The 56,692-nt window shown below is 73.2% G+C and carries 44 protein-coding genes, 9 tRNA genes, 1 pseudogene and 1 riboswitch; of the genes and pseudogenes, 24 read left to right on the top strand and 30 right to left on the bottom strand.

The genetic code is table 11. The features are described from left to right. Positions 1-455 precede the first annotated feature (455 nt). Positions 456-1,022, bottom strand: coding sequence for a MarR family transcriptional regulator (locus ABZ457_RS22330; protein WP_359159823.1), 567 nt, complete (start codon positions 1,020-1,022; stop codon positions 456-458). 164 nt (positions 1,023-1,186) lie between these two features. Here ABZ457_RS22330 and ABZ457_RS22325 point away from each other — a divergent pair, with 164 nt between their 5' ends. Then, positions 1,187-2,461 carry an MFS transporter gene (locus tag ABZ457_RS22325; protein ID WP_359159821.1) on the top strand — a complete coding sequence of 425 codons (1,275 nt, stop codon included), beginning with the start codon at positions 1,187-1,189 and terminating at the stop codon, positions 2,459-2,461. A 57-nt stretch (positions 2,462-2,518) separates the two neighbouring features. Here ABZ457_RS22325 and ABZ457_RS22320 read toward each other — a convergent pair whose 3' ends face one another. Together ABZ457_RS22320 and ABZ457_RS22315 are read right to left on the bottom strand one after the other, a co-directional pair. Then, positions 2,519-4,204, bottom strand: a complete 1,686-nt coding sequence (locus tag ABZ457_RS22320) for a SpoIIE family protein phosphatase (RefSeq protein WP_359159818.1) — start codon at positions 4,202-4,204, stop codon at positions 2,519-2,521. 187 nt (positions 4,205-4,391) lie between these two features. Continuing rightward, the gene (locus ABZ457_RS22315) at positions 4,392-5,897 is read right to left on the bottom strand and encodes an NAD(P)/FAD-dependent oxidoreductase (protein ID WP_359159816.1); all 1,506 of its coding nucleotides are present in this window, start codon (positions 5,895-5,897) and stop codon (positions 4,392-4,394) included. A gap of 336 nt (positions 5,898-6,233) precedes the next feature. On the opposite strand from ABZ457_RS22315, the gene ABZ457_RS22310 reads away from it, so the two are divergent. Next, entirely contained in the window at positions 6,234-7,028 is a 795-nt protein-coding gene (locus ABZ457_RS22310; RefSeq protein WP_359159815.1) for a helix-turn-helix domain-containing protein, read from the top strand. A 321-nt stretch (positions 7,029-7,349) separates the two neighbouring features. Next, positions 7,350-9,317 carry a sigma-70 family RNA polymerase sigma factor gene (locus ABZ457_RS22305; protein ID WP_359159813.1) on the top strand — a complete coding sequence of 656 codons (1,968 nt, stop codon included), beginning with the start codon at positions 7,350-7,352 and terminating at the stop codon, positions 9,315-9,317. 201 nt (positions 9,318-9,518) lie between these two features. On the opposite strand, the gene ABZ457_RS22300 is transcribed toward ABZ457_RS22305, so the two are convergent. Then, positions 9,519-11,681 (bottom strand): asparagine synthase-related protein, encoded by a 2,163-nt coding sequence (locus tag ABZ457_RS22300; RefSeq protein ID WP_359159827.1) that lies wholly within the window; start codon positions 11,679-11,681, stop codon positions 9,519-9,521. Between the two features lie 674 nt (positions 11,682-12,355). Here ABZ457_RS22300 and ABZ457_RS22295 point away from each other — a divergent pair. The 4 genes from ABZ457_RS22295 to ABZ457_RS22280 all read left to right on the top strand — a co-directional run bounded on the left by ABZ457_RS22295 (position 12,356) and on the right by ABZ457_RS22280 (position 17,663). Then, positions 12,356-13,834: an MFS transporter gene (locus ABZ457_RS22295; RefSeq protein ID WP_359159811.1), complete on the top strand. Its 1,479-nt coding sequence runs from the start codon at positions 12,356-12,358 to the stop codon at positions 13,832-13,834. Between the two features lie 170 nt (positions 13,835-14,004). Further along, positions 14,005-15,246, top strand: a complete 1,242-nt coding sequence (gene lhgO / locus ABZ457_RS22290; RefSeq protein WP_359159809.1) for an L-2-hydroxyglutarate oxidase — start codon at positions 14,005-14,007, stop codon at positions 15,244-15,246. Positions 15,247-15,426: 180 nt separating this feature from the next. Continuing rightward, positions 15,427-16,212 carry a tRNA (guanosine(46)-N7)-methyltransferase TrmB gene (gene trmB / locus ABZ457_RS22285; RefSeq protein ID WP_359159806.1) on the top strand — a complete coding sequence of 262 codons (786 nt, stop codon included), beginning with the start codon at positions 15,427-15,429 and terminating at the stop codon, positions 16,210-16,212. Between the two features lie 71 nt (positions 16,213-16,283). Next, positions 16,284-17,663: a PrsW family intramembrane metalloprotease gene (locus ABZ457_RS22280; protein WP_359159804.1), complete on the top strand. Its 1,380-nt coding sequence runs from the start codon at positions 16,284-16,286 to the stop codon at positions 17,661-17,663. A gap of 190 nt (positions 17,664-17,853) precedes the next feature. On the opposite strand, the gene ABZ457_RS22275 is transcribed toward ABZ457_RS22280, so the two are convergent. From ABZ457_RS22275 to ABZ457_RS22230, 10 genes and pseudogenes are all read right to left on the bottom strand, one after another. Further along, on the bottom strand, positions 17,854-18,909 hold the full coding sequence (locus ABZ457_RS22275; RefSeq protein ID WP_359159802.1) for a M23 family metallopeptidase: 1,056 nt from the start codon (positions 18,907-18,909) through the stop codon (positions 17,854-17,856). 11 nt (positions 18,910-18,920) lie between these two features. Then, positions 18,921-19,076, bottom strand: a riboswitch (cyclic di-AMP (ydaO/yuaA leader). Between the two features lie 214 nt (positions 19,077-19,290). Beyond that, the gene (locus ABZ457_RS22270) at positions 19,291-20,517 is read right to left on the bottom strand and encodes a PP2C family protein-serine/threonine phosphatase (protein ID WP_359159800.1); all 1,227 of its coding nucleotides are present in this window, start codon (positions 20,515-20,517) and stop codon (positions 19,291-19,293) included. A 265-nt stretch (positions 20,518-20,782) separates the two neighbouring features. After that, positions 20,783-20,856, bottom strand: a tRNA-Met gene (locus ABZ457_RS22265). A gap of 85 nt (positions 20,857-20,941) precedes the next feature. Further along, positions 20,942-21,085 (bottom strand): annotated as a pseudogene (locus ABZ457_RS22260) (MarR family transcriptional regulator); the annotation flags it as partial. A gap of 1,102 nt (positions 21,086-22,187) precedes the next feature. Then, positions 22,188-22,263 (bottom strand) — tRNA-Lys (locus ABZ457_RS22255). 1,068 nt (positions 22,264-23,331) lie between these two features. Beyond that, a complete protein-coding gene (locus ABZ457_RS22250) occupies positions 23,332-25,464 on the bottom strand; it encodes a DEAD/DEAH box helicase (RefSeq protein WP_359159798.1) in 2,133 nt (710 codons plus the stop codon). Between the two features lie 206 nt (positions 25,465-25,670). Beyond that, positions 25,671-26,291 carry a hypothetical protein gene (locus ABZ457_RS22245; protein WP_359159796.1) on the bottom strand — a complete coding sequence of 207 codons (621 nt, stop codon included), beginning with the start codon at positions 26,289-26,291 and terminating at the stop codon, positions 25,671-25,673. 172 nt (positions 26,292-26,463) lie between these two features. Beyond that, positions 26,464-26,826: a CrcB family protein gene (locus ABZ457_RS22240; protein ID WP_359159794.1), complete on the bottom strand. Its 363-nt coding sequence runs from the start codon at positions 26,824-26,826 to the stop codon at positions 26,464-26,466. Beyond that, complete coding sequence (gene crcB, locus ABZ457_RS22235; RefSeq protein WP_359159792.1) at positions 26,823-27,296, bottom strand: fluoride efflux transporter CrcB; 474 nt, start codon at positions 27,294-27,296, stop codon at positions 26,823-26,825. Before crcB ends, ABZ457_RS22240 begins: the two co-directional genes overlap by 4 nt. Then, positions 27,293-27,643, bottom strand: a complete 351-nt coding sequence (locus ABZ457_RS22230) for a metallopeptidase family protein (protein WP_359159825.1) — start codon at positions 27,641-27,643, stop codon at positions 27,293-27,295. Before ABZ457_RS22230 ends, crcB begins: the two co-directional genes overlap by 4 nt. Before the next feature lie 112 nt (positions 27,644-27,755). Between ABZ457_RS22230 and ABZ457_RS22225 the strand changes: the two genes are divergently transcribed. The 4 genes from ABZ457_RS22225 to ABZ457_RS22210 all read left to right on the top strand — a co-directional run bounded on the left by ABZ457_RS22225 (position 27,756) and on the right by ABZ457_RS22210 (position 29,817). Beyond that, positions 27,756-29,441: a metallophosphoesterase gene (locus tag ABZ457_RS22225; protein ID WP_359159790.1), complete on the top strand. Its 1,686-nt coding sequence runs from the start codon at positions 27,756-27,758 to the stop codon at positions 29,439-29,441. Positions 29,442-29,534: 93 nt separating this feature from the next. After that, positions 29,535-29,607: transfer RNA gene (locus tag ABZ457_RS22220), tRNA-Glu, on the top strand. A gap of 39 nt (positions 29,608-29,646) precedes the next feature. Then, positions 29,647-29,721 (top strand) — tRNA-Asp (locus ABZ457_RS22215). Between the two features lie 22 nt (positions 29,722-29,743). After that, positions 29,744-29,817, top strand: a tRNA-Phe gene (locus ABZ457_RS22210). A gap of 124 nt (positions 29,818-29,941) precedes the next feature. Here the strand turns inward: ABZ457_RS22210 and ABZ457_RS22205 are convergent. Genes ABZ457_RS22205 through ABZ457_RS22195 form a run of 3 tightly spaced genes read right to left on the bottom strand, consistent with a single transcriptional unit; the run spans position 29,942 to position 32,165 of the window. Then, the gene (locus ABZ457_RS22205; protein WP_359159788.1) at positions 29,942-30,796 is read right to left on the bottom strand and encodes a cytochrome c biogenesis CcdA family protein; all 855 of its coding nucleotides are present in this window, start codon (positions 30,794-30,796) and stop codon (positions 29,942-29,944) included. Positions 30,797-30,798: 2 nt separating this feature from the next. Then, positions 30,799-31,617 carry a thioredoxin domain-containing protein gene (locus tag ABZ457_RS22200; RefSeq protein ID WP_359159786.1) on the bottom strand — a complete coding sequence of 273 codons (819 nt, stop codon included), beginning with the start codon at positions 31,615-31,617 and terminating at the stop codon, positions 30,799-30,801. A gap of 53 nt (positions 31,618-31,670) precedes the next feature. After that, a complete protein-coding gene (locus ABZ457_RS22195; RefSeq protein ID WP_359159784.1) occupies positions 31,671-32,165 on the bottom strand; it encodes a hypothetical protein in 495 nt (164 codons plus the stop codon). A 156-nt stretch (positions 32,166-32,321) separates the two neighbouring features. Here ABZ457_RS22195 and hrpA point away from each other — a divergent pair, with 156 nt between their 5' ends. From hrpA to ABZ457_RS22180, 3 genes are all read left to right on the top strand, one after another. Further along, positions 32,322-36,284, top strand: a complete 3,963-nt coding sequence (gene hrpA / locus ABZ457_RS22190; RefSeq protein ID WP_359159782.1) for an ATP-dependent RNA helicase HrpA — start codon at positions 32,322-32,324, stop codon at positions 36,282-36,284. Positions 36,285-36,375: 91 nt separating this feature from the next. Beyond that, a tRNA-Asp gene (locus ABZ457_RS22185) sits at positions 36,376-36,450 on the top strand. A 153-nt stretch (positions 36,451-36,603) separates the two neighbouring features. Further along, positions 36,604-36,861: a DUF6274 family protein gene (locus ABZ457_RS22180; RefSeq protein ID WP_359159780.1), complete on the top strand. Its 258-nt coding sequence runs from the start codon at positions 36,604-36,606 to the stop codon at positions 36,859-36,861. A 421-nt stretch (positions 36,862-37,282) separates the two neighbouring features. On the opposite strand, the gene bldC is transcribed toward ABZ457_RS22180, so the two are convergent. Beyond that, the gene (gene bldC / locus ABZ457_RS22175) at positions 37,283-37,489 is read right to left on the bottom strand and encodes a developmental transcriptional regulator BldC (protein ID WP_003949541.1); all 207 of its coding nucleotides are present in this window, start codon (positions 37,487-37,489) and stop codon (positions 37,283-37,285) included. Between the two features lie 475 nt (positions 37,490-37,964). Next, complete coding sequence (locus ABZ457_RS22170) at positions 37,965-38,795, bottom strand: hypothetical protein (protein ID WP_359159778.1); 831 nt, start codon at positions 38,793-38,795, stop codon at positions 37,965-37,967. 197 nt (positions 38,796-38,992) lie between these two features. Between ABZ457_RS22170 and ABZ457_RS22165 the strand changes: the two genes are divergently transcribed. Both ABZ457_RS22165 and ABZ457_RS22160 read left to right on the top strand, forming a co-directional pair. Continuing rightward, the gene (locus ABZ457_RS22165) at positions 38,993-40,084 is read left to right on the top strand and encodes a Glu/Leu/Phe/Val dehydrogenase dimerization domain-containing protein (RefSeq protein WP_359159776.1); all 1,092 of its coding nucleotides are present in this window, start codon (positions 38,993-38,995) and stop codon (positions 40,082-40,084) included. Between the two features lie 280 nt (positions 40,085-40,364). Beyond that, positions 40,365-40,628, top strand: coding sequence for a DUF3073 domain-containing protein (locus ABZ457_RS22160; RefSeq protein ID WP_026277370.1), 264 nt, complete (start codon positions 40,365-40,367; stop codon positions 40,626-40,628). Between the two features lie 171 nt (positions 40,629-40,799). On the opposite strand, the gene purM is transcribed toward ABZ457_RS22160, so the two are convergent. The 9 genes from purM to purS all read right to left on the bottom strand — a co-directional run bounded on the left by purM (position 40,800) and on the right by purS (position 50,349). Continuing rightward, complete coding sequence (gene purM, locus ABZ457_RS22155) at positions 40,800-41,873, bottom strand: phosphoribosylformylglycinamidine cyclo-ligase (protein ID WP_359159773.1); 1,074 nt, start codon at positions 41,871-41,873, stop codon at positions 40,800-40,802. Between the two features lie 35 nt (positions 41,874-41,908). Further along, positions 41,909-43,435, bottom strand: a complete 1,527-nt coding sequence (gene purF, locus ABZ457_RS22150) for an amidophosphoribosyltransferase (protein ID WP_018846244.1) — start codon at positions 43,433-43,435, stop codon at positions 41,909-41,911. A gap of 465 nt (positions 43,436-43,900) precedes the next feature. After that, on the bottom strand, positions 43,901-44,707 hold the full coding sequence (locus tag ABZ457_RS22145) for an META domain-containing protein (protein ID WP_359159771.1): 807 nt from the start codon (positions 44,705-44,707) through the stop codon (positions 43,901-43,903). A 72-nt stretch (positions 44,708-44,779) separates the two neighbouring features. After that, a complete protein-coding gene (locus ABZ457_RS22140; RefSeq protein WP_359159769.1) occupies positions 44,780-45,571 on the bottom strand; it encodes a sterol carrier family protein in 792 nt (263 codons plus the stop codon). Positions 45,572-45,580: 9 nt separating this feature from the next. Then, complete coding sequence (locus ABZ457_RS22135) at positions 45,581-46,462, bottom strand: M23 family metallopeptidase (RefSeq protein WP_359159767.1); 882 nt, start codon at positions 46,460-46,462, stop codon at positions 45,581-45,583. A gap of 59 nt (positions 46,463-46,521) precedes the next feature. Beyond that, on the bottom strand, positions 46,522-47,040 hold the full coding sequence (locus ABZ457_RS22130; RefSeq protein WP_359159765.1) for a helix-turn-helix domain-containing protein: 519 nt from the start codon (positions 47,038-47,040) through the stop codon (positions 46,522-46,524). 137 nt (positions 47,041-47,177) lie between these two features. Then, positions 47,178-49,427 carry a phosphoribosylformylglycinamidine synthase subunit PurL gene (gene purL / locus ABZ457_RS22125; protein ID WP_359159763.1) on the bottom strand — a complete coding sequence of 750 codons (2,250 nt, stop codon included), beginning with the start codon at positions 49,425-49,427 and terminating at the stop codon, positions 47,178-47,180. Beyond that, positions 49,427-50,107 (bottom strand): phosphoribosylformylglycinamidine synthase subunit PurQ, encoded by a 681-nt coding sequence (gene purQ / locus ABZ457_RS22120; protein WP_359159761.1) that lies wholly within the window; start codon positions 50,105-50,107, stop codon positions 49,427-49,429. Before purQ ends, purL begins: the two co-directional genes overlap by 1 nt. After that, positions 50,104-50,349: a phosphoribosylformylglycinamidine synthase subunit PurS gene (purS, locus tag ABZ457_RS22115; protein WP_026277368.1), complete on the bottom strand. Its 246-nt coding sequence runs from the start codon at positions 50,347-50,349 to the stop codon at positions 50,104-50,106. The genes purQ and purS overlap by 4 nt, the downstream gene beginning before the upstream one ends. 279 nt (positions 50,350-50,628) lie before the next feature. Here purS and ABZ457_RS22110 point away from each other — a divergent pair, with 279 nt between their 5' ends. From ABZ457_RS22110 to ABZ457_RS22075, 8 genes are all read left to right on the top strand, one after another. Then, a complete protein-coding gene (locus tag ABZ457_RS22110; protein WP_359159758.1) occupies positions 50,629-50,967 on the top strand; it encodes an Lsr2 family protein in 339 nt (112 codons plus the stop codon). 140 nt (positions 50,968-51,107) lie between these two features. After that, a tRNA-Gly gene (locus tag ABZ457_RS22105) sits at positions 51,108-51,179 on the top strand. Between the two features lie 79 nt (positions 51,180-51,258). Continuing rightward, a tRNA-Gly gene (locus ABZ457_RS22100) sits at positions 51,259-51,331 on the top strand. 136 nt (positions 51,332-51,467) lie between these two features. Beyond that, positions 51,468-52,472, top strand: a complete 1,005-nt coding sequence (locus ABZ457_RS22095; protein ID WP_359159756.1) for an ABC transporter ATP-binding protein — start codon at positions 51,468-51,470, stop codon at positions 52,470-52,472. Beyond that, positions 52,469-53,242, top strand: a complete 774-nt coding sequence (locus ABZ457_RS22090) for an ABC transporter permease (RefSeq protein ID WP_359159754.1) — start codon at positions 52,469-52,471, stop codon at positions 53,240-53,242. Before ABZ457_RS22095 ends, ABZ457_RS22090 begins: the two co-directional genes overlap by 4 nt. Positions 53,243-53,325: 83 nt before the next feature. Continuing rightward, the gene (locus tag ABZ457_RS22085) at positions 53,326-54,756 is read left to right on the top strand and encodes a sensor histidine kinase (RefSeq protein WP_359159752.1); all 1,431 of its coding nucleotides are present in this window, start codon (positions 53,326-53,328) and stop codon (positions 54,754-54,756) included. After that, the gene (locus ABZ457_RS22080; protein ID WP_359159750.1) at positions 54,753-55,361 is read left to right on the top strand and encodes a response regulator transcription factor; all 609 of its coding nucleotides are present in this window, start codon (positions 54,753-54,755) and stop codon (positions 55,359-55,361) included. Before ABZ457_RS22085 ends, ABZ457_RS22080 begins: the two co-directional genes overlap by 4 nt. A 22-nt stretch (positions 55,362-55,383) precedes the next feature. Next, positions 55,384-55,459, top strand: a tRNA-Gly gene (locus ABZ457_RS22075). A 104-nt stretch (positions 55,460-55,563) separates the two neighbouring features. On the opposite strand, the gene ABZ457_RS22070 is transcribed toward ABZ457_RS22075, so the two are convergent. After that, a complete protein-coding gene (locus tag ABZ457_RS22070) occupies positions 55,564-56,463 on the bottom strand; it encodes a phosphoribosylaminoimidazolesuccinocarboxamide synthase (protein ID WP_359159748.1) in 900 nt (299 codons plus the stop codon). Between the two features lie 22 nt (positions 56,464-56,485). Next, positions 56,486-56,692: hypothetical protein (locus ABZ457_RS22065; protein WP_359159746.1), on the bottom strand; the 207-nt coding region annotated here is incomplete at its 5' end.

Here is a 56,692-nt window from a genome sequence, read left to right as displayed (position 1 = left end):
GGCTTTCCTCCGGGCGCTTCCCTTCGGTCTTGCGTTTCCGACTCTATCAGACCGTTTCCCGATCCGATTTCCTCGGTTTCACTCTCCGCTTTCCGACCCTTTCGGCCTTCCGGCGGTTCCGACTCTATCAGACTCTTTCGGGCCTGATTCCCAGTCAGCGGGAGTTGTCTTCCCGGCCGTTGAGCCGTTCCGACGCCCAAACTCTAGCGGATTTCCCGGGCGGCTCATAATCGAGCCATTCGAAATACATTTCGGCATGCCAAAATGCGTCCCGGCTGGGAGATCGTGCTGAGGTTGGCTGCCGCATACGCGGCGAGGATGGCTGCCGAGGAACCGTTCCGGCTCCGTGACAACTCGAAGAACCCTACGGATCGGGAAGCGCCGTGTCAACCCTCCCCCGCCGCGGACCGGCGGGGACTCGCGACCAGGGGTTCACGCCGACTCCGTAGCGGCCGTCAGTCCAGGTCGGTGAGCCGGCCGCCCGCGTCGGGCTGGTCGTGCTCCACCCGTCGCAGCAACCGGGTCAGCAGGTCGCCCAAGAGGGCGCGCTCGTCACCGGCGAGGTCCTGGAGCAGGTCCTCCTCGAAGGTGGAGGCCATCCGCATCGCCTCCAGCCACTTCGTACGGCCGTCGTCCGTCAGCTCGACGATCACGCGGACCCGGTTGTTCTCGTCGCGGTCCCGGGTCACCAGTCCCTCGGCGGCCATCCGGTCGATCCTGTGGGTCATCGCGGCCGGGGTGAGGCCGAGGCGCTTCGCGAGCTCGCCCGGGCCGAGGCGGTACGGGGCGCCGGCGAGGACGAGGGTCTTGAGGACCTCCCACTCCGCGTTGCTGATGCCGAGGTCGGCGAGCTGGCGCCCGTAGGCGACGTTCATGCGCCGGTTCAGCCGGCCGAGGGCGGAGACCACCTTCTCGACCTGGGGGTCGAGGTCACCGTATTCGCGCTGGTAGGCGGCGATCTGCTCGTCGAGGGTCGGCTCCTGCGGTCCGGACAGCGGAGCACCGGGGGTCTCGGTTGGCATGCGGCGAAGTATGGCATGCGCTCATTGGCGTTGAAGTCCTTCGGTGTGTAGAGTTAAGGATCGAATTTTAGTATTGAAGTCTTCAGGGCTGAGTCCTCCGGACCGGGAGGACTCAGCCCGCGATGTCGAAGCGGGTGAGTGTGACCAGGGCGAGGGGCGCAGCGATGCGCCGGATTCAGGCGGGGAACGCGCTGAGCGCGTTCGGGCTCGGCTTCACGGTCCCGTACCTCTACGTCTATGTGGCGCAGGTGCGGGATCTCGGTGTGACCACGGCGGGTGTGGTGCTCGCGGTGTTCGCCATGGCCGCGCTCGTGGTGCTGCCGTTCACCGGACGGGTCGTCGACCGGCGCGGGCCGCTGCCCGTGCTGGTCGCCGCCGCGTTGCTGGCGTCGGTCGGCGCCGCGGGACTGGGTCTGTCGGACACCGTTCCGGCGGCCGTGCTCTCCGCGACGCTGCTCGGCGCCGGTACGGCGGTGATGCAGCCGGCGCTGGCGACCATGATCGTCTGGTGTTCGGACAGCACCACCCGGACCCGGGCCTTCGCCATGCAGTTCTTCCTGCAGAACCTCGGTCTCGGTATCGGCGGGCTGATCGGCGGCCACATCGTCGACGCGAGCCGGCCCTCCAGCTTCCTGCTGCTGTTCGGTATCGAGGCCGTGATGTTCCTGGTCCTCGCCGGGATCGGACTGACCGTCCGGCTGCCCGGCGGCGCCGTCCTCCCCGGGGCGCGTCCGTCCGGGGCCGGCGGCCGCGGCGGGATGCGCGCCCTGCTCGGCCACCGCGCCATGGTGCAACTGCTCATCCTGGGGTTCGTCCTCTTCTTCGCGTGCTACGGCCAGTTCGAGTCGGGGCTCGCCGCCTACGGCACCGAGGCCGCGGGGATCGAGCCCGCGACCCTCGGCACCGCCCTCGCGGCGAACACCGCCGTGATCGTGGCCGCCCAGTTCCTGGTGCTGCGCTTCGTCGAGCGGCGCAGTCGCAGCAAGGTGATCGCGGCCGTCGGGATCATCTGGGCCGTCGCCTGGCTGGCGGCGGGCTGGGCCGGGCTCGGTCAGGGCAGCCAGGCCATGGCCACGGCCGCGTTCATCTCGACGTACGCGCTGTTCGGGCTCGGTGAGGCGATGCTGTCGCCGACCGTCGCGCCGCTGGTCGCGGACCTCGCCCCGGAGGGGATGGTCGGGCAGTACAACTCGGCGTTCGCGCTGGTCAAGCAGCTCGCGCTGGCGATCGGGCCCGCTGTCGGCGGTCCGATGGGCGCCACGCTGCACGGCCCGTACATCGTGACGTTCGTGCTGTTCTCGCTGGCCATCACCGCCCTGGCGCTGCGGATGGGCAAGCGGCTCACGCCCGCGCAGGACCGGCCGTGGCTCGCGGCGAAGTCCCGGGTGGTCGCCGTGCACATGCCCGACGAGAGCGACAGCGTCGCCGCGGCGCGCTAGCAGCGATCGCGGGGTGTCCGGCCCCGATCCGCCGGGCGCCCACCGGGCCGCGACCGGTCAGCGGGGCAGGGCGAACTCGCACCAGACGGCCTTGCCGCCGCCCGGTGTGCGGCGGGACCCCCAGGACGAGGCGATCGTCGCGATGATCGAGATCCCGCGGCCCGCCTCGTCCTCCGTCTCCGCCCTGCGGCGGCGGGGCAGGTGCTCGTCGCCGTCCGTCACCTCGACGATGAGCCGCCGGTCGGTGCGGCGCAGCCGCAGCCGCATCGGCGGGGTGCCGTGCTGGAGGGAGTTCGCGACCAGCTCGCTGACGGCGAGGACCCCGAGGTCGTGCAGCTCGGTCGGGAAGCGCCAGGAGGCCAGCACCCCCGACGCGAAGGCGCGGGCGCGCGGCGCCGCCTCGGTGCCGCCGAGCAGGTCGAGGGCCGCGTTGTGGAACAGCTCCGCGTCCCCGCCGACGCGCGCCGGGTGCTGGAGGACGAGCACGGCCACGTCGTCGTCGTGCTCCGCGGTGACGCCCAGGGAGCGCAGCAGCCGGTCGCAGACCACCTGCGGGGTGCCCGTCGCACCGGACAGGGCGCGCTCCAGGGCCGCCATGCCCTCGTCGATGTCCTCGCGCCGGCGCTCCACCAGGCCGTCCGTGTAGAGGACGGCGGTGGAGCCGGGCGGCAGGGCGATGCTGCCCGAGGTGTGCAGCCAGCCGCCCATGCCGAGCGGCGGGCCGGTCGGCTCCTCGGCGCGGCGGACCGTGCCGTCCTCGTCGCGCACCAGGATCGGCGGATGGCCGGCCGAGGCGTAGACCAGGCGGCCCTCGTTGGGGTCGTGGACCGCGTAGACGCAGGTGGCGATCTGGCTGGCGTCGATCTCCGCCGCCAGGCCGTCGAGGAGTTGCAGCACCTCGTGCGGGGGCAGGTCGAGCCGGGCGTAGGCGCGCACCGCGGTGCGGAGCTGGCCCATCACGGCGGCCGCCCGCACGCCCCGGCCCATCACGTCGCCGATGACGACCGCGGTGCGGCCCGCGCCGAGGGTGATGACGTCGTACCAGTCGCCGCCGACCGCCGCGTCCGTGCCGCCGGGCTGGTAGGTGGCGGCGAAGCGGAGGTCGTCGGGCTGCTCCAACTCCTGCGGCAGCAGGGAACGCTGCAGCGTCACCGCCGTCTCGCGGTGCCGGCGCTCGCTGGCGCGCAGCCGCTCGGCGGCCTCGGCGTGGTCGGTGACGTCGGCGGCGAAGACGAGCACACCGGCCGTCTCCTCGCCGCCGCGCAGCCCGGCGGGCAGGCAGGTGACGGTGTACGAGCCCTCGCCGCGCTTGCCCCGGGCCTCGCTCCCGGCCTGGATCCTGCGGGACTTGACCGTGCGCGGCTTCCCGCTGCGCAGGACCTGCTCCATGAGCGGCAGCAGCCCCAGTTCGGTGAGCTCCGGGCAGCTGTCCGCCGCGGGGGCCCCGGGCGGGCGGGAGCCGAAGGCCGCCGCGTACGCGTCGTTGACGTACACGATGCGGTGGTCGGGGCCGTGCACGAGGGCGACCAGGGCGGGGAGGCTGCCGAGGATCTCCGGCAGGACGAAGTCCTCCAGGGTCAGGAGGGCGTCCGCGGCCTGCTCGGACGGCCGGCCGGCGCCGCCGCGGGCGGCAGGCACGGAGCCCTCGCCCCGCTGCGCCACGGAGTGACCCTGATCCGCCCCTCGGGCTGCGGCGCGGCGCTGCGTACCGGGGAGCATTGCGCTCCAACGCGTGAAGTTCACTGACTTTCAAGCCTCAATGGGGGTGGTTGCCAAGGGTCACTCTGTGCAGGTGTGAGCCCACCTATGGTCACACGTCCAGTGTCCCCGACCGGACTGACAGTCGTCTTTGCGCCGCGTGCCAGGTCGCCTTCGCGTCGCGCGGCGGGGCCGGGGAACCCGCGCGGCGGGCGCGGGCGGGGCCGCCGGGTCAGCGGTCCGGGGAGCCGTCGGCGGACTCGTCCTTGCCGTCGCGCGGCGGGCTCCCGCCGGGCGGGTCGGCCTGTCGGGGTCCCGTCGCGTCGCCGCTGCGTGCTCCGGCGGCGTCCGGGGCGGCGCCGGACCGGCCGGAGCCCGCGGCGAGTTCGAACTCGGCGCGCGGGTGCTCCAGCGAGCCGAGCGAGACGATCTCGCGTTTGAAGAGCCCGGACAGCGTCCACTCGGCGAGGACGCGCGCCTTCCGGTTGAACGTGGGCACGCGGCTCAGATGGTAGGCCCGGTGCATGAACCAGGCCGGATAGCCCTTGATCTTGCGTCCGTAGACATGGGCCACGCCCTTGTGCAGGCCGAGTGAGGCGACGGAGCCGGCGTAGTCGTGGGCGTACTCGGTGAGCGGCCGGCCGCGCAGCGAGGCGACGATGTTCTCCGCGAGGACCTTCGTCTGGCGCACCGCGTGCTGGGCGTTGGGCGCGCAGTACGTGCCCGGCTCGCGGGCGGTGAGGTCGGGGACGGCCGCCGCGTCGCCCGCGGCCCAGGCGTGGTCGGTGCCGTCGACGGTGAGCCGGGCGGTGCAGAGGATGCGGCCGCGCTCGTCGAGCGGCAGGTCGGTGGCGGCCAGGACGGGCGCGGGTTTGACGCCCGCCGTCCAGACCAGGGTCCGGGTGGGGAAGCGCGAGCCGTCGCTGAGGACGGCGACGCGGTCCTCGCAGCTCTCCAGCCGGGTGTCCAGGCGGACGTCGATGTTCCGGGCGCGCAGCTCGCGGATCGCGTAGCGGCCCATCTCCTCGCCGACCTCGGGGAGGATGCGGCCGGCGGCCTCGACGAGGATCCATTTCAGGTCCTCGGGCCGGATGTTGTGGTAGTACCGCGAGGTGTAGCGGGCCATGTCCTCCAGTTCGGCGAGGGCCTCCACGCCCGCGTAGCCGCCGCCGACGAAGACGAAGGTCAGGGCGGCGTCGCGGACGGCCGGGTCGCGGGTGGAGGAGGCGATGTCCATCTGCTCGATGACGTGGTTGCGCAGGCCGATGGCCTCCTCGACCGTCTTGAATCCGATACCGAAGCCCGCGAGGCCGGGCACGGGGAGGGTGCGGGAGACCGAGCCGGGGGCGATGACGAGTTCGTCGTAGCCGAGTTCGACGGCGCCGGTGCCCTCCTCCTCGGTGGCGAGGGTGACGACGGTCGCCACGCGCTTGGCGTGGTCGACGGCCCGGGCCTCGCCGATGACGATGCGGCATCTGCCGAGGACCCGGCGGAGGGGCACCACCACATGGCGGGGGGAGATGGAGCCCGCGGCGGCTTCCGGGAGGAACGGCTGATACGTCATGTACGGGTCGGGAGCGACCACGACGATCTCCGCCTCGCCCCGGTCGAGCTCGGGCTTCAGCTTCCGCTGGAGGCGCAGCGCGGTGTACATCCCGACGTAGCCGCCGCCGACGACGAGAATCCGCGTGCGGGGCGTGGTGCCGGGGGTCGTGTCCCGGGGATTCGCAGCCTTCACCGTCCCATGACGCAACGGGCTCCGGCGTTTGTCCACAGGCCCGGCGAATTGTGTGACCGGAAGGCGTCGGCGGCCGGGCCGGGGGGAGATCCGGGGCATTTCGGAAGGTCCGCAGGTCAGCGGCGAGGAGGGTGCCGGAGGGCGGGGGCGGAATAGGGAGCGATCCGGTCCTTGCTCCGATCGGGGGGCGCTCCGTGCGAAGTACCCCCTTCTGAATTGACTCCGGCTCAACTATGTTCGTAGCCGGTCGGAGTGCCGGGGACTCGGCATGTCCGGTCGGACCAGACCAGGGCGGGGATGTCTCCGGGGGGAGACGACATGACCGGGGGAACTCTCATGCATATTCAGGATTCGCATTGGCAGACCGCCGTCGCGCCGGCTCCGGCCGCCGAGGGCAACGGGAACGGAGGGCCGGGGCCGGCCGCGTTGAGCCGCCCCGCGCCCCTGCGCGTCGACGCCCAGCGCAACCTCGAGCACGTCCTGCGCGCGGCGCGCGAGGTGTTCGGCGAGCTGGGGTACGGCGCCCCGATGGAGGACGTGGCCCGGCGCGCCCGGGTCGGCGTGGGCACGGTCTACCGCCGTTTCCCCAGCAAGGACGTGCTGGTGCGCCGGATAGCCGCGGAGGAGACCGCCCGGCTGACGGAGCAGGCCCGCACCGCGCTCGGGCAGGAGGAGGAGCCGTGGTCGGCCCTCTCCCGGTTCCTGCGGACCTCGGTGGCCTCCGGGGCGGGGCGTCTGCTGCCGCCCCAGGTGCTGCACGTGGGTGTGGACGGCGAGGAGGCGGCGGACGAGACGGCCGAGGCCGGGGCCGTGACGGAGGACGGCCGGGAGGAGCCCCGGGTGCCGCACCAGCGCGCGGGCGCGCCGGGCGGCCTGCGTGTGGTGGCTCCCCGGCCGGTGCCCGCCGAGGAGCAGGACGACGACACCGGAGTGGTGGAACTGCTGGACGTCGTGGGGCAGCTGGTCGCCCGGGCTCGGGCGGCGGGCGAGTTGCGCGGTGATGTGACGGTGGCCGATGTGCTGCTCGTGATAGCCACGGCCGCGCCGTCCCTGCCGGACCCGGCGCAGCAGGAGGCCGCGTCCTCCCGGCTGCTGGACATCCTGCTGGAGGGCCTGCGCCCGCGGGCGTGATCCGGTGCGGCGGCGGTCCGGGCACGTGGTTCGGGTGCTTCGGGCCTGGTTCCGGCGATCCGGGGCGCGCGGCTCCGGTGGGGCGCGGGCCTGGTTCCGGCAGGGCGGGCCGGTCGCGAACGGCGTCCGCGTTGCCGGGGGTTCGCCTTCCGCGGGTGGTTTCCCGGGGATTGGCCCGACATGTCCCGGACACACCTCCGGACGTTTCCACGGGCGTTTCCCCGGACGGGTGGTTGCGGTACTTGGGGGTACGGCGTAGGGCCGCCGTGTGGCACGCTTGCCCGGTAATCCGGGTCTGAAGTGCTTACGGGGGCTTCCGCGATGAGCGGTGACAGTCGGGACGAGTCACACGGCACGGCGGGCGGTCCGGACGCGGTACAGGCGCAGGCGCCGCAGGAGCAGGTGCCCAGCCAGGGCGGGCGTGGCGTTTCGGCCGCGCCCTCCGCCGACGAGGCGCCGGCCACACCACGGCCCGAAGCCCCCGGCGACGAGGGGTACGCGGTCCCGCAGCAGCGCGCCGGCGGCAGCGAGGGCTCCGTGCTGCCGCCGCCCCGGGAACTGCCCGCCTCCGACGGGGACTTGGTCCGGCGGATGCGGGAGGGCGACGACGGCGCCTACGAGGAGCTGTTCCTGCGCCACTCCGAGGCCGTCCGCAGATACGCGCGGACCTGCTGCCGCGACAAGGACACCGCCGACGACCTGACCGCCGAGGTGTTCGCGAGGACCCTCCAGGCGGTACGCGGCGGAGCGGGCCCCGCGCACGCGGTGCGGGCGTATCTGCTGACCACGGTCCGCCATGTCGCCGCGGCGTGGACGAAGACCGCGAAGCGGGAGCAACTGGTCGAGGACTTCGCGGTGTTCGCCGCGGAGGCCGTCCGCGGCGGGGACACCGCGGGGGGCGACACCCTCGACGTGGGCGCCGACGTCCGCGCGATGCACGACGCCGAGCAGTCCCTCGCCATGCAGGCGTTCCGTTCGCTGCCGGAGCGCTGGCAGGCCGTCCTGTGGCACACGACCGTGGAGGAGGAGTCCCCGAGTGACGTCGCCCCGCTCTTCGGGCTGACGGCGAACGCGACGGCGGTCCTCGCGAGCAGGGCGCGGGAGGGCCTCAAGCAGGCGTATCTCCAGGCGCATGTGAGCACCTCGCTCACGGCGGGCGGGGACTGCGCCCGGTACGCGGACCGGCTCGGCGCGTACGCGCGCGGCGGGCTGCGCATGCGGGCGGAGCGCGGGCTGCGCAAGCACCTGGACGAGTGCACCCGCTGCCGGCTCGCCGCGGGTGAACTGGCCCATGTGAACGCGGGCATTCCGGCGCTGCTGCCGATCGCGGTCATCGGCTGGTTCGCCGCCGGGTACTCGCTCAAGGCGGCCGGTGTCGTGGCGGGAGGCGCCGCCGGAGCGGCCGGTGCCGGGGCGGCTGCCGCCGCCACCGGCGGCAGCGCGGGCGGTGCGGCCGGGGGCGCCGCCTCGGAGGGCCTCGGCGCGCCGGCCAAGGCCGGTATCGCGGCGACCGTCGCCGTGGCGGCGGCCGCCGGGCTGGTGTGGGCGCTCGCGGGCGACCCGGCGCCGGAGCCCCGGCCGGAGGCGAAGCCGCCGGCGGCGATGCCCGTCGCGCCCGACGCTCCGCCCGAGCCCGACCCGGAGCCCGAGGCACCGGAGCCGCCCGCGCCCGCACCGGCGGAGCGGCCGAGCCCGAGCCCCGAGCCCCGTCCGACCCCCACACCCACCCCGACGCCCAGCGCCGAACCGGCACCGACGCCCACGCCGACCCCGTCCCCCGCCCCGCCGAAGCCCACGCCCACCCCGACGCCCCGGCCGCCGTCCCCCTCGCCGTCCCCGCCGCCCGCACCGGCGCCGCAGGTCTACCAGGTCAGCCGGCTGGAGTACGGGCTGCTCGGCGACCACACCGGCCCGGAGGTCCGCCTCGGCGAGAGCAGCTGGCTGTGGCAGCGCTCCGGTCTGTCGATCGGCGGGGAGCGGTACGGCCACGGCGCGACGGTGAACGGCCGGTCCTCGGTCGTCATCGACCTCAACCGGCAGTGCTCCTCCTACGAGGCGCTCGTCGGGGTGGACGACCTGACCCTCGGCAACCGCGCGGTGCGGTTCTCCGTCTACGCGGACGGCGTCCGCCTCTGGCGCTCGGCGCCCCTGTCCCGGGGCGACGCCGCGGTCCCGGTGCGCGTTCCCCTGGAGGGGCGTTCCACCCTCCGCCTCGTCGTCGAGCCCGAGGGCCTGGGCGGCCTCGGGGTGCTGGCGGACTGGGCGCGCTCGCAGATCAGCTGCCGTTGAGGGTCCGGGCCGGCCACCCCTGAGGACCCGGGTGCCGTAAGGCGCGGGCCCCGGCAAGCCCAAGGCCCGCGCGCCCAACGCGCCCCCGGACCCGGACCCGGCGAACCCACCGGACCCGGCAAGCCCACCGCGCCCGCGCCACCGCCCGAGCCCCGCGCGCCCACCGCCCCCGGACCGCGCGCGCCCGCGCCCGGGCACCGTTCAGGAGCGCAGCGTCGGCCGTTTCGGGACGCCGCCCGCCACCGCGCGGCGGCGGGGCGCGGCCGTGCCCGTCCAGCAGGTGCCGCGGCGGGAGAGGAGCCTGCGGAGCCACAGTTCCGTGGAGACCAGGTCCGCCAGCCCGTCCAGTGCCACCGGTTCGCCCTCCGAGGCCGCCCGCAGCGCCCGGCGGACGACCCGGGCCTCGACCAGGCCCGCGTCCGCCAGCAGGGGCGCGTCGAAGAGGGCGATCAGATGGGGGAGGGCCACCCGCAGCCCGGTCCGGGCCGTCGTCACCGCCGTGTGCGAGGCGTGGGCGCTGGTCCCCCAGCCCGGCGGCAGGTCGTGGATGCCCGCCCCCGCCAGCACGGTGCGCAGCACCTCCGCCCGCGCCCCCGGTTGCACCCGCAGGGACTCCGGCAGGGCTCGGCTCGCGCGCACCACCTGGTTGTCCAGGAACGGGGCGTGCAGCCGCTGGCTGCGGACCTCGGCGGCCTGCTCCAGGATCCGGTGGTCCGCCGCGTACCGGGCGAGAGCCGCGCGGGCCCGGGCCTCACCGGGCCGCAGAACGGTGACCGGCCGGGTCGCCGCCTCCGCCAGGCGAACCGATACTTCAGCCAGTGCCTCACCCGTCAGCCAGCGCGCCGCGGGCCCCGGCCGGGCCCAGTTCAGGGCTGCCAGCGACGCCCCGACCGCGCCGTTGAGCCCCACGGTCCCGATGCGGTTGGCGGTCAGCACCCGCTCGGCCGCCGTCTCCAGACCGGCCCGGTAGGGCGTGCGGGCCAGCCGCCGCGCCGCCCGGTAGACGGTCAGCGGCACGAAGAGCGACCCCGGCGAGGAGCCGTCCGCCCGTGCCAGCGCGGTCACCGGCCGCAGCAGCGGCCGTCTGCGCCGGTCCAGCAGCAGATCGGCCAGGCGCGCCGGATGCGCGTCCAGCACCTGCCGGGCCCCGGCCCCCGTGAGGTGGTCGGCGCTACCCGCCGCGAGCCGGCTGCGGTGGCGTTCCGCCGTGACCAGCGAGGGCGCGGGCTCGTCGGTCAGCGGACCGGTGTCCAGGCCCGCGTACGGCAGGGCCTCCTCCCCGGCCGCGACCACGACATGGTGCAGACGGGGGTTGGCGGCGATGGCGCGGGCCCGTTCCAGTTCCGGTTCGCGGGTCTCGTGGCCGCCGGTGGCCAGGTCGTTGAAGGTGACGGCGACCAGCCGCTCGCCCGCGCCCGTGCCGTGGCCGAGGACCGTCCCGGGCACGCCCGGCAGACCGGCGGCGAGCAGGGCCAGGGTGCTGGAGGCGCTGCCGCCGGAGAGGTCGGCCCCGATCCCGGGCGCGGGCGCGCCCCGGGCGGCCCGCCGTTCCGCCGGCCCCATACCGGGGACCGGACCGGGGTCGGGCGGCATCGTCTCCGGCGCGTGGCGGGGCGCGGTGAGCCGGGCGCGCACCGCCTCCACCAGGGCGTCGCGCACCCCGTCCACCGCCTGCGCCGGGTCGGTCTGCGGCCCGGCGACGGCCAGCGAGGAGAGCTGTTCGTAACCGGTGATCTCCCGGGACCCCTCCCGCAGGATCAGGGCGTGCCCCGGCGGGATGCGCTTGACCCCGGCGTACGGGGTGGAGTCGCGCAGGGCCTCCGGTGTCTCGGGGCAGGCCAGCAGCGCCGCCAGGTGCCCGATGTCGAGCTGCGCCTCGATGAGGTCGGCGAGCGGCAGGGCGGCCGTGGCGTACGCGGTGCCGCCGGCCCAGGGGGTGTGGAACACCGGCCGGGCGCCCGCGAGATCGCCGACGACGGTGATGCGCCGGCCGATCTGGACGACGACCGTGTAGCTGCCCGGCCACGCCGTCAGATGCCTCAGCGCGCCCCCGCGCGCCGCGAACAGGCCCACCCGCAGCTCCTCGTCGCTGGCCGCGCAGCAGCCGAGGACGGCGAGCCGGGTGACGGCGGGCGGGTTCGCGCCACCGCCCGGGACGGGCCGGACGGCGGGTTCGGCGGAGACGATGCGCACCTCGTCGGGGCGCCAGTCGCCGACCGCCCACAGCGGATCGGGGTCGCCCCACAGGAGTTGGGCTCCGACGGGCTGGAGGGTGAGGCCCTCGTCGTCACCGGGGAGGTCCGGAACGGCGCCTGCCGTCCCGAAGTGCGCGGCGATACTGCTCCACCCCACCAGCCACCGCATCCCCGCCTCCACCGTGTTCCCGAAGCCGTTCGGGGACATGCTGCCACGAAGGAGGCGCGCGGGCTCGGGCCGCGGCGGTGCGCGCGGCAAGTGAACACATGCCGGACAGCGGCGACTTCACGCCGCCCGGGTGGCCGGAAGGAGCGCTCCGGGGTCGGGGCGGTGGCTCCCGGAAGCGATTCGCGACCGTCGATTATCAGCCATTCTCGGATGCCGGGATTGAGATCAACTGCCGTGCCGGGAGGCTCAGTTCACCTCCCGGCCCGGTCCGCCGTCCGCGGGGAAATGAGACGGCGGTATCCCCCAGCCCACTGGTTCCCGTACACAGTGGGCCGACCCACGCAGCACCCATGGAAGCGCTCCCGCCGGCCCGCGGCGAGAGCGCACGCACGGGCGCACGGCCACACGGCGGGAGCACGGACCCGGCCTTCCGCCCGGCGCGGCCGCACCACAATCCCGCCATACGGAACACCGCCTCTTAACGGTCAGGATGTGGCGAACTACGCTGTGTTCACTGCTGTTCTCCGCAGGCGCGCATATTCCGGGCGGTTCGGCCAGGTGCTTTTGCAGGCGGGCCCGTCCGGGGCCAGGGGGTGTGCGAACCGGGAGGACACCGCACGAATGCCGTGCGCCCCGTGCGCCGCGGCTGCCGTCTGTGTGTCGAGGGGTGGCGCATGTCCAGGGAGCAACGCGGGCCGAACGACAAGCTCGGCGCCGTCCTCGCCCTCGCGGGTATCAGCAACGCCGGTCTCGCCCGGCGGGTCAACGACCTCGGCGCGCAGCGGGGTCTGACCCTCCGCTACGACAAGACCTCGGTGGCCCGGTGGGTGTCGAAGGGCATGGTGCCGCAGGGCGCCGCCCCGCATCTGATCGCCGCCGCGATCGGGTCGAAGCTGGGCCGCCCGGTGCCGCTGCACGAGATCGGCCTCGCGGACGCCGACCCGGCGCCCGAGGTGGGCCTCGCCTTCCCGCGGGACGTCGGCGAGGCGGTGAAATCGGCCACCGAGCTGTACCGGCTGGATCTGGCCGGACGGCGGGCCGGCGGCGGGGGCATCTGGCAGTCGCTGGCCGGTTCCTTCGCGGTCAGCGCGTACGCCACACCCGCCTCCCGGTGGCTGATAACCCCCGCGGACCCGTCGGTCGAGCGCCTGGTCGCCGCCGGGCCCGGTGGCGGCGGCGAGGGCCGGGCCGCCGGAGCCGCGCCCGAGGCCCCGGCGGACGGCCCCGACGCGGCCGTGCGCGTGGGCCACAGCGATGTCGCCAAACTGCGCGAGGCCGCCGAGGACGCCCGGCGCTGGGACTCCAAGTACGGCGGCGGCGACTGGCGTTCCTCCATGGTCCCGGAGTGCCTGCGGATGGACGCGGCTCCGCTGCTGCTCGGCTCCTACTCGGACGAGGTGGGCCGGGCCCTGTTCGGCGCGACGGCCGAACTGACCCGGCTGGCGGGCTGGATGGCCTTCGACACCGGCCAGCAGGAGGCCGCGCAGCGCTACTACATCCAGGCCCTGCGCCTGGCCCGCGCCGCCGCCGACGTGCCTCTGGGCGGCTATGTCCTCGCCTCCATGTCCCTCCAGGCCACCTACCGGGGCTTCGCCGACGAGGGCGTCGACCTCGCCCAGGCCGCCCTGGAACGCAACCGCGGCCTGGCCACCGCGCGCACCATGAGCTTCTTCCGGCTGGTGGAGGCCCGCGCCCACGCCAAGGCGAACGACGCCGCGGCGGCCGGCCAGGCCCTGAAGGCCGCCGAGGGCTGGCTGGAACGCGCCCGCGAGGGCGACGCCGACCCGTCCTGGCTGGGCTTCTACTCCTACGACCGCTTCGCCGCCGACGCGGCCGAGTGCTACCGCGACCTGAAGGCACCCCGGCAGGTGCGCCGCTTCACCGAGCAGGCGCTCTCCCGGCCGACCGAGGAGTTCGTCCGCTCGCACGGGCTGCGGCTGGTGGTCAGCGCCGTCGCCGAGCTGGAGTCCGGCAACCTGGACGCGGCCTGCGCGGCCGGGGTGCGGGCTGTCGAGGTCGCCGGGCGCATCTCCTCGGCCCGCACCACCGAGTACGTCCGGGACCTGCTGCACCGGCTGGAGCCGTACGGGGACGAGCCCCAGGTCATGGAGTTGCGGGAGCGGGCGCGCCCGCTGCTGGCCGCCCCGGCCTGAGCCCCGTGGGCCCGCTGCCGGCCGCCCCCGTGTGAGCCCCGCGCGCCCCCGGCGCACCACCCCGCGCGGACGTGATGCCCGGCACCCTCCCGGCCGGGTTTGAAGGCGCTGTCGGCGGGCCAGTGCACTATCGGAGTGAGAGGGGCGGAGGGACGAGAGGTGACGAGGACGTGGTGACGGCGGCGCACGGACCGGCCGCGGCGCGCGGCCGGGCATACGACTGCGACGTCCTGGTGGTCGGCGGCGGGATCGTCGGCCTCTCCACGGCGTACGCCCTGACCCGCTCGGCGCCCGGGACCGCGGTCACCGTCCTGGAGAAGGAGCCCGGCCCCGCCCGCCACCAGACCGGCCGGAACAGCGGGGTGATCCACAGCGGGATCTACTACCGCCCCGGCTCCCTCAAGGCCCGCTTCGCGGTGCGCGGGGCCGCCGAGACGGTCAAGTTCTGCGCCGAGTACGGCATCGACCACAAGGTCACCGGCAAGCTCGTCGTCGCCACCGAGCGGGACGAACTCCCCCGCCTGCACGCCCTCGTCCAGCGCGGCCGGGAGAACGGCATCCCCGTCCGGGAGCTGGGCCCGGCCCAGATCACCACGTACGAGCCCGAGGTCCGGGGCCTCGCCGCGATCCATGTCGGCACCACCGGGGTGTGCGACTTCGGCGCGGTCGCCGCCCGGCTCGCCCTGGCCTCGGGCGCGGACGTGCGCTACGGCGCGGAGGTCGCCGCCGTGGACCGCAGGCACTGGGGCGTCGCCGTCCGGACGACCGGGGGGAGTGTGGTGCGCGCCCGGGCCCTGGTGAACTGCGCGGGCCTCCAGTGCGACCGGGTGGCCCGTCTCGCGGGCGACGACCCCGGGATGCGGATCGTCCCCTTCCGGGGCGAGTACTACGAGCTGGCCCGGCCCGGACTCGTCCGCGGCCTGGTCTACCCGGTGCCCGACCCGGCCTTCCCCTTCCTCGGGGTGCATCTGACCCGGGGCATCGACGGCGGGGTGCACGTCGGGCCGAACGCGGTCCCGGCCCTCGCCCGCGAGGGCTACCGCCGCACCTCCGTGCGCCCCCGGGACGTGGCGGACATGCTGAGCTGGCCCGGTACCTGGCAGGTCGCGCGCCGCCACTGGCGCTACGGCGCGGGCGAACTACACCGCTCCCTGTCGAAGCGCGCCTTCACCGAGGCGGTGCGCCGGCTGCTGCCCTCGGTCACCGCGGACGACCTGCGCCCCGCGCCACCGGGCGTCCGCGCCCAGGCCGTGCTGCGGGACGGGACCCTGGCCGACGACTTCCTCATCCGCGAGGCCCCGCGCACGGTCCACATCCTGAACGCGCCCTCACCGGCGGCGACGGCGGCCCTGCCCATCGGGCGCGAGGTGGCACGGCGGGTCCTGGCGTCCCTGGCGGCCGCCACCGCCTGACGCGGCGCGCACGCCGCGCCCGCGCGGGACCGGACCCGCACCGCAGGCCCCGGCCGCACCCCGGCCGGAGGATCCCGCCCGCACGGGCCGGGACCGCGACCCCGGCCAGGACCGGACGGGACCGGACCGCTCCGCCGCCCCGTCCGGCGCGCGCCGCCCGGCTCGTAGAATCGACGCACTGTGTCTGAGTCCCGAAACACCACCCCCGACGCCCCCCGGCTGCCGCGCGACCGCGAGCCCCGCTTCCCCGGCGGGCCCGCCGCCGACCCGGCCGGGTCCCACCACGAGCGGCGCATCCGCAGCTTCCAGCCGCGCCGCAGCCGGGTCACCACCGGCCAGGGCGACGCCCTGCGGCGGCTGTGGCCCCAGTGGGGGTTCGACATCGACGGGCACCGGGTCCTCGACCTGGAGGAGCTGTTCGGCGGGCTGCCGGTCGTGCTGGAGATCGGCTTCGGCATGGGCGAGGCCACCGCGCAGATGGCCGCCGACGACCCCGGCACCGGCATCCTCGCCGTCGACGTGCACACCCCCGGGCAGGGCAACCTCCTCGGCCTCGCCGAGCGCGCCGGCCTGACCAACGTCCGGGTGGCCAACGGCGACGCGATCATCCTGCTGCGCGAGATGCTGCCCCCGCGCTCCCTCGACGGGATGCGCGTCTTCTTCCCGGACCCCTGGCCCAAGAAGCGCCACCACAAGCGGCGGCTGATCCAGCCCGAGTTCCTCACCCTGGCCGCGGGCACCCTCAAGCCCGGCGCCGTGCTGCACTGCGCGACCGACTGGGAGGAGTACGCCGAGCAGATGCTGGAGGTCCTCTCGGCGCACCCGGACTTCGAGAACACCGTGCCCGAGGGCGGCTACGCCCCGCGCCCCGCCTTCCGCCCCCTGACCCGCTTCGAGGGCCAGGGCCTGGACAAGGGTCACACCGTCCACGACCTGCTGTTCCGCCGCCGGCCCCACCAGGGCTGACCCCGCCCCGCCGGGTGCGGCCCGCCCGCGCACCGTCGCGGGCTGTCCGAGCCGGTCGTTAGGGTCGACAGGTGTCCCACGCCTCCCCGCAGCCGTCCCCGGCGCACCGCCAGAGCTCCGCGCCACAGCCGCACGCCCCGCGTCCGGCGGTGCCCGCGTACGACGAGCGGCAGGTCGAGGCGGAGCTGACCGCGGTCGCGGGTGGCGCGCGCGGTGCCCGCCACCGGGCGCGGGCCGCGCGGCTGTGGCGGAGCCGGGCACTCCGGCTCTGCGGGGTGTTCACCCTGCTCGCCCTCTGCGGGCTGGTGATCCTGGTGCTGGTGCGGGAACAGACGGGCACCCGCGGCTTCCTGGTCGGCCTGGGTCTGGCGACCCTGCCGGTGCCCCTGCTGCTGGCGGCCTTCCGCTGGCTGGACCGGGTGGAGCCGATGCCCTGGCGGAACCTGGTGTTCTCCTTCGGCTGGGGCGCCTGCGCCGCCGCCCTCGTCTCCCTCCTCGCGAACACCTTCGCGACCCGCTGGATAGCCACCGCGACCGCGGACCCCGCCTCGGCGGACACCTGGGGCGCCACCGTGGTCGCGCCGATCGTGGAGGAGAGCGCGAAGGCGGTCGCCATCCTGCTGCTCTTCTGCTTCCGCGGACGGGAGTTCACCGGAGCGGTGGACGGCATCGTGGTCGCCGGCTTCACCGCGACCGGCTTCGCGTTCACCGAGAACATCCTCTATCTCGGCAACGCCTTCGGTGAGGACCAGGCGTTCGGCACCTCGGGCCTGGGCTCGGTGACCGCGGCGACCTTCTTCGTGCGGGTGGTCATGTCGCCGTTCGCGCATCCGCTCTTCACCGTCCTGTGCGGCCTCGGCTTCGGCCTGGCCGCCGCGACCGCCCGCCGCCGGCGCCTCCGCCGGATCGCGCTGCCGCTGCTGGGCCTCCTCCTCGCGATGGGCATGCACGCCCTGTGGAACGGCTCCACCTCCCTCTTCGGACCGTGGGGCTTCTACGCGGTGTACGGGGCGTTCATGGTGCCCGCCTTCGGGCTGCTGACCTGGCTGACCATCTGGACCAGGCAGCGGGAGCTGCACACGATATCCACGCACCTCCCGGCCTACGCGGCGGCCGGCTGGCTCACCCCGGCGGAGCCGCCGGCGCTCTCCTCGATGCGTGCGCGGACGATGGCCCGGGACATGGCCCGGCGGGCGTACGGCCCGGCGGCCGGGCACGCGGTCTCCGAGTACGAGCGGTTCGCCACCTCCCTCGCCTTCCTGCGCCACCGGGCCCACCGCGGCGCGGCGGGCCCGGACTTCGTCGAGCGCGAGCGGGAGCTGCTGCACCGCCTGTGGCTGCGGCGCGAGGTGGCGGCCCCGGCCCTCGCGTACGCGGCCCGGGCGACGGGCCGGACGGCGTACGTGCCGCCGCACCGGGACTACGACGGCTACAACCCGTACCGCACCTGACGGCCGCCGGGCGCCCCGACCGTCCGGGCACGCCCGCCGGACAGGCCCCGGGGCGGGCCCGGTCGCGTCCGGAGGTATTCCGGGCTCGGCTTGGACGCGCCGAGGGTGCGAAGAGAGGTCATGAGCCCACAAAGCCCCACCCGGAGCCGCCTATTGCACGGCGCTCCCGGGCGGGGCGTTGGACGTGGTGTCAGACGCTCAGGCCCTTGCCCTGCAGCCAGGCGAGGGGGTCGATCCCGGCGCCGCCGGGGGTGTGGACCTCCAGGTGCAGGTGCGGCCCGGTGACGTTGCCGGTCGCGCCGACGCGCCCGATGGTCTCGCCGGTGGTGACCTTCTGGCCCGCGCTCGCGGTCATCGAGGACAGGTGCGCGTACAGCACCTCGGTGCCGTCCTCCAGCTCCAGCAGGATGCGGTAGCCGTAGGAGCCGGACCAGCCGGCCGCCTTCACGGTACCGCCGTGCACGGCCTTCACCGGGGTGCCGGTGGGGGCGGCGAAGTCCAGGCCGGTGTGCTGCCCGGAGGACCACATGGCGCCGGACTGCCCGTAGGTGGAGGTGAGGGTGTACGAGGAGGTGGGGAGGGACCAGCTCGCGGCCAGCTTGGCGAGGCGCTCCGCCTCGGCCTTCGCCCGCGCGGCCTCCTCGGCCTTGCGCTTCTCCTCCGCGGCCTTCTTCTCGGCCTCGCTCTGCTGCTTCTTCGCCTCGGCGGCGGCCTGTTCGGCGGCCGCCTTCTCCGCGGCGGCCTTCGCCTCGGCGTCCGCCTCGGCACGCTGCTGCTCGGCCTGCTGGAGGATGCGGGCGCGCAGGGCCTCGCCCGCGTTGGCGCCCTGCTCGGCCCCGGCGACGGTGCCCGTGCCCGTGTCGGCGACCTGGGTCATCGCGGTGAGGGGCGCGTGGGCGGTGGCGGTGTCCGTCCCCGCGTCCTCGGAGATCAGCGAGCCGACGCCCGGCAGGGAATCCGCGTCGGGGAGGTTGTCCGTGACGACATCGGGAAGGGATATGGAGACGGCGGGCTTGTCCTGCGCGGTGGCCATGCCGCCCGCGCCGACGGCGGCGATGACACCGACGCCGAGGACGGTGGAGCTGCGCGCGAGACCGCCGCGCTGCTTGGCCACGCGGTGCCGGCCGCGAACCGGGCGGATGGACTCCTCGGTGGGGTTCCACTCCCCCGGCGAGCGCTCCGGGGCGTCGCCGCCGAATCGGGAGGAGACCGACGGAGCCTCGGGAGCAGGCATGTTGGACGCCACGAAGGCGTACTCCTTTCCTTCCTTCTCGCCTACCGGGTTAGCTGACGGGTTCGGAGCAGGAAGGTCTCCTACGGGCGCCTCGACCGCACAACTGCGCGGCAGAGATGCCCGATTCACCCCAATGAGTGGTTCCCCGGTTCCCTTGCGGAATTCGGCGCGTGCGCGCGGCGCCGCCACTGGCGGCGGCTGGGACGACCGCGCTGCGTTATCGAACGTTAATAGACGGCCGGGTCGGAATCCAAGCCGTTCCCACTGATCGTTAACGACTGTGGCCAGGACTTTCCGGGACAGAAGCAGCCGGAATCGGGCGAGTTGATCACGCTTCGGTCTCGGAAGATTTCTGACGCCACGTCATATGCCGTACGTGGTGGCACGGGACGGCTACGGACGGTACCGGCGCCGTACCCGTACGCCACGCCGGCCGCCGGTCGCCGCGATGGCGCCCTGCTCGCGGGGCGGGGCCACCACCGGCACCGTGCGGCGGCGCTCCGGCTGCCCGGCGGCCGGCCGGTTCACCGCGAGCAGCGCCATGTCGTCGCTCGACCCACCGCCCGTGTAGCGGCGCACATCGTCGACGAGGGCGTCCAGCAGATCGTCCGGCTCCGGGAAGATCGCGCCCCGCAGCCGCTCGACCGGGTCGTAGAAGACCCCGGAGCCGTCCCGCGCCTCGGAGAGACCGTCCGTGTAGAAGAGCAGCGTGGAGCCGGCGGGCAGCGGATAGGTCTCGGCCCGGTCGGGCCAGCCCGCCAGGTCCGCCATCCCCAGCGGCAGCGCCGGCTCCGCCGGCTGGAGCAGCTCCACCCGGCCGTCGGCGTGCAGGACCAGGGGGTCCGGGTGGCCCCGGTTCACCAGCCGGACCGTGCTCGCCCCGACGACCTCCCCCTCCCGTACCGCCGGGATCTCCGCCAGCACGGCCGTGGTGAAGCCCTCGAAGGACTCCAGCCCCGCCCGTCGCGCGCTCTCCCGCTGGAGCGCCCGCTCCAGCCGCTGCGCCACCTCCTCCAGACTCCCCTCCTGGTCGGCCGATTCCCGGAACGACCCGATCAGCACGGCGACGGCCTCCACCGCCTCCATCCCCTTGCCGCGCACGTCCCCGACGAAGAGCCGGACCCCGTGCTTGGTCTCCTGCACGGCGAAGAGGTCGCCGCCGATGAAGGCGTCCGCCTGGGCCGCCTCGTAGCGGGCGGCGATGTGCAGTCCGGCGATCCGGTCCTCGGGGGTGGGCAGCACGGCCCGCTGGGCGGCCTCGGCGATCACCCGCGCCGAGGCCAGCCGCTCACTGCCTCTGCGCATCACCCGGTTGATGAGCAGGGCCACGGCGGACACCGTGAAGACCGTGCTGATCTCGGTGAACGAACTGATCTCGGTGACGTTGTCGTCGTAGAAGTGGAGCGCGCTGGTGGCCACCAGTGCGGCGATGCCGGTGAGCAGCGTCACCACGAAGGAGGCGAGGGAGGCGGCGATCAGCGGGGCGGCCGCGTAGAGGGGGACGGCGGTGAAGCGCGGCGGGGCGAGCGAGTCGTAGAGCACACCGCCGACGAGCATCACGGCGGGCAGGATGCGCAGGTACCACGGAGTCCGGAAGCCGCCGACCTGCTCTCGCCCCACTGCTGCACTCCTGCCGCTTCACCCACGGCCACGGACCGGTGCCGTGCCCTTCCATGCTGCGTGCCCTCGGGCGCCGTGGCGACTTGCCACCGCCCTCCCGCACAAAACACCAGGCCAGCGGCGCGGGGCCGCTCCCGGGCGGGGCGCGCGCAGGGTCCGGGACCGGTCCTGGACGGGCTCCGGGCAGGCTCCGGGCAGGCTCCGGGCGGGCGAACGACAGAGGCCCGGCAATCGATCATCGTCGATTCCGGGCCTCTGCCATGAGTAGCGGGGACAGGATTTGAACCTGCGACCTCTGGGTTATGAGCCCAGCGAGCTACCGAGCTGCTCCACCCCGCGTCGGTGAACACAACCTTACGCCATCCCGCGCGCCTTCCCGACCAGTTTTCCGCCGGGCCCTCCCCGGGGCACCCCGGAGCCGGTGTCAGCCCTCGCCGGCCGCCCCCTCCAGCCGCTTCTCGAACCAGTGGTCGGCATAGGGCTCGTCGTTGAACGCGGGCACCTCCCGGAAGCCGTACGCGCGGTACAGCCCGATCGCCGCCTCCAGCGCCTTGTTGGTGTCCAGCCGCGCGGCCGGATAGTGCTTACCTCGCTCGGAGTCAGGCTCCTACCCCTGGGAACCCGCGCCTGGCTGCCGTTCGCCACGCTCTTCTTACCGGAGTGGCTGATGAGCCGTCCGCGATAGTGCTCTCGTACAGCGTGTGCGCGCCTCTGTTCCTCCGGCCCGGCCGCGCCGTGGGTCGGCGTGGCGATTGGACATCTGCGACGGCATTCCACATGGGGCTCGCCGGGAAATAGGCTTGCCGGGAATCAACATGAAGCTTCTGACGACATAGCAAAGTCCCCGGCGATACGCAGGAGGATAGGAGATTGAAAGAAGAGGAGGGCGGGCTGCCTGCTGGGCCATCAGGAGTGACGCCGAGCAGCCCTAGTCCATCGGAGGCGGAGGGAAGGAAGTGCATCCCCCTACCCTAGGTAGCTGCTTCTTGTAGCAGAACCTCCCACCTGGACTGAAAGATGTGCCAAGCTTCGGCTTTACTCCCGCCGGCGGCTTGACTCCAATGAAGAAGAGTCCATTCCAGCCGATTTCATAGAAGTTATTGCTCTCACATCCCCGGTATCGAGCCACGACGCCCCAATTCATGGATTCCACCCAGGCGAATTCGTAGCACCACCCATCTACGGTCCGCTGGCACGTCCGGAGCCACTGCCATGGCCAAAAACCGGGACAACAGTAGGATTCTGTCCATCTTGACGAAAATGGCACAGTTCCTCCCTGTCGGGCCGCCTTTGATCCCCCAAGTCACATTCAAAGCCAATTTAACTTGGCTTGCCGTTTCTTGCATGTTGGGAAAGGTCGCCACATCGGCGGCGGTGACCTCAGCTGCCCCTCGATGAAGGAGAGGGCGACCTCCCCGCCGCAGCAGTGAGCTCAGTGTGCTCGCGCGAAGTGGCGTCCGGCAGGTACTTGGGTAAGTCGATCTCGTCGACGTCCAGCGCGAGGGCGCCGGCCACGGCGGTGCCGTCGCGCGCAGCGGTGCACCCCCTTCAGACAGTGCCGGCCGGGGGTCCAGCCGCGCTCCTGGAGCATCGCGTGCGGGACCCTGCCCGGGAAACGGCGAGCGCCCCGACCGGAGAAACCCGGTCGGGGCGCTCGCGCCTGCGCATGGTGGTAGGCCGTGTGGGACTCGAACCCACAACCAACGGATTAAAAGTCCGCTGCTCTGCCAATTGAGCTAACGGCCCCCGGCACAACACCCCCGAGCATAGCGGGAGTGATCCCCGGATCCGATCGGGTATCAGCGCGTGCCCGGCGAACGTCTCCGTCAGGGGCTCCAGGGCCACGCTGCCGCCGAGTTCGAGCGGCGCGCCCGTGGCGCCCGCCGGGGTGGCGGTCAGCTTCCAGGTGTACGCGCCGACCTTCGGGACGGAGACGACACAGTACGCCGCCGAGCCGCCCTGGCCCGTGGACCGGCCGACGATCAGGCGCTCGCCGACGACGCCGAGCAGGGTGTCGCCCTCGTGGTGGGGGAGGTCGGTCGTGGCGGAGAGGGGCAGCGGGCCGGACGAGCCGGGCGCGCCCTTCGCGTAGAAGCGGACCTTGCCGTCCGTAGTCCACTCCACGACCTCGGCCGGGCTGTGGACGAAGCCGGCGCTCTCCACGGTCACATCGGTGGGGACCGGGACGCGCCGGGGCCGAGTCGAGGTCGATCCAGACCGGGCGGGAGACTCCGTCGAGTGTGTACCGGGTGAGCGCGCCGTGCGCGTCACCGGCGGCCGCCCTGGCGGGCCGGGTGGAGCCCTCGGGCCAGCCGGTCACCTGGGTCTGCTGCACCGAGCCGTTCACCAGCCGGAGCACATGCCACTCGTTGGGCGTAGCCGCCCGGACCGGCGGAGAGTGGGACGACCTCGCGCGGCTCTGCCGAGCGGGTCGCCGGGAAGACGACGCCCGCGGCCCCGTCGGCGGCTGCCGCGACGGGGACGAGCGGGCCGAGCCCGGCGAGAAGCGCCGCCGAGGCGACGGTTGCGATGGAATGGCGTAGCAGAGCGCTGCGAGGCACTCGGTTTCCTCCCCTGGTGAAGACGCGCAGGGGATCAACGGTCTCTGTACCGACAGAGGTTCTGTAGATACAGAGGTTCTGTACGACAGATGTTTCGAGAACGGCCCCCCGGCCGTGCCCCTGCGCGCAAGTGGAGAGACTGTCACAGCAGTCACACAGGCATCGGCACCGAGTTTCACCTGCGGAACGGGACAGGGCCCGTACCGCACCGAAGTGCTGTACGGGCCCTGTCTCACACGAGGGTCACACGGTGTCAGCCGTTACGCTTCCAGCGCGGCTTGTCGTCCCGGCGGCCGCCGCCGAAGGAGCCGGCGCCGGTGCCGCGGTGGTCGTCGCGGCGGCCGTAGGGGCGGTCGCCGCCGGCGCGGTGGCCGCCCGCGGGGCGGTCGTCGCGACGGTCGCGGTTGAACGGGCGGTCGCTGCCGCGGTGGCCGGACGGACGGTCGTCACGGCGCTCGAAGGAGCGGCCGCCCCGGTCGAAGGAACGGTCACGGTCGAAGGAGCGGCCGCCCCGGTCGTCCCGGCGCTCGAAGGAACGCCCGCCGCGGTCACCGCGGTCGTCGCGGCGGAAGCCGCCACGGTCGTTGTCGCGACGCTCGAAGGAACGGCCACCACGGTCGTCCCGGCGGTCGTCACGACGGAAACCGCCACGGTCGTCACGGTCGTTGTCCCGGCGGAAGCCGCCACGGTCGTTGTCACGGCGCTCGAAGGAACGGCCACCACGGTCGTCCCGGCGGTCGTCACGACGGAAGCCACCGCGGTCACCGCGGTCACCGCGGTCGTCCCGGCGGAAGCCGCCGCGGTCGTCACGGCGGTCGCGCCGCTCGAAGTTGCCCCGGTCGTCCCGGCGCTCCTCGCGGGCGGGCTCGGCGGCCTGCTCCGGCACGGTCGCCTGGACCTCGGCCTCGGCGGCCTCGGTCACGGAGGCGACGGCCGCCTCCGGGTCGTCGCCGCGCTCGCGGGCGGCACGCGCCACCAGGCGGTCGGCCTCCTCGCGGAGTTCGCCGGCGCGGCGCTGAACCTGCTCCAGACGGCGGGTCAGCTCGACGACCTCGCGCTCGGCCTGCTTGGCCGCGTTGTTCGCGGAGTCGGCCTGGACCTCGGTCAGCGAACGGGCGCCGGTGATCTCGGCGACCTCGGGGTCGAACGCGCCCGCGCCGCCGACGATGTGACGCGAGGCCTCGACCCCGGCGTCCTCCATCAGGCGGAAGATCTGGCGGCGCTGGTGCGGCAGCGACAGGGAGACCACGGTGCCCGACTTGCCGGCGCGCGCGGTGCGGCCGGAGCGGTGCAGGTAGTCCTTGTGGTCGCCGGCCGGGTCCACGTTGAGGACCAGGTCGATGCCGTCGACGTGGATGCCGCGGGCGGCGACGTCGGTCGCGACGAGCGCGTTGACGTAGCCGTCCTTGAAGTCGGCCAGGGTGCGGGTGCGGGCGCCCTGGGTCATGCCGCCGTGCAGCGCGTCGGCCTTCACACCGGCCTCGCGCAGCTGCTCGGCGATGCGGTCGGCACCGAGCTGGGTGCGGACGAAGATGATGGTGCGGCCCTTGCGGGCGGCGATGGCGGCCGTGACGGGCGCCTTGTCCTTCGGCTTCACGACGAGGACGTGGTGCGTCATGGTCGTGACGTTGCCCTGGGCGCTGTCGACCTCGTGGCTGACCGGGTCGGTGAGGTAGCGCTTGACCAGGGTGGAGATCTCGTTCTCCATCGTGGCCGAGAACAGCATGCGCTGGCCGCCGGCCGGGACCTGGTCGAGCAGCTCGGTGACCTCGGGCAGGAAGCCCAGGTCGGACATCTGGTCGGCCTCGTCGAGGACGGCGACCCGGACGTCCTCCAGGGAGCAGGCGCCGCGGTTGATGATGTCGCGCAGCCGGCCCGGGGTGGCGACGAGGATGTCGACGCCGCGCTCCAGGGCGTAGATCTGGTTGCCCATCGAGGTGCCGCCGCAGACGACCTTCATCTTCAGGCCGAGGACGTCGCCGTAGGGCTGGAGGGCGTCCGCGACCTGCATCGCCAGCTCACGGGTCGGGGTGAGGATGACGGCGCGGGGCTTCTTGCGCTCGGTGTGCCCGCCGGCCAGGGCGGCCAGGGTGGGCAGACCGAAGGAAAGGGTCTTGCCGGAGCCGGTGCGGCCGCGGCCGAGGATGTCCTTGCCGGCCAGGGCGTCCGGGATGGTCGCGGCCTGGATCGGGAAGGGGACGGTCACGCCGTTCTGGGCGAGCTTGCGCACGACGCCCTCGGGGAGGCCGAGGTCCGCGAAGGTGACCTGCGGCTCCTGGGGCTCCTGCGGCTCGTCGGCGGGAGCGGCGGCCACGGCCTCGACGAGCGCCTCCTCGGCGGCGGCGTTCTCGGGCATGACGGCGTGATCAGTACTGAAAGTGGACATGCGAAATGCGAAACCTTCCGGAGTCTCGGCACGCGCCCAAACTCCGTGAATTCGCATATCGACCGCCTCAATGCGGTCAGCCACGGTTAGGGAGAGAACGCGCCACACGGCGCTCTTCTGTTTCGGCGCCGGGCAATGGGATCAAACGATCTACCACCATACGCACCCCCACCCCGTCAAGGCAAACCACGACCGGGTGACCCCGCTCACGCCGGTCCGGCCTGCGGCGATGCCACCGGTTCGGTGCCGTGGACGCGCTCCGGCTCCAGGTCGCGCATGGCCCGCAGCGCCCCGCCGTGCACCTCCGGGGCCGAGGAGGCGGACGGCTGCGGGGTGGGGTCGACCGGCGGGGTGGGCGTGGGCTCGGGAGGCTCCGGAGCCGGGTCGACGGGCGGAGTGGGCGGCGCGGGCTCGCCCGGGCCCTCGGGCGGCGGCGTCGGACGCGGCTCGGGCTTGCCCCCGCCGCCTCCGGGCCCGGGCGCGGGACCGGACGTCGGGCCGGCGGAGGGGTTCGGTGTGGCCCGCGTCCCGCCGCTGTCCTCGGTCGGCTTGCCGTCCTCGGCCTTCTTGTCGTCGCCGTCCTCGTCCCGGTCCGCCGTGCCGCCGGTCCGGCCGGTCCCGTCGTGGTGCGAGCCCTGGGGGCCGCCGGGGACGCCCCCGCCGCCCGTGTCCTGCCCCTCGGCGGCGCCGGTGCGCTCGGCCGAGGTGCTGGGCTTCGGCTTGCGGACGTCGTCGTCGCCCACGCTCATGCAGCCGGCCGAGGCCAGGGCCGCCAGTGCGGCGGCGAACAGGGCGGCCGTCCGGCCGGGGGCGGGCAACTGGCGCACGGGGGCACCTCCGTGACGGAGAGGGGGACGCGGGTCCCCCTGCCCAACTACCGTTCCCCCGCCGGGGACACGCCCTGCGCACCGGCGGTCCGCCCGCCCGCCCGGCGAGGCCCCTCGGGAAGGCCCCGGGGAGGCTCCCGGGAAGACCCCGTCGCATCCGGCCCGCGCGCCGTCAGCCCGTCAGCCCGCGCGCCGCCGCCATCCCCAGGTACAGCGCCCCGAGTCCGGCCGCCACCGAGAGCGCCACATTCGCCGCGGCGGCCGGCGCACGCCCGCGCTCGGTGAGCCGCAGGGTCTCGTAGGAGAACGTGGAGTACGTGGTGAGCGCCCCGCACAGCCCCGTGCCGAGCAGCGCGTACGTCCCCGAGGAGACCGAGGCCCCGGCGACCAGCCCGAGGACCAGACTGCCCGCCGTGTTCACCGCGAAGGTGCCCCACGGGAAGCCGGATACGTGCCGTGCCTGCACCGCACGGTCCGTCAGATACCGCAGGGGCGCGCCCACCGCCGCGCCCGCCACCACCAGCAGCCAGGTCATCGCGCCGGCCTCCGGGCGAGGGCGGCCCGGGTGGCCGAGGCCGCCGTCCACACCGCGAGCAGGGCCCCGGCCGCCGTGCCCGCCGCGTACAGCACGGCCGGTCCGGGCCGGCCGTGCTCCAGCAGGTCGACGGTGTCGAAGGCGTATGTCGAGAAGGTGGTGAACCCGCCGAGGACGCCCACGCCCAGGAAGGGCCGCACCAGCGGATGCGCGGCCCGGCCGTCCTCCGCGACCAGCGGCATCAGCACCCCGATCAGCGCGCAGCCGAGGAGGTTGACCCCGAGGACGGCCCACGGGAAGCCGCCCGCCGGGGCCGGCCACAGCACCTCGGCGCCGTGCCGGGCCACCGCGCCGGCCGCCCCGCCGACGGCGACCGCGCCGAGGACGGCCCACCGGCCGCGCCCGGTGAACTCCGCCCGCTGCGCGGGGACGGAGAGGTCGACGTCCGGGTCCAGGGGCTCCCGGCTCACCCGTACCCCAGCTCGTGGAGCCGCTGGTCGTCGATGCCGAAGTGGTGGGCGATCTCGTGGACCACGGTGATCTCGGTCTCCGCGACCACGTCCTCGCGCGTCTCGCACATGCGCAGGGTCGGGCCCCGGTAGATGGTGATGCGGTCCGGCAGGACGCCCGCGTACCACTCGCCCCGGTCGGTGAGCGGGGTGCCCTCGTAGAGCCCGAGCAGTTCGGGGTCGTCCGGGGCCGGTTCGTCCTCGACGAACACGGCGACGTTGTCCATCAGCCGCGTCAGCTCGGGCGGGATCCGGTCCAGCGCCTCCGCGACCAGCTCCTCGAACTCCTCGCGCGTCATCTCCAGCACCGGGCCATTGTCCACCCGGCCATTGTCCCGTACGGGGTGGACGGTTGTCCCGTACGGGGTGGACCCGGCCGCGCCCGGCATGCCCGGCGCGGCGATGGGGCATACGGCACCAATGGCCCGCCAAGCCCATGATCGAAGCCGCCCTGCCCGCCGCCGCCTTCCGCCGTTCCGTCTCCCGTCGTTCCTCTCACGCTCCAAGCGCTCCAAGCGCCCGGAGCGCACCGGCCGCGCGCCGCGCCCGCCCCGGGGCAGCGGCCCGGACCTGGAACTCGCCGCCGCCCCGAACCCGTGGACGCGCGCGCTCGGGCTCACCGCGGTGGTACTGGTCGGCGCCTGGCTCGGGCTGCTGATCGTCGGCAACGTCCGTACGCCGGTCGGCCCCATGGACACGACGATGACCCTGCGCCCCTCGCTCAGCGGCGGCACGAAGATCAACGTTTCTCCGCTGGGCGCCCTGGAACTGGACTCGCACATCGCCCCGCTGCGCCTGGACGTCGACGTCGACCGCCTCGACCCGGCCCGCTCCCAGGCCCTGGTCCAGAACCCGGCACTCTTCTCCGGACTGGGGGACGAGGTCTCCGAGGACGTCCGCGCCGGCACCGCCGACCTGGCCCTGCGCTCCTGCGTCGCCGTGGTCTCCGGGGCGACCGCCCTCGGCCTCGCCGTCTACCGGCGGCCCCGGCGGGCCCTCGCCGCCGGCGGTCTCGCGCTCGCCCTGCTGGCGGCCTCCGCCGGTTCGGCGGCGGCGACCTGGAACCCCGGCTCGGTGCTGGAGCCCCGGTTCTCCGGACTGCTGACCTCCGCCCCGTCCGTGGTCGGCAACGCGCGCTCGATCGTCACCGAATTCGACGTCTACCAGAAGGAGTTGGCCCGTCTGGTCACCAATGTGACCAAGCTCTACGAGGCCACCTCCACCCTCCCGGCCTACCAGCCCGACCCGGACACCATGCGGGTGCTGCACGTCTCCGACATCCACCTCAACCCGGCGGCCTGGCACATCATCGCCTCGCTGGTGAAGCAGTACCGGATCGATGTGATCATCGACTCCGGCGACACCATGGACCACGGCTCCGCCGCCGAGAACGGCTTCCTGGACGCCGCCTCAACCCTCGGCGCGCCCTATGTGTGGGTGCGCGGCAACCATGACTCCCTGGTCACCCAGAAGTACCTCCAGGGCCTGAAGAACGTGCACGTCCTCGACGAGGGCCGGGCGGTGACCGTGGGCGGGCTGCGGATCGCGGGCACCGGGGACCCCCAGTTCACCCCGGACCGCTCGGTCGTCGCCCAGGGGGACCCGGCCGAGCGGATGGCGGGCATCCGGTTCGCCTCCGCCCTGCGCGACCAGGAGCGCGCGGGGACGCCGGTGGACATCGCCGTCGCCCACAACCCGGTCGCGGCGGCGGAGACCGACGGCACGGTGCCGCTGGTCCTGGCCGGGCACATCCACCAGCGGAAGACGGAGATCCTCAAGCACGGCACCCGGCTGAAGATCGAGGGGTCGACGGGCGGCGGTGGGCTGCGGGCGGTGCAGAACCAGCAGCCGGAGAAGGTCCGCGCCTCGGTGCTCTACCTGGACCGGGGCGAGCGGCGGCTCCAGGCGTGGGACGAGATCACCCTGGGCGGGCTGGGGCTGACCACCGCCGAGGTCAGGCGCCATCTGGTCGACCCGCCGGCACCCGATCCGAGCACCTCGCCGGGGGCGTCACCGAGCCCGTCGGCCTCCGGTTCCAGCCCGTCGCCGGGGGCGTCGGCGCCCGGGGCCGGCGCCTCGCCGGCCTCCCCGGCACCCTCCCCGTGAGGGGTCCCGGAAACCGTTTTGGCGATAGCTCCCCCCATCCCATATGCTTCTCACGTCCCCGACGCGCTGCGAAGCGCCCACGGCGGGCCCTTAGCCCTCATCGTCTAGTGGCCCAGGACGCCGCCCTTTCAAGGCGGTAGCACGGGTTCGAATCCCGTTGGGGGCACGCATCACCGTGTGCGAGACTTGCGCTCGCACCACGCATGGTCCTGTGGAGCAGTTTGGAGTGCTCGCCACCCTGTCAAGGTGGAGGCCGCGGGTTCAAATCCCGTCAGGACCGCTGGAACTCGCAAGGGTTCCGCGGCTGGGTAGCTCAGTTGGTACGAGCGATCGCCTGAAAAGCGATAGGTCGCCGGTTCGACCCCGGCCCCAGCCACCTCGGAAGGCCCCGATCCCCGGATCGGGGCCTTCGCCGTTCCCGGGCGACCGGTGCCGCCCGTCCCGGGGCGGATCGGTGTCGCCCGGGGTGCGGACCGCTCGGACCGCACCCCGGGCACCCCTCAGACCTTCTCGCGGATCTCCTCCGGCTCCCGCGCGGAGCGCGCCCCGCGCACCGCCCGGGCCACCAGGAACACCCCCGCCGCCAGGACGACCAGCGCGAGCAGCGCCCAGTCCGGCACCGCCCGCCCGACACCGGACACCCACTGCTCCACGGCGAACGAGTCGTCCACGGAGAGCAGTCCGGGCAGCGCGGTGGTCCCGTCGAACACCAGGAACACCGTGCCGAGGAGCACGAAGAACAGGCCGGAGAGCAGGGAGGTGGTGTGCAGCCGCAGCCGCCCGAGGGTCAGTTCCCGCCCGCGCAGCCAGCGCCGCCGCCCCAGGTCGAAGCGCTCCCACAGCAGGGCGAGCAGGAACAGGGGGACCGCCATCCCGAGCGCGTAGACCGCGAGCAGCAGCCCGCCGTAGACCGGGCTGCCGCCGACGGCGGCCACGGTGAGGACGCTGCCCAGGATCGGCCCGGCGCAGAAGCCCGCGAGGCCGTAGACCAGGCCCAGCGCGTAGACGGACAGCACGGTGGTCGGGCGGATGCGGCCGGACAGCTCCGCGATCCGGCGCGATGCGAAGCCCAGGCCCAGGATCTGCGCCACGCCCAGCCCGATGATCAGCCAGCCGCCGACCGCGACCAGCAGGTCCCGGTTGCCGTAGAAGAGGCGCCCGGCGAAGGACCCGGCCGCGCCCAGCGGGACCAGGGTGGTGGCCAGGCCCGCGTAGAAGACGCCGGTCCGGGCGAGCAGCCGGCCCGCCGAGCCGACGGAGTAGGCGAAGAACGCGGGGAGGAGCAGGGCGCTGCACGGGCTGACCAGCGCGAGCAGGCCGCCGAGGAAGGCGGCCAGATAGCCGATGTCCGCCATGTTCAGCCCGCGTCCGGTCCGGAAGCGCCGCCCTTGCCGGAGGCGCCGGGGGCTTCGCCCGTGCCGGAAGCGCCCCCGGCGGGCGACTCCTTCGCCGTGCGGGCCGCCTCCTCGATGGCCTGCACGAAGGTCTCCTTCGGCTGCGCGCCCGAGATCGGCCGGCCGCCGACGAGGAACGAGGGGGTCGAGGTCGCGCCCAGCCGGTACGCCTCCTCCTGGTCACGGGTCACCGCCTTGCGCGCCGCCTCCCCGTCCAGGTCCCGCCCGAAGCGGTCCAGGTCCGGCACGCCCGCCTCCTCGGCCAGGGCACGCAGCCGGTCCTTGCCGAAGCCCTTCTCCTTGGCGCCCTCCGCGTAGGCGGCCGCGTGGAACTGCCAGAAGCGGCCCTGCTGCCCGGCGGCCCAGGAGGCGCGGGCGGCCGCCTCGGACTCCTCGCCGAAGATCGGGAAGTTGCGCCACTCGATGCGCAGCACGCCCTTGTCGACGTACTCGGCGATCAGCTCGGGCTCGGTGTCCCGGGCGAACTTGCCGCAGTAGCCGCACTGGAAGTCGGCGTACTCGATCATCACCACGGGCGCGTCCGGGCGGCCGACGGCGAGCTTGTCCCCGGCGTCGCGGCGGGCGAGGGCGGCCAGTTCGGGGTAGGTCCCGGCGCCCGGCTGCGCGGAGGACTCGGCGGCGGAGGAGCCCCGGGCGGGGGTGGAGTCGTCCGGCTTGGTGGCGGTGTACGAGGCGTAGCCGAGCAGCAGCGCGGCGACGAGGACGCCCGCGCCGATGGCGAGCGGCTTGCGGGCAGGGGTGGACGAAGAGGTGGCGGGCATGGTCGTGCTCCTGGGCGTGGTGTGACGAGGGACGGCGGGTGCGGACGCCCGCTCTACACGCGCAGCACGGACAGGCCGACCGGGGTCGGCGGTTCGACGGGCGGCGGGCCCCGGTGTGTCACGGGCCCGGGCCCGGCGCAGGCGGCCGGCGGCAGCGCGCCGCCGGTCAGCACCGGGACCTGGTGCAGGCCGGGGAGCAGTTCGTACACGGAGGCGCCGCGCGCGGGTGTCCCGGGCACCGCCCCGCCGTCCTCCCCCGGCGCCCCGCTCCTGCCGCACCCGGGCACCCCGTCCCGCAGGGTCTCCACGGCCGCCACCGGCGACACGGCCCCGGCGGAAGACGACCCGGGCCCGGCAGCCACGGCCCCGGAGGACGCCACGGGCCCGGACATCACCGCCCCGGGCGGCACCGACCCCGCCCCGGGCGCGCCCCCGGCCGCCGCCGTCGCGCACCCCAGCAGCGCCGGCAGCAGACCGAGCAGCACACACACCACCGCCGGCACCCCACGATGCCCGCGGTGCCCGCGGCCGGGAGCTGCGCTCTGCATGGGCGGCGGGTCCTTCCGGCTCGGGCTGCGGCGCTCGGGCGCACCCCGCGGACGGCCGGCGCGTGAACGATTCGCTCCATACTGCACCACCCGGGACGGGGCACCGGTGAAATGGGTTCGCCACCTCTTCGGCGGGGGTGCGATCCTGGAGCCCGTATGTCTACTTCCTTCGCCGACGTCCAGACCCTCCTCGCCGGGGCGTCCCTGCGCGACGCCCACCGGCTCGGCCGCCGGCTCGACGGCGCCCGCCGCATCCGCAAGCCCGACGCGCGGCAGGCCGTGCTGGACGAGATCGCCGCCGAGGCGGAGAAGTCCGCGGCCAGGACCGCCCGGCGGGCCGAGCGGGTCCCGGAGATCACATACCCCGAGCAGCTCCCGGTCAGCCAGAAGAAGGACGAGATCCGCGAGGCGATACGGGACCACCAGGTCGTGATCGTCGCGGGCGAGACCGGCTCCGGCAAGACGACCCAGATCCCCAAGATCTGCCTGGAGCTGGGCCGGGGCGTACGCGGCATGATCGGCCACACCCAGCCCCGCCGGATCGCCGCCCGCACGGTGGCGGAGCGCGTGGCGGAGGAGCTGGACACCCCGCTCGGCGAGGCCGTCGGCTGGAAGGTCCGCTTCACGGACCAGGCGAGCGGCGACACCCTCCTGAAGCTGATGACGGACGGCATCCTGCTCGCGGAGATCCAGACCGACCGCGATCTGCGCGCCTACGACACGATCATCATCGACGAGGCGCACGAGCGGTCCCTGAACATCGACTTCCTGCTGGGCTACCTCGCCCAGCTCCTCCCCCGCCGCCCGGACCTCAAGGTCGTGATCACCTCCGCGACCATCGACCCCGAGCGCTTCTCCCGCCACTTCGGCGAAGCGCCGATCGTCGAGGTCAGCGGCCGGACCTACCCCGTGGAGGTCCGCTACCGGCCGCTGCTGGAGGAGGACGGCGAGGACGCCGACCGCGACCAGATCACCGCGATCACGGACGCCGTCGAGGAGCTGATGGGCGAGGGCAAGGGCGACATCCTCGTCTTCCTCTCCGGCGAGCGGGAGATCCGCGACACCGCGGACGCGCTCAACAAGAAGGCGTACCGCTTCACCGAGGTCCTGCCGCTGTACGCGCGGCTCTCCCACGCCGAGCAGCACCGGGTCTTCCAGCCGCACACCGGCCGCCGGATCGTCCTCGCGACGAACGTGGCCGAGACCTCCCTCACCGTCCCCGGCATCAAGTACGTGATCGACCCGGGCACGGCCCGGATCTCCCGCTACAGCCACCGCACCAAGGTCCAGCGGCTGCCGATCGAGGCGGTCAGCCAGGCCAGCGCCAACCAGCGCAAGGGCCGCTGCGGCCGTACCTCGGACGGCATCTGTATCCGGCTGTACTCCGAGGACGACTTCCTCTCCCGCCCGGAGTTCACGGACGCGGAGATCCTGCGCACCAACCTGGCCTCCGTGATCCTCCAGATGACCGCGGCCGGCCTCGGCGACATCGAGAAGTTCCCCTTCATCGACCCGCCGGACCACCGCAACATCCGCGACGGCGTCCAACTGCTCCAGGAACTCGGCGCGATCGACCCGGCCGAGAAGGACCCGCGCAAGCGCCTGACCCAGCTCGGCCGCAAGCTGGCCCAGCTCCCGGTGGACCCCCGGCTGGCCCGGATGGTCCTGGAGGCCGACAAGAACGGCTGCGTCCGCGAGGTCATGGTGATCGCCGCCGCCCTCTCCATCCAGGACCCGCGCGAGCGCCCCGCCGAGAAGCAGGCGCAGGCCGACCAGCAGCACGCCCGCTTCAAGGACGAGACCAGCGACTTCCTCGCCTACCTCAACCTCTGGCGGTACGTCCGCGAGCAGCAGAAGGAGCGCGGCTCCTCCAGCTTCCGCCGGATGTGCAAGCAGGAGTACCTCAACTTCCTGCGCATCCGCGAGTGGCAGGACATCTACGCCCAGCTGCGCACGGTCGCCAAGCAGATGGGCATCCACCTCAACGAGGAGGACGCCCCCGAGCAGTCGGTGCACGTCTCCCTCCTCGCCGGGCTGCTCTCCCACATCGGCCTGAAGGACGTGAAGGAGTCCGGCAAGGACTCCCCGGCGGGCGACCGCAAGGGCGGCGGCGGCCGGAACGAGTACCTGGGCGCGCGGAGCGCCAAGTTCGCGATCTTCCCCGGTTCGGCGCTGTTCAGGAAGCCCCCGCGGTTCGTGATGTCCGCCGAGCTGGTGGAGACCTCCCGGCTGTGGGCGCGGGTCAACGCCCGGATCGAGCCCGAGTGGATCGAGCCGCTCGCCGAGCACCTGGTGAAGCGCACCTACAGCGAGCCGCACTGGGAGAAGGACGCGGCGGCGGTGATGGCGTACGAGAAGGTCACGCTCTACGGCGTGCCGATCGTCGCCCAGCGCAAGGTCGACTACGGGCGGATCGACCCGGAGACCTCGCGGGACCTTTTCATCCGCAACGCCCTCGTCGAGGGCGACTGGCGCACCCACCACAAGTTCTTCGCGGACAACCGCCGGCTGCTGACCGAGGTCGAGGAGCTGGAGCACCGGGCCCGCCGCCGGGACATCCTGGTCGACGACGAGACCCTGTTCGACTTCTACGACCAGCGGGTGCCCGAGCACGTGGTCTCCGGCGCCCACTTCGACTCCTGGTGGAAGCACAAGCGCCATGAGCAGCCCGATCTGCTCGACTTCGAGCGCGAGATGCTCATCAACGAGAAGGCCGGCGCGGTCACCAAGGACGACTACCCGGACTCCTGGCGCCAGGGCCGGCTGAAGTTCCGGGTGACGTACCAGTTCGAGCCGGGCGCGGACGCCGACGGCGTCACCGTGCACATCCCCCTCCAGGTGCTCAACCAGGTCACCGAGGACGGCTTCGACTGGCAGATCCCCGGGCTGCGGGAGGAGGTCGTCACCGAGCTGATCCGCTCCCTGCCCAAGCCGATCCGCCGCCACTACGTCCCGGCGCCCAACTACGCCAAGGCGTTCCTGGAGTCGGCCGTTCCGCTCCAGGAGCCGCTGCCCCAGGCCCTGGCGGGCGAGTTGCAGCGCCGGGTGGGCGTGCCGGTGACGGCGGAGGACTTCGACCTCTCCCGCGTCCCCGACCACCTCAAGATCACCTTCCGGATCGTCGACGAGCGGCGCAAGAAGCTGGCCGAGGCGAAGGACCTGGAGGCCCTGCGGGTCCAGTTGCGGCCCAAGGCCCGCCAGGCCCTGTCCCGGGCCGCCGCGTCCTCCCGCCCCGCCGGGCAGTCCCTGGAGCGGGCCGGGCTCACCGACTGGACCGTCGGCACCCTCCCGAAGGTCTTCGAGACCCGCCGGGCGGGCCAGCCGGTGAAGGCGTACCCGGCGCTGGTCGACGAGGGGGCCACGGTCGCCGTGCGGCTCTTCGACAGCGAGGCCGAGCAGGCGGAGGCGATGCGGCAGGGCACCCGCCGCCTGATCATGCTCAACATCCCCGTCAACCCGACGAAGTTCGCCTCGGACCGGCTGACGAACCAGCAGAAGCTGGCCCTCTCCCGCAATCCGCACGGCTCCGTGCAGGCCCTCTTCGAGGACTGCGCCACCGCGGCCGCCGACCGGCTGATCGCGGACCACGGCGGGCCCGCGTGGGACGAGGAGGCGTACCGGAAGCTGTTCGACACCGTCCGCGCGGACCTGGTGGACCTGACGGTGCGCACGGTCGACCGGGTGCAGCAGATCCTGGCGGCCTGGCAGGCGTGCGAGCGGCGGCTGAAGGCCACCGGCAGCCCGACCCTGCTGCGGAACGTCCAGGACGTCCGGGAGCAGTTGGCGGCCCTGATGCCGGCCGGCTTCGTCACCCGCACCGGGCTCGCCCGGCTGCCGGACCTGATGCGCTACCTGGTCGCGGCGGACCGCCGGCTCCAGCAGATGCCCACCTCCGTGCAGCGCGACACCACCCGCATGGAGAAGGTCCACGAGATGCGGGACGAGTACGCCTGGCTGCTGGAGCAGCTTCCGCAGGGGCGGCCCGTGCCGCAGCAGGTGCGGGACATCCGGTGGATGATCGAGGAGCTGAGGGTGAGCTACTTCGCGCACGCCCTGGGCACCGCGTACCCCGTCTCCGACAAGCGGATCGTGAAGGCGATCGACGCCGCCGTGCCGTGATGGAGCGGTGGCGCTCGGTGAGTTCGACCTGACCAGTGACCTCCTGTACAGTCTCTCTCGCAGCCAAGAGAACACACCGGCTGCGACACCTGGTCCTGTGGAGCAGTTTGGAGTGCTCGCCACCCTGTCAAGGTGGAGGCCGCGGGTTCAAATCCCGTCAGGACCGCAGCAGTCGAAGGCCCGCATCGCATCGATGCGGGCCTTCGTCGTGCTCCCGCCGTGGGTGCGCGGAGGGTTGACGGGCCCTCGGGGGCCCGGTAATCCGGTCTCCAGGCCCTTGGACGCCCGAGGGGACGGCACTCACCGGGAGGTGACGCGCATGGCGGCGTCCTCCGCGAGACGGCACGAGACCCGCGCGCTGCTGCGCGCCCATCTGGCGGCCGCCGCGGGCTACCGCCACCTCACGCGCACCTGTCCGGTCTGCCACCGCCTCCAACGGCTCGCCATGGAACGCCCGGAGGGGCCGGCTCCCGAGAGGCCCGCGCGGACTCCCGTGCCGGAGAGGCCCGCACCGGCGCCCGTCCCCGAGGGTCCCGAGCCGCCCGTCGACGGGGACCAAGGTCCTCCCGACGGGTGACCAACGCCCGCTGCAGCACACCCTCTTCGGTGACACGCTGGATTTTGGCAAGAGTTGAGCACTGTGACGGGTGTCACCGAACGGGTTTCAAGAACCCCCACGTTTAACCCCTTCCTACAACGCCCCCATTTAATATGTGCCATTGCACCACCCCAAGGGTCCTCCGGGGGTGACCCGAGCGCCCTCCCGGGCTTCGACACCGATGTCATACCGGCCGGCCCGGATGCCCTGCCCAAAGCTTCTGAGCAGGCCCTCAGCGGCCCGGAAGCCCCTGCTCAGGGCATGAAAAAATCGCGCTGGACCCGGCGGAGTCCAGCGCGATCGACGACGAAGACCTGTTGGGGCAGGTGCACGTCAGGTGGAGCCTGTGGCGGGTGGTTCAGGAGTGGGGGCCCCTGAAACGCCCGGTCAAAAGGGGTGTTCAGGCCTCGCTGCGCTGCTGCGGAATACCCGCCAGCAGTGCGCGGACCTCTGCCTCGCGGTAACGGCGGTGTCCTCCGAGCGTGCGGATGGACGTGAGCTTGCCCGCCTTAGCCCAGCGGGTGACCGTCTTCGGGTCCACGCGGAACATCGTGGCAACCTCAGCCGGGGTCAGCAGCGGCTCGGCATCAGGGGTGCGAGCGGTCATGAGCGGCCTCCTCGGGAGAACCGAACGTTCTCGGTTCTTTCCTCTAAATTCTGCACCTTGACCCACGTCGCCCGAAATGGCAGACGCGGGCCGAGTCGGTTATAGGACGAACGGCTTGTCCTCGGCACTACAACTACACCATCTGTCCAGCCACGTCGGCCAAACCGATGGAATTGCCCTCTGAGGTGTCCATCAGCGGCCGAAGCCCGATGGACCATGCCATAACGGACAGTCACGTCACAGTAACGATCAGTCACAGAGTGATCAGGAGTCGTCAGACCCCCCATAGAGTGCAATGCTGAGCAATCCGCCCATGGCAGGACGGAAGGAACCCTCCCCGGACTCCTTGTCCTATTTTGACACGAGGGGAGGCGATGGGCGCAAGGGAGCGGTTAGTGCAGTCCGTCACGCTTGAGGGAATCGTCCGGATCGGGACCTGTGTCCCCCTCGGCCCGGCCCGCCGTCACCCCGGCCGTCAGTTGGCGAACTGACGGTCCCTCACGGCCCGCCAGCGCTCCGTCAGCCGTCCGTACACCGTGGCGGCCGTCTCACCGTCCCCGTCCCGCAGCGCCGCCAGCGCCTGCGCGGTGTCCGCCGCCGAGCGGTCGCCGGCCAGCAGCTCACCGGGGAGGGCGTGCACCAGGCCGCCGTAGTCCAGCTCCACCAGCGAGCGGGGGTGGAACTCCTCCAGCCACCGGCCGACGTCCACCAGGCTCTCGGTCAGCGGCCCCTCGTCGATCGCCTCCCGCAGGGTGCGCAGCCCCCGCGCCAGCCGGCGGCGCGCCTCGACCATGGGCGTCCGGTACCGCAGCAGGGGCGCGTCCGACTCCCAGGCCCGCTCCTCGTCGGCGAAGAGGACGAACCAGCCCACCGGAACCCCCCACACCGCGGTCCTGATCCACGGCCGCGCGTCCGGGTTCCGCTCCCGCCACCGCTCGTGGTCCGCCGCGGCCTGCGCCCGGACCACCGGCGGCAGGACCGCGTCCAGCAGCGGCCCCGGCAGCCGGCCGGGCAGCTCCTCCAGCGCCAGCCAGCCCCGCAGCCGGGTGCGCCACGGGCAGACGCACACCACCCCGCCGACCTCCGCGACGAAGGCGTCCGCGCTCTCGTGGACCTGGACGGGGACCGGTGGCACGGGGACCAAGTCGGCCAGGGAGCGGCGCAGTTCGTCCTGGGCGGTGGGCCCCGCGCCCCGCGCCGCGTACCGCTCCCAGTGCGCCCGCTCGCGCTCCGGGAAGGCCGCCAGCGGCTCGTAGACCCGCAGATAGGCCGCGTACGGGACGAGGACCGAGGACAGCGCTGGCATACGCAAATCCTTCCACGCCCGGGGGGTCTCCCGCGGGCCGGACCGGGCCCCGGGGCCGGCCGCGGGCGGCGCGAGCGGGTGATCCTCGGCACTGTGTCCGCCCTACGCGCGCGTAGGACTTACCCTCGTGCCGAACCGGGCCTTCCCCACCCACAGGAAGACCCTCCCCCGCCGCTTCTCTCTTGGGAGTCACCACCGTGACCGATGTGACCGGCGCCAGTGTCGACGTACTGAACACCCTGTTCCGATCGGAGCAGGGCGGACACGAGCAAGTCGTGCTCTGCCAGGACCGCGCCACCGGCCTGAAGGCCGTCATCGCCCTTCACTCCACCGCCCTGGGCCCCGGCCTCGGCGGCACCCGCTTCTACCCCTACGCCACCGAGCAGGACGCCGTCACCGACGCGCTCAACCTCTCCCGGGGCATGTCCTACAAGAACGCCATGGCCGGTCTCGACCACGGCGGCGGCAAGGCAGTGATCATCGGCGACCCCGAGCAGATCAAGACGGAGGAGCTCCTCCTCGCCTACGGCCGCTTCGTGGACTCCCTCGGCGGGCGCTACGTCACCGCCTGCGACGTCGGCACCTATGTCGCCGACATGGACGTCGTCGCCCGCGCGAGCCGCTGGGTCACCGGCCGCTCCCCCGAGAACGGCGGCGCCGGCGACTCCTCGGTGCTCACCGCCTTCGGCGTCTACCAGGGCATGCGCGCCTCGGCCCAGCACCTGTGGGGCGACCCCTCGCTGCGCGGCCGGAAGGTCGGCGTGGCCGGCGTCGGCAAGGTCGGCCACTACCTGGTCGGCCACCTCGTCGACGAGGGCGCCGAGGTCGTGGTGACCGATGTGCGCGAGGAGTCCGTCCGCCGCGTGCGCGACCGCCACCCGCAGGTCACCGCCGTCGCCGACACGGCCGCCCTGATCCGCACCGAGGGCCTGGACGTCTACGCCCCCTGCGCCCTCGGCGGCGCGCTCGACGACGCGACCGTCCCGGTGCTCACCGCCTCGGTCGTCTGCGGCGCGGCCAACAACCAGCTCGCCCACCCGGGCGTCGAGAAGGACCTCGCCGACCGCGGGATCCTCTACGCCCCGGACTACGTGGTCAACGCGGGCGGGGTCATCCAGGTCGCCGACGAGCTGCACGGCTTCGACTTCGACCGCTGCAAGACCAAGGCGTCGAAGATCTTCGACACCACGCTCGCCATATTCGCACGTGCGAAGGAAGACGGGATTCCGCCGGCCGCCGCGGCCGACCGGATCGCCGAGCAGCGGATCGCGGAGGCGCGGCTGCGCTGACCGCCGCGGGCGCCCGGCCCGCCCGACCGGGAGACAAGACTCACCCCGGTCGGCGGGTCGGGCCCGAAGAAGAGGTTAAAATCGCAGTTGACCAGCGAGGACGGGGCGCCTCGCGGGTTGTGTGACGTGGCACCTCATGCGGGCGGCGTACCGTATGGCCGCGGAAACAGGTACCGTTGAAGCCCTACGGACCGAGCTCTCCGAGGGGAGCCCGTTCCGCATCATGAACGCGTGTCAAGACTCTGGGGCCGTCGAGCCCCGTCACCGAGGGGGTCGAGCCATGGGGCGCGGCCGGGCCAAGGCCAAGCAGACAAAGGTCGCCCGCCAGCTGAAGTACAACAGCGGCGGGACTGACCTGTCGCGTCTGGCCAACGAGCTGGGCGCATCGACTTCGAGTCAGCTCTCGAACCAGCCGCCGAACGGCGAGGCGTTCGAGGACGACGACGAGGAAGACGACCCGTACGCACGGTACGCGGACATGTACAACGACGACGGGGACGAGGACGACGAGTCCGGCCCGTCGTCGCAGCGCCGCGGCGCTTGACGCTTCACCCACCGACCCGGTCCGAGGCCCGACCCCGGACCGGGTTCTGTGCGCTCTCCGTGCTGCCCGGCCCGGGTCCCGTACCCGTCGGCCGGTGAGGCGGCGGCCCTTACGGGCCGGCCGCCTCCTCGTCGTGCCGTCACTGCCACCGGCATCCCCGGACCCGTGCCCTCAGCGGGCGTACGCCCCGGTCAGCTCGGCGCCGGTCGCCCGGTCGCCGCGCTCGGTGATCCGCCCGGCCACCCAGGCGTCCACACCGCGGTCCGCCAGGGTCGCGAGCGCCACGTCGACCGAGGTCTCCGGGACGACCGCCATCATGCCGACGCCCATGTTCAGCGTCTTCTCCAGCTCCAGCCGCTCGACCTGCCCGGCCTTCCCGACCAGGTCGAACACCGCGCCCGGGGTCCAGGTCGAGCGGTCCACCTCGGCGTGCAGTCCGTCCGGGACGACCCGGGCCAGGTTGGCCGCGAGCCCGCCGCCGGTGATGTGGCTGAAGGCGTGCACCTCGGTGGTGCGGATCAGGGCCAGGCAGTCCAGCGAGTAGATCTTGGTCGGCTCCAGCAGCTCCTCGCCGAGGGTGCGGCCGAACTCCTCGACCCGCGCCTCCAGCGCCAGCTTCGCCCGGTCGAACAGCACATGCCGGACCAGCGAGTACCCGTTCGAGTGAAGGCCGGAGGACGCCATCGCGATGACCACGTCACCCGTGCGGATGCGATCCGGACCCAGCACCCGGTCGGCCTCCACCACACCGGTGCCGGCGCCCGCGACATCGAAGTCGTCCGGCCCGAGCAGGCCGGGGTGCTCGGCGGTCTCGCCGCCGACCAGGGCGGTGCCGGCAAGGACGCAGCCCTCGGCGATGCCCTTGACGATCCCGGCCACCCGCTCGGGGTGGACCTTGCCGACGCAGATGTAGTCGGTCATGAACAGCGGCTCGGCGCCGCAGACGACGATGTCGTCCATGACCATGGCGACCAGGTCGTGGCCGATGGTGTCGTACACGCCGAGCTGCCGGGCGATGTCGACCTTCGTGCCGACGCCGTCGGTCGCGGAGGCGAGCAGCGGGCGCTCGTAGCGCTTGAGGGCGGAGGCGTCGAAGAGGCCGGCGAAGCCGCCGATGCCGCCGAGACCGGCGACCTCGGGGCGCTGGGTCTTCTTCACCCACTCCTTCATCAGCTCGACGGCGCGGTCGCCCGCTTCGATGTCGACACCTGCCGCGGCGTAGCTGGCACCGGTGGTCTGAGACATGGCTTCAGAGCTTTCGTGTCGTTACTGCGGGAGTCTTACGGGCGGCGCAGCGCGTCGGCCGCCGCGGTGGCGGCGGGCCCGGCGGCCAGCTCGGTCTCCAGGAGCTGCTTGCCGAGGAGCTCCGGGTCCGGCAGCTCCATCGGGTACTCGCCGTCGAAGCAGGCGCGGCACAGGTTCGGCTTGTCGATCGTCGTGGCGTCGATCATGCCGTCGATGGAGATGTAGGCCAGGGAGTCGGCGCCCAGCGAGGAGCCGATCTCGTCGATGGTCATGCCGTTGGCGATGAGCTCCGCGCGGGTGGCGAAGTCGATGCCGAAGAAGCAGGGCCACTTCACCGGCGGGGAGGAGATCCGGATGTGGACCTCGGCGGCGCCGGCCTCGCGGAGCATCTTCACCAGGGCGCGCTGGGTGTTGCCGCGGACGATCGAGTCGTCGACCACGACCAGGCGCTTGCCCCGGATGACCTCCTTGAGCGGGTTCAGCTTGAGGCGGATGCCGAGCTGCCGGATGGTCTGCGAGGGCTGGATGAAGGTGCGGCCGACATAGGCGTTCTTCACCAGGCCGGAGCCGTACGGGATACCGCTCGCCTCGGCGTAGCCGATCGCCGCGGGGGTGCCGGACTCCGGCGTCGCTATGACGAGATCGGCCTCGACGGGAGCTTCCTTGGCCAGTTTCCGGCCCATTTCGACGCGCGAGAGGTACACGTTCCGGCCCGCGATGTCCGTGTCCGGACGGGCCAGGTAGACGTACTCGAAGACACAGCCCTTGGGCTTCGCTTCCGCGAATCGAGAGGTGCGGATGCCGTTCTCGTCGATGGCGATCATCTCGCCGGGTTCGACCTCGCGGACGTAGGCCGCGCCGCAGATGTCGAGGGCGGCGGACTCGGAGGCGACGACCCAGCCCCGCTCCAGCCGGCCGAGGACCAGCGGGCGGATGCCCTGCGGATCACGGGCCGCGTAGAGGGTGGACTCGTCCATGAAGACCAGGGAGAAGGCGCCCCGCACCTCGGGGAGGACCTTGGCGGCCGCCTCCTCGACGGTGAGCGGCTTGCCGTCCTCGTCGACCTGGCCGGCGAGCAGGGCCGTGACCAGGTCGGTGTCGTTGGTCGCGGCGACCTGGGTGGCCCGGCCGTTCTCCTTGGGGAGGTCGGCGACCATCTCCGCGAGCTGCGCGGTGTTGACCAGGTTGCCGTTGTGGCCGAGCGCGATCGAGCCGTGGGCCGTGGCCCGGAAGGTCGGCTGCGCGTTCTCCCACACGGAGGCGCCGGTGGTCGAGTACCGGGCGTGACCGACCGCGATATGGCCGGTCAGGGAGCCGAGGGAGGTTTCGTCGAAGACCTGGGAGACCAGTCCCATGTCCTTGAAGACGAGGATCTGGGAGCCGTTGCTGACCGCGATTCCCGCGGATTCCTGGCCTCGATGCTGGAGGGCGTAGAGCCCGAAGTAAGTGAGCTTGGCGACCTCTTCGCCCGGAGCCCAGACACCGAAGACGCCGCAAGCGTCCTGGGGGCCCTTCTCGCCGGGGAGCAGGTCGTGGTTGAGTCGTCCGTCACCACGTGGCACGGCACCGAGTGTAGGCGAGATCGACCACTGGTCCGAATTGGGGATGCCGTGCAAGGGCTTTCTCCCGGCCTCCGGGGCCACGCGATCCGGCCCCGGAACTGATCGTTCCAGCGGTGTGCGCGGGGCTTCCGGATCACCTCGGGGCCCGCGCTCCGGGCCCGCCGCCGGCCGGAACGGCCCCTGGCCGCACGGCCGGACGCCACAGGTCACCCGGGTGGCGCGGCCCCGTGCGCGGGGCCGCCCGGGACCCGGCCCGGACCGCGCAGGAACGCCCTGCCGACGCGTGGGCGAGTTCACACCGGAACCCGCCGCGGAACGCCGACGCGCCGGGTCCCGCGCATCCGCCGGGACGGGTGCGCGGGACCCGTCGCGTCGGCCGGGGCGGGCGGGTCGGGCCCGTGGGGAAGCCGGTCCCGCGAGGCCGGTCCCGCGGGGCCGGCCGCGCGTGGGCCGGCCGCGGGCGGGTCAGGAGGCGGCCGCGCGGGCCGCGACGCCCTTGCCGTTCTCGGCGGTCAGGGTCAGGGAACGGTCCTTGACCTCGTACGTCACCGGGCCGGACTCCAGGAGCGCGGTGAGCTGCCGCTCCAGGTCCATCTCCGGGCCCGGGCAGAGCTTCCGGGTGGCGGCGATCCGGCCGAAGGTGATCGTGTCCCCCTTCACCTCCGCCGTGCTGGAGAAGCGGTTGCAGCCCAGGCTGCCGCCGACCGTGCCGTCCTTGGCGATGGTCAGGTGCGCCTTGTTCTCGGTGCCCGCGGGCACGGACGCGGCCGTCGTGCCGTCCACGAGGGAGTCCACGGTCCACTTGGTGCCCGTCAGGGGCGCCGGCTTCTCGGCGGAGAGTGCGATGGTGTCCCCCTTGCCGGTCGTGAGGGTGAGCCGGCCGTCCGTGAGCTTCGCCTTCAGCTCACCGGTCAGCGCGCCGCGCAGGGCGTCCTCGAAGCCCTGCACCTTCCCCTCGCATGCCTTCTCGGTCATGGTGCCCTCGCCCACGGTCACGGTGTCGCCCTTCACGGTGACGTCCGCGCCGAACTGGTTGCAGCCGTAGCTGCCCTCGGCGCGCCCCTTGTCGGTGATCTCGACATGGGCGCCCTCGGGGGCGGCGCTGCGTTTCCCGTCGACGGTGAGGCTGTCGACGGACCACCGGACGCCGGAGAGCGGCACGTCCGGCGCCACCGAGCCGCCGCCCGCGGAGCCCGCTGAGGACTCCGTGCCGCAGGCGGCGAGCGCGAGGAGGGCCAGTGCGGTCACAGGGATGCTCAGTTGCTTGCGCATGCGGATGGGACGGAGCCGGCCCCCGACCGGTTCCCGCCGGGTTCCCGGTCCGGTGCGCCCACCGCCCGCCGCTCAGCCGAGGATCGGCAGCAGCGCGCCCAGGTCGGCTCGCTCCCCGCTGGCGCTGACCTGCGCCTTCTCCCGGGCGTCGGCCCAGCTCCGGCGGCCGGTGGCGAGCCTGGTCCAGGTGAGCGGATCGGTCTCCACGACGTTCGGCGGGGTGCCCCGGGTGTGCCGGGGGCCCTCGACGCACTGCACGACCGCGAACGGCGGGACGCGCACCTCGGTCGAGGCGCCGGGCGCCTTCACGGCGAGGGCGTCCGCGAGCAGCCGGGTGCACGCGGCGAGCGCCTGCCGGTCGTACGGGATCTCCAGCCCGGTCGCGTCGTTGAGGTCGTCGGTGTGCACGATCAACTCGACGGTCCGGGTGACCAGGAAGTCGCCGAGCCGCATACCGCCGAAGCGCATCGGGACCAGCCGCTCGGCCGGGGCACCGGGCAGCAGGGCGCCGACCCGCTCGGCGGTGCGCGCGTAGAGCTCGGGCAGGGTGCCGCCCGCGGCGAAGGCGCGGGTGTCCCCGTCGACCCGGTCCGCCGCCGTCACCGTCGCGAACGGCCAGTCCAGGAGGGTGAGATCGGCCTTCGCGGGCTCCGGCTGCTCCAGGTATCCGGCGACCAGACCGGTCACCATGGCGATGTGCGCGGCGAGTTCGCGCACCGTCCAGTCGCCGAGACGGGTGGGCAGGGCCAGTTGATCGGGCGTCATCCCCTCCACGGCCTCGCGGACGTGTCCGAACTGCGCGAGGACGGCGGCCCTGGTCCGGTCGTGGTCGTACGCCCTCGGGCGCTTCTTGGCAGGCGGCATGGCCCGACCCTACGGCGCGGGCGGGGTGATGGGGGCGGCGCCCGGAGCGGGCACCGCGTCGGGGCGGCCGGCGGGGTCCGCCGTGAACGCCTCGCCGTTCGCCGGCACCCCCACCCCCCGCCAGCGGAACGGGATGCCGTACGCGGTCTCGGAGTCGGGGCCGTCCATGAGCTGGAAGTGCAGATGCGGCTCGCTGGAGTTGCCCGAGTTGCCGCACTCGGCGATCACCTGCCCGGCGCTCACCCGGTCCCCGGGGCGCACGGTGAGCGAGCCGCGCCGCAGGTGCCCGTAGACCGCGTGGACACCGTCGCCGAGGTCGAGGACCAGGTGGTTGCCGAGGACCCGGCGCGGACCGCCGATGTCCCGGAAGGAGCCCTCCACGAAGAGCATGAAGAGGGCGGCGGGCACGGAGTTGCGGCTGAGGTGGTCCCGCTGCCGGTCCTCGCAGTGCACCACGGTGGCGTCGGCCACCGCGTGGAGCGGGGCGCCGAAGGCGGGGAAGTCCCGCGCGGGACGGGCCAGGGGCCAGAGCGCGGCGAACGCGGGGCGGGGCCGGTCCTCGGGCTCGGCGATGACGTCGATGGCGTAGGTCTGCCCGTAGGTGTGGGTGCCGTGGCTCGGGGTGCGGTCCGCGGGGCTGTGCAGGGTGGTCCAGCGGCCCGAGACGGGCGGGCGCACCTCGACCGCCTCGCACCGCCGCAGCCGGAAGACGCGCCGGTGGTGCACGGCCATCCCCAGCCCGATCGCCAGGGCGAGCAGGGCGGGCAGCCACAGCCAGAACCGGCCGAAGGGCCAGTCGGCGAAGAAGGTGCTGGTGACGCAGGCGAAGAACGCCAGCCAGGCGGTCCTGCGCACCGCGGCGAGGATCTTGAGGGTGGTGCGGGCGGTCATGGTCTTCCCTCGTCTCGTCGGGTCGTACGTCGTCGTCTCCCCCGGCCCCGGGGGCGCTGTCAGGGCCGCGCGGCGGTCAGCACCACCAGCAGGGGGACGACCCGGGCCGGGGGGACCTCGTAGCGGCCGCGACCGGCCGGGTGCAGCCAGCCGGTGCCGCTGAGCTGGCGCAGGTGGTGGTAGATCTGGCCGGTCGTGCCGAGCCCGTCCAGCTCGGCCAGTTCGGCGGCGGTGCGGCGGCCGGCCAGGATCTCGCGCAGCAGCCGCAGCCGGACCGGATGGCCGAGGGCGGCCAGCGGTTCGGCGCGGTCCGCCCAGTCCTCGCCCTCCTCCCCGAGCAGGGACTCGGTGGCGAGGGCGTACTGCCACTCGTAGCGCTCGCCGGGCGGCAGCCGGACCGCGCCGGTGAACAGCACACCGCCGTCCTCCGCGCCGAGCCCGTCGAGCTGCCGCTTGAGCCCTTCGAGGGCCCAGAAGTCGCCCTCGCCGACGCCGGTCGTCCCGGCCGCGTCGGCCCCGGTGCCCTCCAGCGCGGCCACCCGCGCCTCCAGCGCCGCGACCCGTTCCTCCAGTTCCATGACTGCGAGATTACGTAATTACGTAGAAGCATGCAAGGTGCGAGAAGCATGCAAGGGCGAGCCCTCGGGAACGCCGACGCCCCGCCCGGGCGGCCCGGGCGGGGCGTCGTACAGATTCGTACAGAGGGGACGCGGCGTCAGACGAGCAGACCCGGGATGGTCTCCTCGTGCGCCGTGCGCAGTTCGGCCAGCGGGATGCCGAACTCGCCCTGGACCTCGACCGCGTCGCCGTCGACGACGCCGATCCGGGTCGCGGGCAGGCCGCGCGCACCGCACATGTCGGTGAAGCGGAGCTCCTCGCTGCGCGGGACGGCGACGACCGCGCGGCCGGCCGACTCGCTCAGCAGGAAGGTGAACGCGTCCAGGCCGTCCGGGACGACCAGCCGGGCGCCCTTCCCGCCGCGCAGGCAGGACTCGGTGACGGCCTGGATCAGACCGCCGTCCGAGAGGTCGTGCGCCGCGTCGATCATGCCGTCGCGGGAGGCCGAGATCAGGATCTCGGCGAGCAGCTTCTCCCGCTCCAGGTCCACCACGGGCGGCAGACCGCCGAGGTGGTCGTGGACGACCTGGGACCAGGCCGAGCCGCCGAACTCCTCGCGGGTGTCACCGAGCAGGTAGAGCAGCTGCCCCTCCTCGGCGAAGGCGATCGGGGTGCGGCGCGTGACGTCGTCGATCACACCGAGGACGGCCACCACCGGGGTCGGGTGGATCGCCGTCTCCCCGGTCTGGTTGTAGAGGGAGACATTGCCGCCGGTGACCGGGGTGCCGAGCGCCAGGCAGCCGTCCGCGAGACCGCGGGTGGCCTCGGCGAACTGCCACATCACGTCCGGGTCCTCGGGGGAGCCGAAGTTGAGGCAGTCGGAGATCGCCAGCGGCTTCGCACCGGAGGCGGCCACGTTCCGGTACGCCTCGGCCAGCGCGAGCTGGGCGCCGGTGTACGGGTCGAGCTTGGCGTACCGGCCGTTGCCGTCGGTCGCCATGGCCACGCCGAGGTTGGTCTCCTCGTCGATGCGGACCATGCCCGCGTCCTCGGGCTGGGCGAGCACGGTGTTGCCCTGCACGAAGCGGTCGTACTGGTCGGTGATCCACGCCTTGGAGGCCTGGTTCGGGGAGGCGACCAGCTTCAGGACCTGGGCGCGCAGCTCCTCGGAGGTGGCCGGGCGGGGCAGCGCGTTCGCGTCGTCGGCCTGGAGGGCGTCCTGCCAGGACGGGCGGGCGTACGGGCGCTGGTAGACCGGGCCCTCGTGGGCGACCGTGCGCGGGGGCACGTCCACGATCTGCTCGCCGTGCCAGAAGATCTCCAGCCGCTCGCCGTCGGTGACCTCACCGATCACGGTGGCGATGACGTCCCACTTCTCGCAGATCGCGAGGAAGCGGTCGACCTTCTCCGGCTCGACGATCGCGCACATGCGCTCCTGCGACTCACTCATGAGGATCTCCTCGGGCGAGAGGGTCGCGTCCCGCAGGTGCACCCGGTCCAGCTCGACGCGCATACCGCCGGAACCGGCGCTCGCCAGCTCCGAGGTGGCACAGGAGAGCCCGGCGCCGCCGAGGTCCTGGATGCCCGCGACCAGCTTCTCCTTGAAGATCTCCAGGGTGCACTCGATGAGGAGCTTCTCCTGGAACGGGTCGCCGACCTGGACGGCGGGGCGCTTGGTGGGCTTCGAGTCGTCGAAGGTCTCGGACGCGAGGACCGAGACGCCGCCGATGCCGTCGCCGCCGGTGCGGGCGCCGTACAGGATGACCTTGTTGCCCGCGCCGGACGCCTTCGCCAGGTGGATGTCCTCGTGCTTCATCACACCGATGCAGCCGGCGTTGACCAGCGGGTTGCCCTGGTAGCAGGAGTCGAAGACGACCTCGCCGCCGATGTTCGGCAGGCCCAGGCAGTTGCCGTAGCCGCCGATGCCGGCGACCACACCGGGCAGCACGCGCTTGGTGTCGGGGTGGTCGGCCGCACCGAAGCGCAGCGGGTCCACCACGGCGACCGGGCGGGCGCCCATCGCGAGGATGTCGCGCACGATGCCGCCGACTCCGGTGGCCGCGCCCTGGTAGGGCTCGATGTAGGAGGGGTGGTTGTGCGACTCGACCTTGAAGGTGACCGCGTAGCCCTGGCCGACGTCGACCACACCCGCGTTCTCGCCGATGCCGACGAGCAGGGCGTCGGACTCGGGGGCCTTCTCGCCGAACTGCTTCAGATGGACCTTGCTGCTCTTGTACGAGCAGTGCTCGGACCACATGACGCTGTACATCGCCAGCTCGGCGCCGGTGGGCCGGCGGCCGAGGATCTCGCGGATGCGCGTGTACTCGTCCTCCTTGAGCCCGAGTTCCCGCCAGGGCTGCTCGGCGTCAGGGGTCCCGGAGGCGTGCTTGACGGTGTCGAGAGTCATCAGGCGCTGACCAACTTCTTGAGGATCGAGGTGAAGAATCCGAGCCCGTCGGTGCCACCGGTTCCGATGCCCGGCTCCACCGCGTGCTCGGGGTGCGGCATCAGGCCGACGACATTGCCCTCGGCGTTGGTGATCCCCGCGATGTCGCGGAGCGAGCCGTTGGGGTTGACGTCGAGGTAGCGGAAGGCGACGCGGCCCTCGGCCTCCAGCTCGTCGAGCACGCGCTCGTCGGCGGTGTAGCGGCCGTCCATGTTCTTCAGGGGGACCGAGATCTCCTGGCCCCGCGCGTAGTCGGCGGTCCAGGCGGTGTCCGCGTTCTCGACCCGGAGCTTCTGGTCGCGGCAGATGAAGTGCAGATGGTTGTTCCGCAGCATCGCGCCGGGCAGCAGATGCGCCTCGGTGAGGATCTGGAAGCCGTTGCAGATGCCGAGGACCGGCATACCGCCCCTGGCCTGCTCGATGATCGTCTCCATCACCGGGGAGAAGCGCGAGATGGCGCCGGCGCGCAGATAGTCGCCGTAGCTGAACCCGCCGGCCAGGACGACCGCGTCGACCTGGTGGAGGTCCTTGTCGCGGTGCCAGAGCGACACGGGCTCGGCGCCCGCGAGGCGGACCGCGCGCAGGGCGTCCTGGTCGTCGAGCGTCCCGGGGAAGGTGACGACTCCGATGCGTGAGGTCACGACTCGACCCTCACGACGAAGTCCTCGATGACGGTGTTGGCGAGGAAGGTCTCGGCCATCTCGTGGATGCGGGCGAGGGCGGCGTCGTCGACCGGCCCGTCCACCTCCAGCTCGAAGCGCTTCCCCTGACGTACGTCCGCGATGCCGTCGAACCCCAGTCGGGGCAGTGCACGCTGCACCGCCTGCCCCTGGGGGTCGAGGATCTCGGGCTTGAGCATGACGTCGACTACGACGCGAGCCACGGGCACTCCCGGTGGTGTGTTGCGAGGGCGGTTCCCTCAGCGTACCCGGCCGGAAAATCTACGCGGGTAGATATTCACAAGGGGCTACCGGGAAATCCCGGACACAATCCTGAAGCACTTTGCACCGGACACGCGCAGACAATTGGCGGGGCTTCACAATGCACCGCCGACCGCTGTACAAAGGAATACAGAGGAAAGCAGCATTGCGCCTCGACTGCCGAAAATCCGGTGTCTGCGCACGTCAGAAGCGCCGGCACCGCAGGGAAAGGACCGATGTCCGTGGCTCAGCGAGTAGTGGTCGAGCTCTCCGACGACATCGACGGGGGAGCAGCGGCGGAAACGGTCACGTTCGGCCTCGACGGGAAGTCGTACGAGATCGACCTCAATACGTCCAATGCCAAGAAACTGCGCAAGGCACTGGCTCCGTACATGGCGGCCGGACGAAAGCGGGCGGCGGGCGGCGCGAAGCGCGAGCGCCCGGCCGGCGGGTACCGGCACACCTCTCTGGAGCCGGCGCCGGCGGCGGTCCGCGCCTGGGCGCAGTCCCGCAAGATGGACGTCCCGGCCCGCGGCCGGATCCCCAAGCACGTCTACGAGGCGTTCCGCGAGGCGAGTTGAGACGTCCGCTCCGGGCCGGACCGCCGGGGCAGGGTCCGGCGGGCCCGCCGCGAAGGCGAGTTGCACGGCACCCCGGGTGATCGGCTAGAGTCTGGAGCACGCCGAGGGGCGAGGCCGCAAGGCCCCATCCCGAGGAGCGTGCGGGTGTAGTTCAGTAGTAGAACATCCCCCTTCCAGGGGGAAGGCGCAGTGTGCAATTCCTGTCACCCGCTCCGCATCGCTTTACCGGCCACTCTTGTGGATCAGGTACAGTGGTGGCGCGCCGCCCGGTGAAAGCCGAGCGGGAGCAATGCGGACGTGGCTCAGTTGGTAGAGCATCACCTTGCCAAGGTGAGGGTCGCGAGTTCGAATCTCGTCGTCCGCTCGTGAGCGAAGGCCCCGATCTACGGATCGGGGCCTTCGTCGTTCCCGGCCGCCACTCATTCCCCGATGACATTTGTCATGCGGGGCGATGACAGCGCGCACTGCCCCGGCGCCCGCGGCGGCGGAAGCCTTGAGACATGACCGACGACGAGTACGTGATCGAGGCCGACGGCCTGCGCCGCGTCTACAGCGGCGGGTTCGAGGCGGTCCGCGGGATCTCCCTGGGCGTCCGCCGCGGCGAGGTGTTCGCCCTGCTCGGGACCAACGGGGCGGGCAAGACCTCCAGTGTGGAGCTGCTGGAGGGCCTGGCGCCCGCGAGCGGCGGAACAGTCCGGGTCCTCGGGCGGGACCCCTGGCGCGACCGGGCCGCCGTCCGCCCCCGGATCGGGGTGATGCTCCAGGAGGGCGGCTTCCCGTCCGATCTGACCGCCGCCGAGACCACCCGGATGTGGGCGGGCTGCACCACCGGCGCCCGTCCCGTCGCGGAGGCGCTGGACCTGGTCGGGCTCAGCGGCCGGGCCGGCGTCCGCGTCAAGCAGCTCTCCGGCGGTGAGCGGCGGCGGCTCGACCTGGCCCTCGCGCTCCTCGGCCGCCCCGAGGTCCTCTTCCTCGACGAACCGACCACCGGTCTCGACGCCGAGGGCCGGCGCGACACCTGGGACCTGGTGCGCGCCCTGCGGGACAACGGCACCACCGTGCTGCTCACCACGCACTACCTGGAGGAGGCCGAGTCCCTGGCCGACCGGCTGGCGATCATGCACCGCGGCCGGATCGTCACGGCGGGCACCCCGGCCGAGGTCACCGCCCGGCGCCCGGCGCGTATCCGGTTCACCCTGCCGGAGTCCGTCCCCGCCGCCCGGCTGCCGCTGGGCCTGCGGGCCGGGGCGCAGGGGCAGCGGGTCGAGATCCGCACCCACGACCTCCAGCAGGACCTGGGCGAACTCATCGACTGGGCACGGGCGTCGGACGTCGTCCTCGGGGGTCTGGACGCACGGTCCGCCTCCCTGGAGGAGGCGTTCCTCGACATCGCGCAACGGGAACAGCACGGCCCCGAGGACGCTCTCGTCGGCGGGGGCCACCGTGACAGCGGGGACAACGGAGACCACGGAGACTTCGAGGACAGGGTGGTGGGCGTCCGATGACGACCTCGACGGCGACCGTGGGACGGCTCACGGCACTCGGACGGGCCGAGATCACCCTGCTCGTCCGCAACAGGTCGGCGCTGTTCGTCGCCCTCCTGATGCCCGCGCTGATGGTCGGCGCGATCAAGGGCTCCCTCGGCAACCTCGATCTCGACGGCACCGGGCTGACCGTCGCCGGCACGGTGATGACCAGCGGCATCGGCATGGCCCTGCTCTTCGTCGTGCATATGAACCTGGTCTCCGCCTATGTGGCCCGGCGCGAGGACCTGGTCCTCAAGCGGCTGCGCACCGGCGAGGCGTCCGACACCGAGATCCTGACGGGGACCGCGCTGCCCTCGGCGGCGGTCGCCCTCGCGCAGTGCGCCGCCCTGCTCGTCGCCGGCGCCGCGTTCTTCGGCCTCGGCGCGCCCGAGCGGCCCGAGCTCCTGGTCGCGGGCGTGCTGGTGGGCATCGTGATGATGGCCGCGCTGGCCGCGGCGACGGCGGCCGTCACCCGGACCGTGGAGAGCGCGCAGATCACCACCCTGCCGTTCTTCCTCGTCTCCTCCCTCGGCTCCGGCCTGTTCCTGCCGCTGGAGGTGCTGCCCGAGCGGGTGGCCGCGGTGTGCGAGTTCCTGCCGATGACCGGGGTGATGACCCTGGTGCGGACCGGCTGGCTCGGCGGCGCGGACACCGGCGAGGTGACCTGGGCCCTGGGTGCGGCACTGGCCTGGATCGGGCTGGCCGTGTTTGCTGTGCGGCGGTGGTTCCGCTGGGAGCCGCGCCGCTGAGCGGGGCGGGCCTTGAGCGAAGGGGTGCCTTGAGCGGGGCGGTGCCTTGAGCGGGACCGGGAAACGACGGAGGTGAGCGGGACGTGACGGACGCGACGGTGACGGCGGCCGGTCCGGCCGGGGACACGGCGGCCGACGACCGGCCGGCCGCCCGGAAGGGCTGGCGGGGCCGCAGCAGGTTCGCCAAGGTCGACCTCTACACCCGCTGGACGGTCTACGCCCTCCAGTGGGGCGCGGTCCTCGGCACCCTGCTGAACCTGTTCACCCGACCGGTCCGGACGGACGGCCCCCTCCTGCTGGTGGTGCCCGCCCTGCTGCTGGTGCCGCTCAACGGAGTGCTGTGCCACCGCTTCGCCCGCACCGCGATGAACGCCTATCTGGTGCGGCGCCCGATCCCGCCGCGCGCCGCCGCCCCGGCGGCCGCCTCGACCACGGCCCTGATCGTCCTGGTGATCGCGCTCGCGAGCCGGGCCGATCTGACCGGTCTGGTGCCCCTGCTGATCGGCTGCTGCCTGGTGCCGGTCATGAGCGCCCACTGCCTGGTCGCACGGGTGCGCACGGTGGTCCTGCACCAGGCGGCGGTGCTCGCCGTGCTGGCCGCCCTCCTCCCGCTCGGCGGCCAGGACGCCGCGACCACGATCGTCACCGTCGTCACGGTCGGCGTCGTCACCGGCTGGCTCGCGCTCACCGTCCGGCTGTCGCTGTGGGTGCTGGGCGTGATGTGGGAACTGCGGGACGCCCGTGACGTCCAGGCCCGGCTCGCCGTCGCGGAGGAACGCCTCCGCTTCGGCCGCGACCTGCACGATGTGCTCGGCCGCAACCTCGCCGTCATCGCGCTCAAGGCCGAGCTGGCGGTCCAACTGGCCGAACGGGGACGGCCGGAGGCCGTGGACCAGATGACCGAGGTCCAGCGGATCGCCCGCGAGTCCCAGCGCGAGGTGCGCGAGGTGGTGCGCGGCTACCGGGAGGCCGATCTGCGGGCGGAGCTGGAGGGCGCCCGGAGTGTGCTCGCCGCCGCCGGGATCGACTGCACGGTCGGCTTGCCGCCCTCGGAGCGGTCCGCCGCGGAACTCGCCACGCTGTCGCCGCGGGTGCGGTCGGCCCTCGGCTGGGTGGTCCGCGAGTCGACGACCAACGTCCTCCGGCACGGCGACGCCCGGCACTGCGCGGTCACCGTGGACACCTCCCCCGACGCCGTGGAGCTGACCGTGGAGAACGACGGCGCCGCCCCGGCCGGGCCGTCCGTCCCCACTGCCGGTTCCGGCCTCGCGGGGCTGCGCGAACGGCTCCAGGCGGTCGGCGGCACGCTGGAGGCCGGGCCCGTCCCGGAGGGCCGCTTCCGGGTGACCGCCCGGGTCCCGCTGGGCGGCGCGGACCCCGGTGGCCCCCTCTCCGGCACACCCCTGAGCGGCGGCCCCGAGCCGACCGACGACCCCGAGCCCGTCGGCCGCCCCGAGCTGTCCGACGACCCGGGGTTTTCCGACGACCCCGAGGACCTCAAGGAGTCCGTGTGAGCGTGCGCGTCCTGCTCGCCGACGACGAGCATCTGATCCGTGGCGCACTCGCCGCCCTCCTCGCCCTGGAGGACGACCTGACCGTCGTCGCCGAGGCCGCCAGCGGGCCCGAGGCACTCGCCATGGCCCTGGCCCACCGACCGGACGTGGCCGTGCTCGACCTCCAGATGCCCGGCGCGGACGGCGTGACGATCGCCACACGCCTGCGGGACGAACTCCCCGGCTGCCGCACCATGATCGTGACCAGCCACGGGCTGCCCGGCCATCTGAAACGGGCCCTGGCCGCGGGCGTCCGGGGCTTTGTGCCGAAGACCGTGAGCGCCCGCAGGCTCGCCGAGATCATCCGGACCGTCCACAGCGGAAACCGCTATGTGGACCCGGAGTTGGCCGCCGACGCGATCTCCGCCGGCGACTCCCCGCTCACCACCCGGGAGGCCGAGGTGCTGGCCCTGGCCGCCGACGGCGCCCCGGTCGCGGAGATCGCCGCGCGGGCCTCCCTCTCCCCGGGGACCGTGCGCAACTACCTCTCCTCGGCCGCCGCGAAGCTGGGTGCCGAGAACCGCCATACGGCGGTACGTCTCGCGCGGCGGAAAGGTTGGGTATAGTGGGCTCCGCGCTACGGCGCATGCGGACGTGGCTCAGTTGGTAGAGCATCACCTTGCCAAGGTGAGGGTCGCGAGTTCGAATCTCGTCGTCCGCTCCATACGAAGAAGCCCCCGGCGGGATCGCCGGGGGCTTCTTCGTGCGCCCCCGGGCCGGGTGCCGGGCCCGCGCGGGGCGGGGCCGGCACCGGCGGACCGGAAACTGTCAGGACCAGCTCAGGCCCGTGAGGCGCTCGTACGCCTCCACGTACTTCGCCCGGGTCGCGTCCACGACCTCCTGGGGCAGGGCGGGCGGCGGCTGCTCGCTCCGGCGGTCCCAGCCGGAGGCCGGCGAGGTGAGCCAGTCGCGGACGAACTGCTTGTCGTACGAAGGCTGGGGACGGCCCGGCTCCCAGGTGTCGGCCGGCCAGAACCGCGAGGAGTCGGGGGTCAGCACCTCGTCCGCGAGGACGAGGGCGTCCCCGTCGAAGCCGAACTCGAACTTGGTGTCCGCCAGGATGATGCCCCGCTCCCGGGCGATGTCCCGGGCGCGCGCGTAGACGTCGATCGTGGTGCGGCGCAGCAGGGCCGCGGTCTCCGCGCCGACCTGGCGGGCGACCTCCTCGTAGCTCACGTTCTCGTCGTGGTCGCCCACCGCGGCCTTGGTGGCGGGGGTGAAGATCGGCGCCGGGAGCTCGGAGCCGTCCGTGAGCCCCTCCGGAAGGGCGAGGCCGCAGACCGTGCGCGTCTCCCGGTACTCGGCGAGGCCGGAACCGGTCAGGTAGCCGCGGGCCACGCACTCCACGGGGACCATCCGCAGCGAGCGGCAGACCAGGGTGCGGCCCTCCCAGTCGGCGGGGGCGCCGGCGGGCAGCTCGGTGGAGATCACATGGTTGGGGGCGAGGTCCTGGAGCAGCTCGAACCACCACAGGGACAGCCGGGTGAGCACCCGCCCCTTGTCCGGGATCTCGGTGGGCAGCACCCAGTCGTACGCGGAGATGCGGTCGCTGGCGACCATCACGAGGTCGCCCGCCTCGTTCCGGTACAGGTCGCGCACCTTGCCGGTGTGCAGATGCACCAGGCCGGGCACCTGGCGCGGCTCGGGCTTTTCGACGAATCCGGACACGGTTCCTCCCCGTGGAGACATACTACGGCTCCGATTGTCCCGTACGCGGGCGGGACTCTCCTGACCAGGGGTGCGGGCGGGCCCTGTCCGGCCTGACCAGGGGTGCGGGCGCGGTACCCGGCGCGGCCCGGCCCGGCTCAGAAAGTGTTGGGTAATTGATCAACTGCTGCTTGTAGTCGACGGTGGTGATCTTCGCGGTCTGAGAGTTCGCGAAGATCACCGTCATGTG

Source organism: Streptomyces sp. NPDC005805 (genome assembly GCF_040630445.1).
Lineage (GTDB): Bacteria > Actinomycetota > Actinomycetes > Streptomycetales > Streptomycetaceae > Streptomyces.
Note: the sequence above shows the minus strand (reverse complement) of the source record. Positions and strands in the feature narration are given on the sequence as shown.

Coding starts and splice junctions, on each gene's coding strand:
- ABZ457_RS22330 (WP_359159823.1), bottom strand. CDS start 1,022: ATGCCAACCGAGACCCCCGGTGCTCCGCTGTCCGGACCGCAGGAGCCG.
- ABZ457_RS22325 (WP_359159821.1), top strand. CDS start 1,187: ATGCGCCGGATTCAGGCGGGGAACGCGCTGAGCGCGTTCGGGCTCGGC.
- ABZ457_RS22310 (WP_359159815.1), top strand. CDS start 6,234: ATGCATATTCAGGATTCGCATTGGCAGACCGCCGTCGCGCCGGCTCCG.
- ABZ457_RS22305 (WP_359159813.1), top strand. CDS start 7,350: ATGAGCGGTGACAGTCGGGACGAGTCACACGGCACGGCGGGCGGTCCG.
- ABZ457_RS22300 (WP_359159827.1), bottom strand. CDS start 11,681: ATGCGGTGGCTGGTGGGGTGGAGCAGTATCGCCGCGCACTTCGGGACG.
- ABZ457_RS22295 (WP_359159811.1), top strand. CDS start 12,356: ATGTCCAGGGAGCAACGCGGGCCGAACGACAAGCTCGGCGCCGTCCTC.
- ABZ457_RS22250 (WP_359159798.1), bottom strand. CDS start 25,464: ATGTCCACTTTCAGTACTGATCACGCCGTCATGCCCGAGAACGCCGCC.
- ABZ457_RS22240 (WP_359159794.1), bottom strand. CDS start 26,826: ATGACCTGGCTGCTGGTGGTGGCGGGCGCGGCGGTGGGCGCGCCCCTG.
- ABZ457_RS22225 (WP_359159790.1), top strand. CDS start 27,756: ATGGCCCGCCAAGCCCATGATCGAAGCCGCCCTGCCCGCCGCCGCCTT.
- ABZ457_RS22205 (WP_359159788.1), bottom strand. CDS start 30,796: ATGGCGGACATCGGCTATCTGGCCGCCTTCCTCGGCGGCCTGCTCGCG.
- ABZ457_RS22200 (WP_359159786.1), bottom strand. CDS start 31,617: ATGCCCGCCACCTCTTCGTCCACCCCTGCCCGCAAGCCGCTCGCCATC.
- ABZ457_RS22195 (WP_359159784.1), bottom strand. CDS start 32,165: ATGCAGAGCGCAGCTCCCGGCCGCGGGCACCGCGGGCATCGTGGGGTG.
- hrpA (WP_359159782.1), top strand. CDS start 32,322: ATGTCTACTTCCTTCGCCGACGTCCAGACCCTCCTCGCCGGGGCGTCC.
- ABZ457_RS22180 (WP_359159780.1), top strand. CDS start 36,604: ATGGCGGCGTCCTCCGCGAGACGGCACGAGACCCGCGCGCTGCTGCGC.
- bldC (WP_003949541.1), bottom strand. CDS start 37,489: ATGACCGCTCGCACCCCTGATGCCGAGCCGCTGCTGACCCCGGCTGAG.
- ABZ457_RS22170 (WP_359159778.1), bottom strand. CDS start 38,795: ATGCCAGCGCTGTCCTCGGTCCTCGTCCCGTACGCGGCCTATCTGCGG.
- ABZ457_RS22160 (WP_026277370.1), top strand. CDS start 40,365: ATGGGGCGCGGCCGGGCCAAGGCCAAGCAGACAAAGGTCGCCCGCCAG.
- purM (WP_359159773.1), bottom strand. CDS start 41,873: ATGTCTCAGACCACCGGTGCCAGCTACGCCGCGGCAGGTGTCGACATC.
- ABZ457_RS22145 (WP_359159771.1), bottom strand. CDS start 44,707: ATGCGCAAGCAACTGAGCATCCCTGTGACCGCACTGGCCCTCCTCGCG.
- ABZ457_RS22140 (WP_359159769.1), bottom strand. CDS start 45,571: ATGCCGCCTGCCAAGAAGCGCCCGAGGGCGTACGACCACGACCGGACC.
- ABZ457_RS22135 (WP_359159767.1), bottom strand. CDS start 46,462: ATGACCGCCCGCACCACCCTCAAGATCCTCGCCGCGGTGCGCAGGACC.
- ABZ457_RS22130 (WP_359159765.1), bottom strand. CDS start 47,040: ATGGAACTGGAGGAACGGGTCGCGGCGCTGGAGGCGCGGGTGGCCGCG.
- purL (WP_359159763.1), bottom strand. CDS start 49,427: ATGACTCTCGACACCGTCAAGCACGCCTCCGGGACCCCTGACGCCGAG.
- ABZ457_RS22095 (WP_359159756.1), top strand. CDS start 51,468: ATGACCGACGACGAGTACGTGATCGAGGCCGACGGCCTGCGCCGCGTC.
- ABZ457_RS22090 (WP_359159754.1), top strand. CDS start 52,469: ATGACGACCTCGACGGCGACCGTGGGACGGCTCACGGCACTCGGACGG.